Source organism: Fenollaria timonensis (assembly GCF_001457835.1).
GTDB classification, from domain to species: domain Bacteria; phylum Bacillota; class Clostridia; order Tissierellales; family Peptoniphilaceae; genus Fenollaria; species Fenollaria timonensis.
The window spans coordinates 923,084-980,754 of sequence record NZ_LN898230.1; the positions used below are offsets into that span (position 1 = coordinate 923,084).

Sequence of the window (57,671 nt, forward strand, 5' to 3'; positions counted from 1 at the left end):
ATAATCATATTCGGCGAGCTTCACTATCTTATCAGCAAGACCGCAAGTTGAAACAGTGATGTTCCTCTTCGATAGATTCTTTCCTTCTTTGGCACTTATTAGCTCAATAAATCTTATAAGCTCATCAAAGTTATCAAGCGCCTCGCCGCTACCCATTAGTACCACGTTTGATACATTTATATCATTAAGTCTCTCTATTTCATATATCTCGTCAAGCATTTCCGAGGCATATAGATTTCTTATAAAGCCTTTCTTAGTCGATGCACAAAAGGCGCAGCCCATCTTGCAGCCAACCTGTGTTGAGATACAGACAGTGTAGCCATACTTGTACTTCATTAAGACGCTCTCAATGACATTACCATCATAAAGCTCAAAAAGGTATTTCCTTGTTTCATCAAGTTTTGATTTTAATTCCAAAACTTTTTTTACTCCATATATCTCAGAGCTATTAATAAGTTTTTCTTTTAAATCCTGTGAGAATGTACTTATATCTTCGATATTCTTTATCTTTTGCTTATGAATAGCCTCGAAGAGCTGCTTCGCTCTAAACTTCTTCTCACCAAGCTCTAAGAAATATGTCTCAAGCTCTGATATATACATATTGTTAATAATCTTCGTCAAATTAATCCTTCCTTAGATATGAAATGAAAAAGCCGTCGTTAATTTTTTCACTAGGCATGTGCTTTATATATTTTTCCAAAGTAAAATCGTTATTTTCTTCTAAAAATCTCTTTAGCATCATTTCGTTTTCTAGCTTAAGTATGCTGCATGTGCTGTAGATAAGCAAGCCGCCACGCTTAACGTAGTCTTTGGATATACTTAGTATCTTCCACTGCTTATCGTTAAGCTCCTTAAGCTCTTTTATATTGATTTGATATTTTATTTCAGGCTTCCTAGATATTATACCACTTCCTGAGCATGGTACGTCTATCAAAACTTTATCAAAATTGTTAAGAAATTCTTTATTTAATTTCATAGCATCATTGATTTTAAAATCAATATTATCAAGGCCAAGTCTATGGGCCTCGCTCTCTAAGAGTTTTATCTTATGCTCATATATATCGCAGCTAGTAATTGAACCATCAGGCTTCTCCGCCATGTGCATGGACTTGCCGCCAGGCGCAGCGCACAGATCAAGGACCTTATCACCCTTATTAAGCTTTATATAATCTTGAAGGCTCGCGCTTGTCGCATCTTGAAATGAAATATAGCCTTGCTTATATAAGCTTTTTATAACGTCATTTACCTTGTCATATACTATGAGGCTGTCAATCGATATATCGCTTTCTTCGTATTTAATATCAAATTTCTCAAGAACTGCACCGATAGCTTTTTTGCTAGTCTTCTTTGTGTTCGCTCTAAGATTAAGTAGCCTTTCGTCCATGGATCTATCTAAAAAATCAATTACAGTCTCTTTGTCATAATCGCTTTTTAATAAATCCAAAAACTCTTCATTAAGTGAATACTTTACGGCTAGTCTCTTATCTTCATCAGCTATATCGATTTTAATTAAATCATCTTTATTTCTTAAAAAATTTCTTAGGTTTGCATTGACAAAGCCTGAAAGCCTTTTATTAACTTTCTTTGTTAGATTTACTGCCTCATTAACCGCAGCGCTATCAGGCACCTTGTCCATGTATATGATTTGATATAGAGCCATCTCCATAATTATGAGTATCTCTATGTCAATCTTCTCTAGCTTTGTTGAAGATAGCTTTGAGATGATATAATCAAGATATTTCTTTCTCTCTACAACACCATAAACAAGCTTTGTTACGAAAGACTTTGAAATATCTTTATCAAGCTTATTAAGTTCAGTTCTTAAACTAATGTTTGAGTAGGCACCGCTTGCAAATATATCTTTCAAAATCAAAAAGATTGTATATCTGTCGTTATTTTTAATCATTTCTTCTCCTCATAGAAAGTAGTCTTAGTATTTCACTTATAGCTGCAAATGCTGCTGCAACGTATGTTAGAGCTGCTGCCTTTAAAACTTTCTTCGAACCATATATAGTTTCTTCGTTAACGCCTGGCATAGCACTAATTTCGTTCAAAGCCCTTCTAGATGCGTTAAACTCAACTGGTAGAGTCACTAATGTGAATAAAACTATGATGCCATATAATATTATACCTATATCGAATAGCTTCATAAAGTTAAAGAATAAACCTCCTAGTATCAAGTACATTGCTAAACTGCTTGAAATGCTTACAGCTGGCGCCATAAGGCTTCTTAAGTTTAGCATTGGATAGCTTTCCTTATCTTGAATAGCGTGACCTACCTCGTGGGCTGCAACAGCAACCGAGGCGATGGATGTGCCATCTGATATATCTTTTGACAAAGAAAGGCTTTTGTCTCTTGGATCATAAAAATCACTTAAGGTACCTGGCACTTCCTTGATATTTACATTTCTTAAACCGTTCTTATCAAGTATAGCTCTAGCTACTTCTGCTCCGCTACGACCGATTGAGCTCATCCTTCCCATGTATTCTCTATATACTGCTTGTATCTTGAATTGAGCGTATAAGCTTAGTAGCATTGCTGGAATTATATAGATGAAGTATGAACTTACATAATTATGATATCTTCCCGCAAATATTAAAAAGTTTATCATTATCTATCCCCTAACCTTTCACCTATTTCAATTTTGTTTCCTCTTATATAATCAGAAACCTTCATTCTCTTCTTATTTGGCATTTGCACTTCACTTATGATTATAGCATCGTCTTTGCACTTAACTAAAATGCCATCTTCGTTGACATTTAGTATAGTGCCCGCCTTTTTATCACTATTATCTTTGACAATGTCAGCCTTAAATATCTTCATATTATTGCCCTTGTAAATAGTGAATGCAACTGGCCATGGCTGCATCGCCCTAATTATGTGTTCAATCTTAGAAGCGCTTTCGCTAAAATCAATAAAAGCGTCTTCCTTTTTAATCATCTTTACATAAGAACTCTTTGCATCGTCTTGTGGAGTGCCCTCGTCTAATTCGCTAAGACCATCTAAGTACTCCACTATCATCTCTGCGCCTAAATTAGATAGCTTCATAGTAAGTGTATCTGCCGTGTCATCATCTGCAATAGCTATCTCTCTTGACACAAGTATGTTTCCTGTGTCAAGTCCCTTTGCCATCTTCATAAGAGTTATGCCTGTTACTTCATCTTCGTTAATGATGGCTGCTTGAACTGGTGCCGCTCCTCTATACCTTGGTAATAGTGATGCGTGTATATTTATCGAGTGATAGCGCTTCATATAAAGTATCTCTTCTTTAATTATTTGTCCATATGAGGCTACCACGATAACATCTGCCTCTGTATCTTTGATCTTGGCAATAGACTCGTCGCTATTGACATCTTCTGGCTGAAAGACTTCTATGCCGTTATCAAGAGCATAAGTCTTTAGCTCAGAGTAAGTGATTTGCATCTTTCTACCGCGTCTTCTATCCGGCTGAGTAATAAGCATAGTTATATCAAAGCCATGGTCCTTTAAAGCCTTTAAGGGAGCCAAACTAAATAATGGCGTTCCCATGTAAATGACTTTCATTATTTAGCCTCTTCCATCTTATGTTCTTTATCTAATTTTGCCTTAAGCTCATCATTTGTATACATTTCTTTAGCTTTGTCAGTATATAAAATGCCCTTCAAATGATCTGTCTCGTGGCATATTACTCTAGTCAAAAAACCTTCAGTCTCAAGCTCATGTTCATTGCCTTCAAGGTCTTGGTACTTCATCTTAAGCTTTTCAGGTCTTTCAACCACACCAGAGTAGCCTGGAACTGATAGACAGCCTTCGTAATCGTCGCAGCTACCCATCGTTTCGATTATATCTGGATTTACAAAAACCATAGGTCCTTCGCCTATGTCTATGACTATCATTTGCTTAAGTATACCTACTTGTACCGCAGCAAGACCAACGCCTTCCGCGTGATTCATAGTCTCTATCATGTCATCTGCTAGCTCTTTAAGTCTATCGTCAAAAACTTTAACTAGCTTAGATTGTTTTCTAAGAATTTCATCTTCGTCGTGTCTAATATTTCTAAGTGCCATCTTTACCTCCTATAAAAAATTTCTTGGATTTATATAAATGTTATAATTTACTTTTTTGTTCTTTGCAAATTTGCTTCTATATAAAATGAAGCGTATATAATCTTTTATCTCTTTCGAATAAGTATTTGTGTACTTCAATATAATTTGATATCTGTAGCTTGCGTTGATCTTTTCAATCGCGCATTGCATTAGCTTTGAGACATTGCTTCTGATATCGTTCTTATTTAAATAGCTCTCGATATCGCTTCTTAAGTACTCCATCTCAGCTTGGACAATGTTTTTGTCAAGGCTAGTGCCGACGATGTATATCATATTGATGAATGGTGGATAAAGAAACTCTTGTCTTAAAGCAATTTCATTTCTGTAGAAAGCCTCGTAATTGCCCTTCATCGCATAGCCAATGGTCTCATTGTCAACAGCGTAGCTTTGTAGAAGCACTCTTCCTTTTTCATCGCGTCCAGCCCTACCAGCTACTTGAGTGATTAAATTATATGTGTCTTCGTTCGCTGAATAGCTTGGGAAATTTAGATTAGCATCGATTGATACTATTATCGCTGCATCAACATTCTTAAAGTCAAGCCCCTTACTAATCATCTGAGTGCCAATGAGTATATCGACTGCTCCCGAATTCATTTTCTTGTATAAATTGATGTAGTCATCCTCAGTTTTGATCGTGTCGCTGTCCGCTCTAAGTATCTTTGCTTCTGGAAAAGTCTTTCTTAATAGTTCCTCAACCTTCTCTATACCATAGCCGGCGAAGCTTAAGGTCTCAGCGCCGCATCTTGGACAAGTCTTTGGAATGTTTTTCACAAGACCGCAGTAGTGACACTTAAGCTTGTTTATGCCCTTATGATACGTCATGCTCACGTCGCAGTTATCACAAGTAAAGGTATATCCGCAGCTCTTACAGAATATCTCCTTGTTGTAGCCGCGTCTATTTAAAAAGACTATGCTTTGCTTCTTTGCCTTAAGATTCTCATCAATAACTTCGAAAAATCTTGATGATATCTGACTGATGTTTCCTCTTTGAATCTCGTCAATCATATTGACTAGCTCTATATCAGCTTCCTTTTGTCCCTTTGCCTTCTTGTCAAGCTCTAAGAGCTCATATATGCCATTTTTAGCATTATAGTAAGACGATATCGATGGCGTAGCGCTTGCTAAGAGTAGCGTTGCCCCCTCGCTCATGCTTCTATAATAAGCTACTTCATCTGTTTGGTACTTTGGATTCATGTCTGATATGTAGCTTTGATCGTGCTCTTCGTCCATGATTATGAGTCCTAAGTTTCTGCACGGAGCAAATATTGCTGACCTCGCACCTATGACTATGCTTGGCGAAATCGATTTTATATCATTATACTCGTCAAAGCGTTCGGATAGACTCAGCTTTGAATGAAGCACGTGAACCTTTCTTTGAAAGCGGCCAATGAAGCGCCTAATCGTTTGCGGTGTAAGACTTATTTCAGGTACTAGTACTATAGCATCTTTACCCATTTGAAGACATTTTTCAACAAGATGTAAGTAAATTTCTGTCTTGCCCGAGCCAGTCACGCCTCTTAGTAAAAACTTTTCGCCTAAGTCATGTTCGAGCGAGTGCTCCATGCGCTTGTAAACCTTTTCTTGCTCTTTATTTAGCTTAATCTTTTCATAAGAATCTACATCGTAAGCCCTCTTCCTCGACTCTTGAATAAAATCTTCTCTCACTAAACCCTTTTTTAAGAGAGTTTTGATTGGTGAAGACGATATATTAAGGCTAGTGATTATATTTTTCTCCAAAGCGCTGCCATCGTTGTCCCTTAGATAATCAAGTACAGCTCTTTGCTTTTCACTAACGCCCTCGTCGTAAGTCACAAGGCTAATGTATTTTTCGTAGTGCTCCTTTACTTTTTGCTTAATCTTATACTTTTCACTAATGATATTGTCTTTAATAAGCTTAGTAAAATCACCAGCTGTAATGATTTTGAGCAATTCATCCTTTGTATATGCCTTGCCTTTTCCAAGACCAAGCACATCGTCATTAGCATAGTAAAAAAGCTCTAGCTCCTTAATTCCTCCTGGCGGAAAAACCAGTCTAAGCGCGTCGTTATAAGTCGAGATGTATCTGTTTCTAAGCCATAGGGCGAGTTCAATCATCTTCTCGTCGATGATGGCTTTGTCATCAAGCACTTTGATTATGGACTTGATCTTTGCTTCGTCTATGTCTACTTCATCACAAGTGTTTAAAACCACAGCGATGCTAGGCTTATTCGACCTACCAAAGGGAACTAAAACTCTTGTACCAACGCTAATGGCTTCATCTGTCTTATAAGTAAAAACTCTATCTAAAACTCTCGATTTTGTATCAATAACAACTTGAGCAAACATTAATTTTTCTTTCTATCTTTAAGTAATTCAGCTAGATTATCAAGAATGATGTCTGCTAGTTCACTTTTTTTCATTAAATCAAATGATGTAGCATTTTTGTTTTTATATACAAAACTTACTTTGTTCTCATCGCTCTTAAAGCCCGAGCCCTTTAGTGTAATGTCGTTAGCGACTATCATGTCAGCCCCTTTAGAAACTAGTTTTTTCTTAGCATTTTCAATAACGTTTTCCGATTCAGCCGCAAAGCCAATAACGACTTTACCCTCTTTCTTATCCTTAAGTGACTTAATTATGTCCTCAGTCTTCTTTATCTTGATGTCATTGCTTTCGTCTACTTCTTTTTTTATCTTTTCAGGACTGTAATTCGCTGGCGTAAAATCAGCTGGTGCAGCCGCCATAATCAAGGCATCTGCGTCCACAAACTCCTTATTAACTGCCTCGTACATATCCTTTGACGATACAACATTTACTATATTGAATGAATCTTTTATATCAAGGTCATTTGGTCCTATGATTAAAGTGACATCGGCTCCTCTATTGTAAGCCTTTTTTGCAATGTGGTAGCCCATCTTGCCAGTCGAACGATTTGAGATGTATCTAACAGGGTCTATCGCTTCAACTGTGTGACCAGCTGTGACAAGTATCTTGTACTTCTTAAGGTCTTTATTAGCAAGTAAATAATCGATGCGATCAATTATTCTTTCTGGGTCTGGCATCTTGCCCTTACCAATGTCGCCGCAAGCAAGTAGACCGCAATCTGATTCAAGTATGTCTAAGCCCCTATCTTTAAGCGTTTTAATGTTCTCTTGTGTCGCATCATTTTCTAGCATAACAGTGTTCATGGCTGGCACCACAAGTTTTTTTGCCTTGCTAGCTAAAATTGCTAAAGTCACCATATTATCACAGATACCATGAGCAAGTTTAGCTATGGTATTAGCTGATGCAGGCGCTACAACAAAGATGTCTGCCCACTTAGCTATCTCTATGTGCATAGGCTTATCTTCATCAGTAAAGACATCTGTATAAACTTCATTTTTTGAAAGTATCTTAAAGGTTTCGCTGCCCACAAATTGAAGTGCGTCCCTCGTCATAAGTACTCTTACATTGTGTTTCTTTGAAAGCTTAGATACAAGATCTGCCGCTTTATAAGCTGCTATGCCACCAGTGACACATACTACAATGTTTTTCTTCATTTTATATATCGTATTCTATCTTGTCTTCAAGATATTCATCCATAGCGATGGATACAGGATTGTGTGACTCAGTGTCAACCTTTGCTTCTGCTCCATCAACTATTTGCCTAGCTCTTTTTGAAAGTATCATAACTAAGGCATATCTCGATAATGTTTCTAAATCTTCTTTATTTTTAATATAAATCATTTGTTTTCCCCCAATACTCTATCTTTTATATATTTGAATCTCTTCGCTCTATGTTGTTCCGCTTTGATTATGGCCTCGATATCTCTAACGGCATCCTCCAAGTAATCGTTTACTACAAAGAAGTCGTATTCTTCAACGAAGTTTATCTCCTTAAAGCCGTTAGCAATTCTTAGCTCTAAGCCCTTTTCGCTCTCAGTTGCTCTGCCAACCAGCCTTCTCTTTAGCTCCGACATCGATGGCGGTACTAGAAATATAAAGACTACTTCCTTCATCTTCTTTTTGATTTGAAGCGCGCCTTGAACGTCAATGTCAAGCAGTACTATCTCGCCCTCTTCTATCTTTTTAGTGATAAAATCTTTTGGCGTACCATAGTAGTGGCCGTGAACACTAGCGTATTCCAAGAACTCATCGTTTTCGACTTTCTTTAGAAACTCTTCTTCGCTTAAGAAGAAGTAGCTCTTGCCATCTACTTCGCCTGGACGAGCTTCTCTAGTTGTCGCTGAGACTGAAAAGACTATATCGTCGTTGCGCCTAAACAGTTCATCAGCGACAGTGCCTTTGCCGCAGCCCGATGGACCCGAAAGGACTATCAAAAACCCTCTTTTCATCTAATTACCTCCATTCAATCTTTCGCTAATAGTTGAAGTCGCTAGCGTTGAAAGAACTATGGACTCGTTATCCATGATGATAACGCTTCTAGTCTTCTTGCCGCAAGTTGCGTCTACGAGTCTGATTGTATCACGATTCTCCATGATGAGTCTCTTTATAGGAGCTGACTCTGGTCCTACAACAGCTATGACCCTGTTTTTATTGATTAAATTACCAAATCCTACGTTAATGTATTCCATACTTCACCTACTCTATATTTTGTATTTGCTCTCTAATCTTTTCGATAAGGTTCTTTTGTTCGACACCTATCTTAGAGATATCAATGTTTTTAGTCTTACTTAATATAGTATTTGACTCTCTGTTCATCTCTTGAATTAAGAAATCCATCTTCTTGCCAATGGCCTCATCAGAATTAAGCATGGACTTGAATTGAGATATGTGGCTGTACATCCTAACTATCTCTTCATCGATGGCATATTTGTCAACTAATAGTGCAAGTTCAAACTCAAGCCTCTTTTCATCGATTATGCTTTTATCTTCAATAAGCTCATTGTACTTCTTCATGAAGTCTTCTTTGTATTCATCAGTGTAATTGATATATATTTCTTTGATTCTATCAACATTCTCTTCAATTGCAGTGAGATTATTTAGTATGTCGCGTTTAAGATTTTCTCCTTCTCTTATTCTCATATCGTCAAAGTTATCAAGCGCCTTCTCAAGCGTTTCAAGCATTATATCTAAAAACTCATCATTTTCATAATTGTTCTTCACTACGCTTAAAACTTCTTGTTGACTGATTATGTCTTCAAGCTTAATCTCGTCATCAAGGCCAAGCTCTTCCTTGATTAAGCTAAGCGCCTTCATATACTTTCTCAAAAATACTAAATCTACTTCAACATCATTAGGGTCATCCTCTAAGAAGACAACTGTTAGGAAACAATCTATCTTTGCCCTTGATATTCTCTTTTTAATCGCAAGCCTAGTCTTGTCCTCGTACTCGATAAGCGAGCGCGGGCTTCTTAGGTTTAAATCAAAGTATCTGTTGTTCACAGACTTTAGTTCAAATTTTATCTTATACTTTTCACAAACGTATTCACTAGAACCATATGAGGTCATACTCTTTAACATAGTCTCACTCCTTATGTTTATATTATACCATTTATTTACAAAAATATATATAGAATATGACAAATTCTTCATATTTAAATAGACTATCTTTGTATATAATATAAGTAAGGAGTGATTAGATGTCATTTGACGGAATAGTAACAAGAGCCTTGACTGATGAGTTCAATAGTAATTACATTGGATCAAGGGTCGATAAGATATATCAAACTGAAAAAGATGAGATAATGATCAATATGAGGAGCAAAGATGCTTCTTTCAAGGTCTTAGTAAGCGCCTCGAGCAACAACCCGCGCTTCTATGTGAGTAAAGTCAGTAAAAAAAATCCGACTGAAGCGCCACTCTTCTCAATGATACTAAGAAAGAATCTATCTGGCTCGAAGCTTGTTAAAGTCGAGCAATTTGGCTTCGATAGAGCTGCTCAGTTCGTCTTTAAAGGCTACAACGAATTTCATGAAGAAGCTCTTTATTATCTTGTTGTCGAAATCATGGGCAAGTACTCAAACATAATTCTTTGTAATGAAGATCAAAAGATTATTGATGCAATAAAAAGAGTTTCGACTATCATGTCAAGCAAGAGAGAGATAGAACCAGGTCTTATATATGAAAGGCCGCCTGTCTTTGATAGAGTCTCGCCTATTAGCGTTGATGAAGAAGGGCTTAAAGTGATGATGATGGATAATGCAGAGCTTGAGATTAGAGACTTTCTTATGAGATCCTTCCTTGGTCTAAGTACTGAAATTGCAAACAAAATACTTTTTGATGCAGCTATTGACGAGAAGAACTTAGTAAAAAATCTTGATGATAGCGCTGCGAATAGACTTATCTCGTCATTCATATCTACATTCGACGAAGTGAGAGAAAATAACTATAGCTTCAATATTTATAAGCTAAGCGAAAGGAAAAGCGCCTACAACGCCATTCGCCTAAATCAATATGCCTCGCTTGAGAAAGAAAGTTTTGAAAGCATAAGTGAGCTACTTGATAAATATTATTATGAAAAGGACCAAAAGGACAGAATATCGCAGCGTTCACAAAACATGAGACGCACTGTAAGTGCTAATCTTAAAAGAGCGAGAAACAAATTACAAAAGCAAAAAGAAGAGATGCTTGAAAGTGCTAACAGAGAGGCATACAAGGTCTACGCTGACCTTATCTCTTCAAATATACACAAGATAAATAAGGGGCTTAAAGAGATAAAGCTTGAGAACTTCTACGACAATATGAATGAGATCACAGTGCCTCTTGATCAAAAGCTATCTGCTGTGCAAAATGCGCAAAGGTATTACAAGAGATATCAAAAGATGAAGCAAAGAGAGATAGTTTTGGAGAAGCAAATCGAAAATACTGAGGACGAGATAAATTATCTTGAGCTTGTTATGGACGCTATCGATAGGACTGACGATGTAAAGAACCTTGATGAGATATACTTTGAGCTAATTAAGAATAAATACATTAAAAAGGATAAAAAAATAAAAAATAAGCCAAAAAAAATCGCCATACATTCTATTGATTATGACGATACAAGTAAAGTGTATTATGGCAAGAACAATCTGCAAAATGAGTACATCACTTTCAAAGTCGCTGACAAAAACGATGTGTGGATGCACGTCAAGGGCTTTCCTGGCTCGCACGTTGTAATCAAGTCAGATGGCTACCCAAGTGACGAGCTCTTGCTCTTCGCAGCCGAAATTGCCGCAAAAAATTCAAAAGCCAAAGACTCTAATAAGGTTGATGTTGACTTCACTACGAGGAAGAATGTTAAAAAACATCCAAGCGGTAAGACCGGCCTCGTTAACTATGTGAACTTCAAAACCATCACTGTAGATCTTTAGCTTTATATAAATTCGTTTTGATTAGCGCCTCTTTAAAATAAGCTGGCACTTCACTTTCTATTTCTATTAAATTATTTGTAATTGGATGGATGAAACTTACTTTTCTGCAATGTAAGACTTGTCCGTCCATTTTTATTTTGCCTCTATAGCCATAAGTCTTATCGCCAAGCACTGGATGATTTAGATAAGCAAGATGCACTCTAATCTGATGCGTTCTGCCCGTTTTGATTATGACCTTTAGATAAGAGTAATCATCATTTTGTTTAAGTAAATGGATTTCGGAGATTGCCCTTTTGCCTTCATCTGAAGCACACATCTTGATCTTCTTGATCGGGTCACGCATTATGCCCTTATCAACTAGAGTTACTTCAGCATCAAAATTACCCACGGCTATGGTGATGTACTCTTTGTATATCTCTCTCGACTTGAATAGCTCCTTCATCTTTTCATGCGCTTCATTATTCTTCGCAATGATGATGAGGCCACTCGTATCTTTATCGAGCCTGTGGATGATGCCCGGCCTTGTCTCGTCAATATCGCTCAGTGAAGTAAATCTATATAGCAAGAAATTTACAAGACTTATCTCCTCATCATTTGTAGGATGAACTATAAGTCCCCTTGGCTTATCGATAACCGCTATGTCATCATCTTCATATAGGACCTTTATGTCCATATCGATTTTTTCAAAGCGTTTCGATTCTTTTTCTCTTATCTCTATGATGTCACCTGCATTTAACTTGTAAGACGCTTTTGCAGCACTACCATTGACAGATACGTATCCCTCTTCAATAAGCTTTTTATACATTGATCTTGTTTTGCTATCATCAAAGTTTGCTAAAAATACATCTAATCTTTGACCAGCATCTTCGCCATTTATATTAATTACTTTTGCTTGCATTTTTGTCTTTAATCTTTCTATAGATATAGTAGCCGATAAATATAACAATGATAACACACATGTAGCTATCAGCAAGGTTAAAGCAAGGGTACTCGTACGAACCAAACTTAAATGAAATAAAGTCAATAACGTAGCCTCTAAAGGCTCTGTCAATGAAATTACCTAAAATGCCTGCTAAGAAAAATGACAAAAATACTTTTTCATATCCCATAAGCGTATCGTACTCTGTTATGAAGATGTATAAAATTATCGCTATTGCAATGAAAGTTACGATGAAGAAGAAAATGTGTCTGCCTTGCATAATGCCGAAGGCGGCGCCTCTATTCTCAACGTAATCAAAAGAAAAAAAGTTTGGAATTATTTCGTATGCAGCTTCTCCCTCTAAGTGAAGCTTAGCAAAGTACTTTGTGACTTGATCTAAGGCCACTGCTAGTACGACTATTAAAAAATAAATCATGTAACACCTACTTTATAATTTTTATAATAAGTTTGAGTTTATCCTTTTTGCTTAGACCTAAGTAGTCACCGACTATGAATCTTCCGCGTCTGCGCATAGAGACCATGTCGCCTACTTCAAGCGTTTCGCTAATCTTGTATGTGACTTTGTAATTCACTTTAACAAGACCAGCTTCGATGGCGTTTTTTGCATCACTTCTGGATAAATTATATACATTTGCTAAAACTAGATCAAGCCTTGCTGATGCGCATGTTATAAGCTTTTCTTCATAATCTACATCTCTTGATATAGGCGTAGCTAAATCAATTACTTCAAGCTCTACACCATAGTTTTTTATCTTCTCAAGATTAAGCAAAACGTAATCCAAAATCTCATTTCTGATGTAAAAGTATATAGCTTTGTCATTTATAATGATGTCGCCGAGCTTTTCCCTCTTGATTCCAAGCGAAAGAACTGAGCCTAAAACGTCTTTGTGAGCGATCTCATAATCTTTTTTATCTATCTTAACTAGACTTACATAGTCAGATGGATTTAGCTCGTCCATATATTCAGGATAAATTAAAATAGCCTTACTTTCAGAATCTTCATTCCCAATAAGGCTAAAACTTATAGTATCATAAGTATTGATAAGCGAAGTGAGTTCTTTCACTTCAAAAGGGTTGTAGAAGTCTGTGCACTCAGTGGACTTAGTCCTTGACACTATCTCACAAAGATCTATAACCCTTCTTGCAATCTCTTTGTTCTCAGTACTTATATGATCTAAATTCTTTGACTTATTCATTAAAATGGAAACATGCCTCTGTTTTTAAGTTCGTCTTTGATACCGTCTATAGCAATGTTCTTTGGTGCTAAAACAAAGATGTCTCTTGTCACTTTTTGAATGCTTCCGTCAATAGCATAGATACCGCCATTGATAAAATCAAAAATTTGTCTCTTTACACTTGCTTCTAGTTGTTCGAAGTTTACAACAACTGCCTTGCCTAATCTTAAGTCATCGATAATAAGTGGTGCTTCGTCATAGCCAAGTGGTTCTTGTACTGTGATAATCATTGCTCCAGTCTTTCTTTGAATAGGAACAATGTTTTCCTTTTCCTTCTTCTTTGAGAAGAAAGATGATTCTCTTTGTGGTTCTTCTTCCACTACTTCATCCTCTTCTTCGTCATAGTATTCTTCATCGTATTCGTCGTCATCGCCGAAGCCTAAGAAATACTTTACTTTGTCCATAAAACCCATAATAAACCTCCTAATAATTTCTTTCGCCAAATATCTTTGAGCCGATCCTCAATATATTTGATCCTTCTTGTATTGCTATTCTATAATCATGTGTCATACCCATGGATAGATACTTTAAGTCAACATTGTCAAAATTCTTTGCCGACAGCTTTTCCTTTAGCTCGTAAAGGCCTCTGAATGTGTTTCTAACAACAGCCTCATCCTCTGTGAATGGCGCCATCGTCATAAAGCCCAAGATATGTAAGTTCTTGTACTCGTGCATCTGTTCTAGGACTTCCTCAACCTCATCCTTGTAAAAGCCGCTCTTTGACTCTTCCTTCGAGATATTTACTTGCAATAAACCATCTAGCTCCATATTATTATTTGCTAGCCTCTTGTCAAGTGCTTCGATAAGACTCAAGCTATCAAGTGAATGAATCATCTTAATCTTGCCTAGAAGCTTGTTAATCTTGTTCTTTTGAAGGCTACCTATCATATGAAAGTCGAAGTCATCCTTTAAAGCGTCATACTTTTCTTCTATCTCTTGAACTTTGTTCTCGCCAATCTCTTTTAGACCAAATTCTTTTATCTCTTTGATCCTCTCTACGTCAACAGTTTTTGTTACTGCCAAGAGCTTTACTTCATCTTTCTTTCTACCTGCAAGATCAATCTCTTTGTCAATAGACTCTAAAAGATCTATTAAATTTTCTCCTACACTCATTATAGTATGTCGCCCTCCTTTACAGTAGATGGAAATACCACAACTTCGTCATAATATTTTATGCTCTTAAACTTTAGTTTCTTATACTTCATAAGACCGTTATCGTCAGTCCTCATAACGTAGATGTTGTCACGGTCGCTGCCAACTAAGAGCACTCTTTTATATCTTATAGTATTGTCTATGTCTTTTATATATACCCCTTTTTCGCTGCCTCTATCAACTAAGGCGCTTTTTGGTAGTTTAAATGTCTTATACTCATCAAAAATGATTTCCATCTTTGAGAATCTATCTTTATAAAGCTCGGATATCCTTTCTCTGATGTTTAATAGAAATTTATAAGTATCCCCACTCTTTTCTTTCTTAAGTACTCTCGCGTAAGTCTTTGTTCCCGTTAAGTCCCACTCAATAAGGACTACGTCATTAACATTGACATCTTCAAGCTTTTTATCGTCTGAAAAAGCAAGTATATTCATAGAGAAATTATCAAGTATCTTGAAGTTATCATTGCTCTTGCCTTGGTTTAGACTGTAGCTCTTGCTATCTTCAATCAAATCCTTCTCGAATAAGGCATCAAAATTTTCATTCGTATACTTATCTTCAAGTCCATCGATAAAGTAGCTAACTATACCCGACATCGACACTTTTACAGCTGGGGCCTCACTTCTCTTGCTTTCGTTTAACTCGTCCTTCATCTCTAAAAGTTTGTCAATGGAGTAGTTTTTAATACTTTCGTAGTATTTATCCTCTTCATCTTCACTGCTGTTTAATATTTGAGAAAGATCTTCGTATCTCTTTTGATTTATGCTTATCTGTAAAGCCTTAATCTTTCTATTCATAGCCTTTTGATCAATACTCTCTTCACCAGAAGTGTCATAATCAAGATCCTTTAGCCTTTTATTTATTGCATCAATCTTTTTATCAATAAGATCGTTAGCGCTCTTTGTTACGCTTAAGTTTTCAAGGCCTCTTTTTACCTTTTCGCCTTCTTTAGCTTGTGTCGTGAAGTAAGAATGTCTTCCTGCTTGATAAACTTCTTCAGTCTTAATAAGTGCTGAGTTCATCGCAACCGAATTATAAAAAACTTCTTCAACAGGCGTCTGTGTCTTGATATCCTTTTTAAAGAAGGATGTGATTATGGTGTTAAAAGCTATGATTATAAATATAAAAGCAACTAGAGCTCCTAAAAAACTTGAGAAGCCTTTGCCGTTCTTCTTATCTATCTTCATACTTTTCCATCTCGTGCTTAAGTGGTCTACCCATAAGCTCAGCTACAACGCTGTCTAGAGGATAGTCTTCGTATAAAAGTTTATACATCATATCAACTATAGGCATCTCAACAGAGTATTTTTCTTTAAGCATATAAGTCGATTTAGTAGTCTTTATGCCTTCTACAACCATGCCAACCTTGTCAATGGCACCATCTGTCGAAAGGCCTTCGCCTATATATACACCACAAGTTTTGTTTCTTGAGTGCTTACTAGTGCAAGTAACGACCAAGTCGCCAATGCCAGCAAGTCCGTAGAAAGTAGAAGCTTTTGCGCCAAAAGCAAGTCCAAGCTTAGTTATTTCGTGTATACCTCTTGTGATAAGTGCCGCCTTAGTGTTGTCACCATAGCCTCTTCCCTCACATATACCACTTCCTAAAGCAATAATATTTTTTGTTGCTCCAGCAAGTTCAACGCCTAAAAGGTCATCATTAACGTATACTCTTAAATTATCGCTTGAAAATACATCTTGAATTAATTCTGCATCAGATACAGATTTTGAAGCGCTGACTATGGTTGTCGGTATACTAACAGCGACTTCCTCTGCATGTGATGGACCAGACAATGATACAAATCTTCCCTTTGGATTGAATTCATAGAAGACTTCGCTCATAGTCTTAAGTGTAGCTATCTCAATACCTTTACTAACATTAACAAAGATCTTATCCTCATTAATATAAGCTTCTATAGTCTTTAAGACATTTCTAAGCTCCTGACTTGGTACCGCAAGCACAACGATATCAGCGTCTTTAACCGCTTCTTCTATATCGTTAAGCAAAACTATATTCTCAGGAATTTTAACTTCCTTCAAATATTTTTTATTCATACGAGTTTCTTTTATTAAATTGTAAGAATCCTTATTTCTAATATATAGACTTAATTCTTCTTGACTCTTTGCTAGATGTATAGCTAGTGCTGAACCAAAGCTACCTCCACCTATAATTGAAATTTTCAAAACTCTGCCTCACTTTTTAAATATATAAAATTTATTTTCTTCTCCTTTTGCTAGTCTATGAATGTTCTTAGCATGCCTTATTATGCCAAGAACGGCAATAGCAAAACTAAGAATTACAGCTAAATTTATCTCTTTAAACTTAAGCCATGTGCATACAAAGAAACCTATGAACATAAGTAAAGACGCTAATGAAACGTATTTTGTGATCAAAACTATAATAAACATTAAAACTACAATCGCTGCTCCAAGCTTATAGTCTATGGCAATTATTCCGCCTACAGTTGTTGAAACGCCTTTGCCTGCGTTAAAATTTAAGTAGAAGGGAAAATCATGGCCAAGAACTGCGCCTAGTAAAGCGATGTACTGAGCATAAGCTACTTCAAAGTATCTAGCAATATACACAGCTAAAACGCCTTTAAATACGTCTAAGGGCAGCGTGATTATACCAAGTTTTGCTCCCAATACTCTAAACGCGTTAGTAGCGCCAGCATTGTTGCTTCCGTAGTCCCTAATGTCCTTCATCCTAAATATTTTACCTAAGATGTAAGAGTTTGAGACCGAGCCAATCAAGTAAGAAAGAAGAAATAATATTACGACCTTCATTACTCGCTCCTGTTCTTATAGTTTATGATTATGGATGTTCCCTCAAAAGGATAAACATTTCTTATTTGGTTTTCCAAAAATCTTGTATATGAAAAATGTGTTAGCTCCTTATCATTAACAAAGATGGTAAACTCTGGTGGCCTAGTGCCTGACTGTGTTGCGTAAAGTATCTTAAGCCTCTTACCCTTGTCAGATGGCGGCTGATTGATTAGTGTCGCGTTTGCGATTATGTCATTTAATAAACCAGTTGAAAGCCTATGGCTATATGATTCATTTATTTCCATAATCTTGTCAATAAGCTCATCTACCCTCTTACCAGTTAGTGCCGAAATGAATAGTATTGGCGCATATGATAAGAACGGCAGATTATTTCTAAGGCTATCAGTAAATGTCTTCATAGTCTTCGAATCTTTTTCTACTATATCCCATTTGTTTACGCAGATGATTATGGCCTTGCCTTGATTGTGAGCGTAGCCAACTACTTTTGAGTCCTGCTCAGTAAAGCCTTCAATCGCGTCTATCAAAAATACACAGACATCAGCTCTATCAACACTTGAAAGCGTTCTAACTTGTGAGTACGCTTCGACAGATGAGTCAACTCTAGATTTCTTTCTCAACCCAGCTGTGTCGATGAACATAAACTCTTGTCCTTTTATATTAATATATGAGTCAATCGCATCTCTTGTAGTTCCAGCGATATCAGTTACTATAACTCTTTCTTCGCCTAAGATTCTATTTGTTAAAGATGATTTACCAACATTTGGCTTTCCGATAAAAGCGACCTTTAATAAATTTTCCTTCTCTTCAAAGTCTCTGTCTTCAGGGAAGTTCTTTACAATCTCATCAAGAAGATCTCCTATACCGAGGCCTTGTTCAGCAGATATTGATATCGGTTCGCCTAAAGCAAGTTCATAAACACTATAAAACTCATCTTTTATCTTACCCTCAGTCTTGTTTGCGACTAAAATAACCTTTTTATTTGATTTTCTTAATATATTTGCAATTTCATGGTCAAGTGCAGTGGCAGGATTCTTGCCATCAACTACAAAGAGTATTACATCAGAAGCTTCGATAGCGATGTTCGCTTGCTTACGAATGTTTGACATGATCTTGTCATCATCGAAAGGATCAAGTCCACCAGTGTCGATGATGTCAAAAACGTGTTGTTGCCAGCTTGCTTCAGCGTATATCCTGTCTCTTGTTACACCAGGTGTGTCTTCAGTGATAGATATTCTTCTACCAACAATCTTATTAAATAAAGTTGATTTACCAACGTTTGGTTTGCCTACTATACTAACTACAGCTCTATTCATATTAGACACCTCCTTATCTTAATTATTATAACATAACGGGACGCAGTTTTCAACACTTTAATATCTATTAAAAGATATATTTTCTCATTAATATAAGGAGACTTATACAATTTATATTAATATCGATTTAGCCATATCGTTTTAAGCGTGAAACGATTTTTCTCTTTTATAATTGACGCCGCTATCAATATGGTGCTTAAGCCATTATCGCGCATAAAAAAGAAGCGAAAGATATCTTTCGCTTCTAATATAATCTTTATTCGTTTTTTTAGAATATGCCTTCGTACATTGGGAATCTCTTGCAGATGTCTGATACTCTTTGTCTGATTTGTTTTCTGTTGATTGATGTATCAAATGTATCTCTGAAGATTTCAGCAACTTCTCTCATTTCGTCTTCTTTGAATCCTCTAGTTGTTAAAGCTGGAGTACCAATTCTGATACCGCTTGTAACGAATGGAGATTCAGTTTCGTTAGGAATTGTGTTTTTGTTAACTGCAATACCGATTTCACCAAGCATTGCTTCAGCTTCTTTACCAGTGAAGCCTTTCTTCTTAACATCGATTAAGATTAGGTGGTTATCTGTACCGCCTGAAATTAATCTAAATCCGTATTTATCAAGTTCCTTAGCAAGTACTTGAGCGTTGTCACAGATTTGCTTGCAATAATCTTTAAATTCTGGTTTAAGTGCTTCACCAAATGCAACTGCTTTTGCTGCTATAACATGCATTAGTGGTCCACCTTGTGTTCCTGGGAAGATTGCCTTGTCAAGTTTCTTTGCATTTTCTTCTCTACAAAGTATAGCTCCACCTCTTGGTCCTCTTAGTGTCTTATGAGTTGTTGTTGTAACAAAGTCTGCATAAGGTACTGGAGATGGATGGAAGCCTGTAGCTACTAGACCAGCAATGTGTGCCATGTCTACCATTAGCATAGCGCCTACTTCGTCAGCGATTTCTCTGAATTTCTTGAAATCGATGATTCTTGGATAAGCACTAGCACCAGCTACTATTAGCTTTGGTTTTTCTTTTAGAGCAATTTCTCTAACTGTATCATAGTTAATAACTTCTGTTTCTGGGTCAACGCCATAAGCTGCGAAGTCGAAATATGTTCCTGAGATATTAACTGGTGAACCGTGTGTTAAGTGACCACCTTCGTTAAGGTTCATACCTAATACTTTGTCGCCAGGTTTTAGTATAGAGAAGTAAACACCGATATTGGCATTAGCTCCTGAGTGTGGTTGAACGTTTGCGTGTTCAGCGCCAAATAACTTACATAGTCTATCTCTAGCAATGTTTTCAGCGATGTCAACTACTTCGCATCCGCCGTAGTATCTCTTTCCTGGATATCCTTCAGCGTATTTGTTAGTTAATTCACTTCCCATTGCTTCCATAACAGCTCTTGAAACGTAGTTTTCAGATGCTATCATTTCAAAGTGATCTTGTTGTCTGTCATGTTCCTTTTCGATGACATCATAAATCTCTTTGTCTGTCTTTTTTAGATTGTCAAAATCCATGTTAATTTCCTCCCTTTAATTAAATTAATTTAACTTACTTATGATTAATAAATCATTGTCCTCGTTAGAATATCTTTTATCATACGACTTAACTATGACTAGAGAAATTAATAGTAGGACTACACCTATTATTATACTATAAAAATCAGGAACTTTAAAGCTTAATTTATTAAAAATATAGTTTGAAGCAAAAATTCCTATCAAAAATGCTAGTAGCGGTACTAAATAAACCATCATTACCCCTCTTAACATCTTTCTTGAATCGACTTTTATAGATACTAAATCGCCTACATTGTAATTTGCTCTTGGCTTTGCTTTAATTATGTGCTCTTTTGCTTCGCATCCAGCAGCACACGATTCGCACGAGCCGCAAGCTGAGTCTCTCTTCATAGAGATTAGCATTTCGCCAGCCTCTATCTTAATAATTCTACCTATACTTTCATTTACTTCCATCTAATAGGTCATTAACAAGCTTAGACGCAATTAATAAGCCGCCTGTAGCTGTTACAAAGGATATCGACCCTGTCACCACCTTATCATCATCCTTTAATTTTTTCTCTATGGGTAGTTCTTTTGAATAAACTACATTTATCTTCTTTTGTACTCTTTTATCTATCTTTTGCCTTAATTTTCTTGCTAATGGGCAGACGCTCGTCTTATCAAGTGTTGATATCTCAATCTTAGTTGGATCAAGCTTGTTACCGCAACCCATTGCGCTGATAATCTTTATGTCTTTTTCTATACATGTCTCAATAAGCTCAATTTTATTTTTCAGCATGTCAATGGCGTCAACTACATAATCGTAGTCTCTATCGAATATCTCATCATTTATCTCTTTCGAATAAATCTTGTCTATGCACCTTATATCGAGTTCATCATTGATCTTAAGGAGTCTTTCCCTCATGACATCGACTTTTTTCTTGCCAATGGTATCTTCAAGGGCTAATATCTGCCTATTGATATTCGATTCACTTACTGTATCGTAATCAACTATAGTTATATGCTCTATACCAAAGCGAACTAAGGATTCTAAAGTAAAAGAGCCGACGCCGCCTATTCCTACTATTAAGACATTTACATCTTTAAAACTATTGTAAACTTCGTCTCCTAATACAACTCTCGTCCTAATCGTTCTTTTGGGCTTCATTTATATCAACCTTTATTGATACTTCATGTAATTGCTTGTCATCAACTTCACTTGGTGCACCTGTTAATAGGTCTGTTGCTGATTGCGTCTTAGGGAAAGCGATAACGTCTTTGATATTGTCATGCTTTGTAAGTAATTGAACGAATCTATCCACACCATAAGCAATACCTCCATGAGGTGGAGCGCCGTACTTGAAGGCCTCGATGAAGAAACCAAATTGTTCTTCAGCTCTTTCTTTAGTAAAACCAAGTGCCTTGAACATCTTTTCTTGTAGATCGGAGTTATTAATTCTTATACTACCTCCGCCAATTTCTTCGCCATTAATAACGATGTCATATGCTTTTGCCTTAACAGTATCTTTTCTTTCTTCGATATATGGTATGTCCTCAATCTTAGGATGTGTGAATGGATGGTGCATAGCCATGTATCTACCTTCTTCTTCGCTGTATTCAAATAATGGGAAGTCTGTGATCCAAAGTAGTTCAAACTTATCTGGATCATTTAAATTTAATTCTTTTGCTATTTCATTTCTTAAGTTACCAAGTGTCTTCTTAACAATGGATTTTTTATCTGCAACAAATAAAATTAGGTCGTTGTTCTTTATATCCAGCTCTTTTATAAGAGCTTCTTTTTCTTCATCAGTAAAGAATTTTGCTATAGGACCAGTAAATTCATTATCTACATACTTAACCCAAGCAAGTCCCTTTGCTCCGAATGTCTTTGCAAAGTCTTCTAGCTTAGTAATATCTTTTCTAGTGAATTTATCTTGGTAGCCATCAACATTGATTGCGTTAACCATATTGCCAGCGTCAACAGTATCTTTAAACACCTTAAAGCCGCTGTTTTTGAATATGCTGCTCACATCATGAATCAAGAAGCCAAATCTTAAGTCCGGTTTATCAACGCCATACTTATCCATCGCTTCATCAAATGGCATTCTTCTTAGAGGAAGCTTGATATCTATATCCAAAATTTCTTTAAATATATGTGCTATAAGCTTTTCATTGATTGACATAACATCGTCTTCATCAACGAAGCTCATTTCGATATCGACTTGAGTAAATTCTGGTTGTCTGTTGGCTCTAAGGTCTTCGTCTCTGAAGCACTTAGTGATTTGGTAGTATCTATCCATGCCTGAAACCATTAGTAATTGCTTAAATAATTGCGGAGATTGTGGCAAGGCAAAGAACTTTCCAGGGTTAACTCTACTTGGAACGATATAGTCTCTAGCTCCTTCTGGAGTTGATTTGCCAAGTATAGGTGTTTCTATTTCTATAAATCTGTTGTCATTTAAAAAGTCTCTGAAAGCTTTATAAATTTTTGCTCTTGTCATAAGAGTTTTTTGCATGAATGGCTTTCTTAGGTCTAAGAATCTGTATTTTAGTCTCATTTGCTCACCTACATTGTCATCGTCTTTTACGTAAATAGGTGGAGTTTGAGCTGTATCAAGTATCTTAAGCTCTTCAGCTAAAATTTCAATATCACCAGTTGGGATATGAGGATTCTTTTGAGATCTCTCTCTAACCTTACCTCTAACGGCTATAACGTATTCGCCCTTAAGTCCCTGGGCCTTTTCGAAGACATCCTTAGTGATGGTCTCATCAAAAACGACTTGAGATATGCCACTAATGTCTCTTATGTCAACAAAGATAAGTTGTCCTAAGTTTCTTTGAGTTTGCACCCAACCCATTAGTACAACTTCCCTTTCTATGTCTTTCATCCTTAGTTCCCCGCAGTATTCACTCCTGCGTAAGTTTCCCATTGTTTCCATAAATATCCTCCCAATAATACTATATATCTTTATTATAAACGTTTTTTATATACAAATCAATGTCTTTGTAATTAAATTTGCGCTCTAAATTGTCCTTGTCAATGTATTTTGATACGGCTCCAGCACCAAAAGCGTATATGCTCGTCAAATCGTTCATCGAAATCACATTGTAAATGGCCGCTTTGCCCCTTAGTGAAAAAGCTACGTTTTCGAGATTTGAGTTTGTCATCTTCTGCCTGTACATGTAGTAAGGCTCGTAGCCTGCCACATAAAGCATGGTGTAAAGCTCTTTAGATAAATCGATGTTTTCGAGCTTAAAGTCATTTTGAGCTAGAACAGCCCTTCTTTTTAGAGCTAAATTGTGTATTGTAATCGACTCAGGTCTCATAGCTATAAGTTTTTTAAGCGAGTTAATGTAATCATCTCTCTTCTCGCCCTCAAGACCAATGATAAGATCCATATTGATATCAAAATCATATCCTCTAGCAAGTTCATAAACCTTATAAAGCTCATCAAGGCCAGCATTTCTGTGAACTCTTTTGAGCGTCTCTTCATTCATAGTCTGAGGATTGATACAAATCCTATTTACCTTGTATTTTTCAAGTATATCAAGTAGCTCCTTATCCATAGTATCCGCTCTACCACATTCAAAGGTCAGCTCTTTAAATTTATAATTCTCATTAATGTATTTTAAAAGCTTTTGGATATTAGCCTTGTCAATTGCAGATGGCGTCCCGCCACCTATGTATATGCTGTCCGGCTTCGATATATCTCTTCTTTTGCTCTCAAATTTCATCTCATCAATAACTGTGTCAATGTACTTAGTAAAATCAAAATCTTTTTTACTTATATCGTTTGTGTAAAATGAACAGTAGGAGCAAATCCCCTTACAGAATGGTATGTGTATATACAAGCTATATTTTGGCTCAAAGTTAAGATGCTGATTTCTAAAAGTTCTCTCCATTAGCTCAAACTTTTCGTCTGAGATAAAAAATTTTTCTTTAAAGGCCTCTTTATCATCTGCCTTGGCATATAGCTTTAAGGGCTTAATTCCAGTTAATATACCCCAAGGAAGACTTAGGCCTTCCTTTAAGAACTCCTCGTATAATGTACTTGTAGTAATAAATACTACATTTTGTTTCAAATCCCACTTTCTTATGGGATAATAGCTGTATAGATAGAGGTCGTAGAATCACTCCTTGAAGCTAGTCTTCCTAAATAAGGGTTACGCCTCTACTTTACGTCCTTATCAGTATGAGCTGGATAGCACATTTCGTTGCTGTATATCTAACGAGGTTTGATTGTCGTAAAGTTCTTGAGGATTCTTTCTCTATCTAAATTTATATTAAAGCTAGGTGATTTTATGCTCTACATTGGTATTGATATTGCAAAAAATAAACACGAAGCCTCAATAATCGATTCTAATGGAAAACTTGTTTCTGATTCTTTTTCCTTCTCTAATTCTATTAAAGGTCTAGAGAAATTTCAGAAACTTATTTCCTCTTTTTCAATTGATTCTAACAATTGCATTATTGGTATGGAAGCTACAGGCCATTATTGGCTGTCTCTTTATTCTTTCTTGATTGATTTAGGTTTTTCTTGTATTGTTATTAATCCTATTCAGTCTGATGCTTTTAGAAAGATGTATATTAGACAGACTAAAAATGACTCTGTGGATTCCTTTGTTATTGCTCAAATTCTTAGATTTGGTGAGTTTTCTGTTTCTCATTTTTCTGATGAGGATACTTTTGCTTTAAGAAATCTTTCTAGGTTCAGGTTTGCTCTTGTTGATGAAACTTCTGATTGGAAAAGAAAGCTTGTTGCTATTTTAGATCAGGTTTTTCCTGAATATTCTTCACTCTTTTCTAATATCTATAGTGTCACTTCTAAAGAGCTTTTGAGTAAGTATCCTTTACCTAAGGATATGATTTCTATTCCTGCTAATGATCTTGCTATACTTTTGTCTAAGTGTAGTAAGGGTCGATTTGGTATTGATAAGGCTAAAGAAATCCAAGACAAAGCTACTAATTCTTTTGGTATTAAGTTTGCTTTGAAGTCTTTTTCTTTTCAAATTAAACAAATTATTGCTCAAATTTCTTTTCTTGAAGATCAGATTTTTGAGATTGAAGATGAGATTTCTTCTATGATTAATTCTTTATGCCCTGTTATCACTTCTATCACTGGTATTGGTGATGTCTTAGGTGCCACTATTTTCTCAGAAATCGGTAATATTTCTCGTTTTGAGAGAGCTAATCAATTAGTTGCTTATGCCGGTCTAGACGTTGCTGTTAAACAGTCTGGCAATTTTAATGCAACTGACACTAAAATTTCTAAACGTGGTTCTCCCTATCTTAGACGTGCTATTTGGCTTGCTGCTAGTGTTGCTGCTTTTAAGGATCCGGCTTTGTCTATCTATTATCAAAAACTTAGACAAAGGGGTAAGGCTCATGGTACAGCTATTGGTGCTGTTGCAAGAAAGCTTACTAACATCATTTTTGCTGTTTTAAGAGATAACAAAGCTTACGTACCTAATATTTAGTTGTTATTCAATTGTAATTTATTTTTAAGCCTAATTTTTTAGGCTTGTTTGACATGCCTTAAATCTCAAGATGAATTAATTTTTATTTTCTCTTGACATTTGATAGCTGGTCTTATATATAAGAGATTTCATCTCATTATTTCTAAGCTCATCAAAACCCGTAAGCGTCCTCTCTTTGCCATCTATAGAGAATTTCACACCATCATCCAAAATCTCATAAGAAATACCGGACTTTATATTTTGAAACTCCCAAAAGAGCTCCTTTATCCTCTTTATACTAGCTTCTCTTAGCATTTACGTAAGGATTATTTGCTCTTTCTTCATCAGATGATGTGTTCATGCTGTGACCTGGATATATTGTGTAATTACCTTCTAAAGCCAAAACTCTATTAACAGAGTCAATTAGTTCATCTTCATTGCCACCATAAAGGTCGCTTCTACCAACAGAGTGGAAGAATATAGTGTCGCCAACAAATAAGCCGTCCTCAATTTGATATGTCAGGCCGCCCTTTGTGTGGCCTGGTGTCTTAATTACATTAACTTCGATATCGCCAAATTTCAAACTGCCTTCTTCATCAATAGTGTGATCTATATTGATTGGCTCGTCGATATAATTTCTCATCTTCTCATTTAGCATAAAATCAGTTTTTTGCGTCATCTCTAAATCATCTTTAGATATATAAGATGGTGCTCCTGTCAACTCTCTTAAAGCATTTACGCCCAAAATGTGATCAAAGTGACCATGTGTGAGTAGTATTGCCTTTAGATTTAAATTATGCTCTTTGATGTAAGCATATAAATCATCTGCACTGCCACCAACGTCTATAATTATGGCGTCGCCAGCATCATTACTTATGATATATGAATTTGATCCATAAACCCCAACATTTTTCTTAAAAATATTCATCTAAAACTCCTTCTTTGAATCTAATAATATAGTAACCGGTCCAGATAGATGTGCGTGTATATGCATATCCGCTCCGAAAACGCCCGATTGATATTTTATTCCACTTGCCTTTAACTTTTCTTTAAATATTTCGTAATAGCTCTCAGCCTTTTCAGCCTTGGCGCTCTTCATAAAGTTTGGTCTATTGCCCTTTCTCGCGTCACCATATAAAGTGAACTGTGAAACAAGAAGTATCTCGCCGCCTATGTCTTGAACAGATAGATTCATCTTGTCATCTTCGTCAGAAAATATCCTTAGATTACTCACCTTTTTGAAGATATAATCAAGATCTGCCTCTGTATCGTCGTCCTCAACAGCGATGTAGACCAAAAGGCCGCCATTAATCTTGCTAATTACTTTTTCATCAACTTCTAAACGAGTTTCTTCTACTCTTTGTACAACTGCTCTCATATCTATGACCTGTACACATCTAAAATGCCGTTTATAGTCTTAAGCTTTTGTATCATCTTGTCAAGCTCATCCTTTCCCACTACTTCAAAAGTCAAATATATAAATATATCGCTAATGGTATTGCTCTTTGCACTAAGTGATTGTATACCAACATTTGCTTCTTTCGCCATAGCAGTTATCTCTGAAAGTATTCCTGTCCTGTCAACCGCTCTGATTGTAACATTTGCAAGGAACTTTTCACTCGATGCCGCATCCCATTCTGCCTCGAGGCATCTGTCTGAGTCTAAGAAATTGGCAATGTTTGTGCAGTCCTTTCTGTGTATAGAAACACCATAGCCTCTAGTAACAAAACCAATGATTTCATCGCCAGGCACTGGGTTACAACACTTGGCAAACTTTATCTTCATGCCTTCAAGGCCATCGATTTTAACACCTGTAGCATCTTTCTTCGATGAAGAGCTCTTTAGGTAGTCGTCCTCGTTCTTTGTTAGACCAATATTTTCTATAGCATTTTTAATATTTAAAATCTTATTAATAACAAGCTTCTCTTTAAAATTACCATAACCAATGGATGCGAACAAATCACTGATAGAGTTAATTGAAAGTTCTTTTGCTAATTTATTATAAATCTTTTCATTATCGAGAATATTTGTATCAAGACCAAGCTTTTTCGCTTCTCTCTCAAATAGCTCCTTGCCCTTCTCAATGCTGATGTCTTTTTCTTTAGACTTGAACCATTGTTTAATCTTTTGTTTAGCTCTTGGGCTCTTTACAAATTTTAGCCAGTCTCTACTTGGGCCAGAAGCTGATTTTTGCGTGATAATCTCAACTATATTACCATTCTTAAGCTTATAGTTTAGTGGAACTATCCTTGAGTCAACTTTAGCTCCAACACAAGTGTTACCAACGCCTGTGTGTACTCTATAAGCAAAGTCGACCGGAGTCGAACCTTCTGGAAGGTCGACAACATCACCATTAGGCGTGAAAACAAAGACCTCATCATCGAAAAAGTCTATCTTTAACGTATCAATAAACTCTTTTGGATCCTTTAAGTCTTTTTGCCATTCAAGCAATTGCCTTAGCCAGTCAAGCTTGTTGTCAACGTCCTTGCCTTGAGCCTTGCCACCCTTATATTTCCAATGCGCAGCGATACCGTATTCGGCCACTTCATGCATTTCGTAAGTCCTAATCTGTATCTCAAATATCTCTCCAGTGTCAGAAATAACAGTTGTGTGCAGCGATTGATACATGTTTGGCTTAGGCATAGCGATGTAGTCTTTGAATCTGCCTGGAAGTGGCTTCCACATGGAGTGCACTATACCTAAAACAGCGTAGCAGTCCTTAACCGTGTCGACAAGTATCCTCACGGCAATTAAATCATATATACTCTCAAAGCTCTTGTTCTTGCCATTCATCTTCTTGTATATGCTGTAGAAATTCTTCGGTCTACCGCTTATATCGTAGTGAAGCTCTTGCTTATCAAGCTCAGTTGATATAGCCTTTATAATCTCATTGATCTCTTTCTCGCGCTCGCTCCTCTTCTTGTTGATCTTTTCAACCAAGTCGTAGTAGCCTTCTGGATCAAGATACCTTAAAGATAAATCTTCAAGCTCCCACTTAATCTTGAAAATTCCGAGCCTACCAGCAAGTGGCGCATATATCTCTATAGTTTCCTTAGCCTTTTGCTTTTGCTTTTCTTCGTTCATATACTCAAGCGTACGAAGATTATGTAGTCTATCTGCAAGTTTTACAATGATGACTCTGATGTCGTTATTCATAGCAAGAATCATCTTTCTAAGGTTTTCTGCTTGAAAATCTTCAGAGCTCTTGTAATTTAATTTATTTAACTTTGTTACCCCATCGACAATATTTGCGATGTCCTCTGAGAACATGTTCTTTACATCATCATAAGTCGCAGGCGTATCCTCAACCACATCATGAAGAAGCGCAGCTATGATGGTCTCGACGTCCATATCTAGGTCAGCGAGTATGATAGCAACATTGACAGGGTGAATTATATAAGGCTCGCCAGACTTTCTCTTTTGATCCTTATGCATCATTTTAGCATATTCAAAAGCCTTCATTACAAAGGCAACTTCCTCTTCAGTCATGTATTTTTCAATAATTTTGATTAAATCTTCTATCATAAGCTCACCTCCTAAATCTAAAGTGCTTAATATTTATTTCTAGATTTTTATTATTCATGTACTCATTAATTCTAAGATTGTAGCAAATGTCCATAATTATCTCCTTGCCACTTGCTAAATCCCTGTATATATCAGAGTTAAACTGATCTTCGTAGTCTTTTTTAAATTCATCTTCCTTATAGAATAGTATAGCCATCATTATATTATCAAGCTTAGTTCTGAATTTTAGCTTTATCACGCTGCGATTCTGTCCAAAAACGCTTATATCCTTTAAAATAAGGTCTTTATCTGCAAATAGTACAGCAGGGTTCTTCTCTCCAAATGGTTTTAACTTTTCAATTGTGTCATAAGTCGAAAATTTTTGAAAATCAATTGGATAAAAGGCATCGATATATATCTTTTCTATCTTATCCTCATCTGTCAGAGTCGAATTTTCATTTAAAAGTGTGACAAAATCGTCATAATTATCAAGCTTAAGCTCTAAGCCCGCCGCTAGTTTATGTCCGCCAAAGCTATTTAAAAGCTCCTTAGCCTTGTTTAGCTCGTCAAATATATTGTATTCCTCAATAGATCTTGCCGAACCATATAAAACGCCATCTTCTTCATATAAGGCTATGGCTGGTTTGTAATACCTTTCCTTAAGCCTTCCAGCGACAATACCCGCGACGCTTCTTTCTATATCTTTGGATTTAACTATAATTATGTCCTTGTCCTCAAAAGCCTCATCTGCTTCCATCTCTTTTATTGCCACATCGTAGCCAAGCTCTGTCAAATCTTTTCTCTCTTGATTAAGAGCATATAATTCCTTGCAAATTGCAATTATACTATCATCATCACAAGACTCAAAGGCCGCAATTGCGTGGTTTGCATTACTTAGCCTGCCTATTGCATTGACTGATGGACCCAAAATGAAGCCAATATGAAATACATTTATCTCCTTATCAACTTTTAACTCGTTCTTCAAATGATAGAATACGTTGGCTGGTCTTGAATTCATTAGCTCCAGGCCTCTCTTTACAAGGTCACGGTTTTCATCAAGCAGCGGCATGATGTCAGTTACAGTCGCAAAAGCTGCATACTGAATAATTTCATCAATTAAATCAGGATTAAAGTCGTAGTCTTTGCTAATATATGTAATTAATTTAAAAGCAACAAAGGCTCCGCATATCTCCTTAAATGTATAGGATGACTTTTCAACTTTTGGGTCAATTATTGCATCTGCTTCAACAGAAATCTCTTTGCCATCTTCAATTTTAGGTAAATGGTGGTCGGTAACAATGACTTTTATGCCATTATCCTTAGCGTATTTCACTGCTTCAAAGGCTGATACACCATTGTCACAAGTGATTATGACTGCTACATCATCTTTAATGCAGCCATCAACTATACGCTTATTGATGCCATAGCCATCCGCCTTTCTATCAGGCACTTCAAAACTAGCCTCTGCCCCGAAGGACTTAAGGCTTCTAAGTAAAAGCGTAGTAGACATGATGCCGTCCGAATCATAGTCACCAACGACTCTGATCTTCTTGTGATTATCTATAGCGTCCTTAATAATTTCGCGCGCCACGTCCATATCTGGAAGGCCATCAGTTCTGTAAATCTTAGTGTAGTCATCGTTTAAGTAATCAATGACTTCATCAGCATCGACAACGCCTCTATTGCAAAGAACTTTTGCTAGTAGATCATCCTTTACTATGCTCTTAACCGCCGAATAATTCTCAGCATTTCTGTTTTTCAAAAACCATTTTTGCATACAATAACCCCATTATCTATATTTAATCATTATATCATAAATTGCTTAATATTAAAAGCATTTTTTATAAAGTAAATCAATATAAAAAAGTAATATACAAAATCTTAAAGTTTTGAATATTAGTCCGTGATAAATAAGTACTCAATTCTGTGATAAAAAGAAAAGGCCTAGATATAATCTAGACCATTCTAAAAAGATTGCAGTGTTAAATTTTTATATTGACTTTTTTATAATTCAATAAACTCATCTATGCCTAAATCTTTTAAAATAATTTTTGCCTCTTATTCATCAAAATTCTTTACTCCTAGACTAAGCTCTTTGAACACTTCATCTGTAATATAGTAGTTTGCGTCTTGCATAACAAGCGAAAAGTTTTTAAGTATATCTTTTAGAAAGTTTCTCTCCTAATAAATAAATTCTTCTGCCATTTTTGTTTTTTCTATTAAATTCTTGTAAACTTTTGATTTTTGTAAAAGCTCTTCATGTTTGCCTTCGCTTTCTACTCTTCCGTTTTCAAGAACTACAATCTTGTCTGCATTTTCTATAGATTTCATTCTATGTGAAATGATGACAACAGTTTTATCTTTAATTAAATTATTTAAAGACTCTTGGATTTTTTTCTCGTTGTCAACATCAAGACTTGCTGCTATCTCATCTAAGATCAATATCGGCGCATCTTTTAAGAAGGCTCTGGCTATTGATAACCTTTGTCTTTCCCCTCCTGATAGCTCCGCGCCATTTTCACCAATAACTGTATCGAAACCTTTATCCATTTTTTCTATAAAATCTGTGCAGTTTGCAAGTTTTGCTGCTCTTTTTACTTCTTCGTCGCTTGCATCTTGCTTACCAAGTCTAATATTTTCCATAACACTTTGATTAAAGAGAACTACATCTTGGAAAACTATTGAAACCTTATCAAAAAGAGATTCTGTTGATATTTCTTTTATATCTTTGCCATCGATTAAGATTTGTCCCTCATCATAATCATAAAGTCTTGATATAAGTTTCAATATAGTTGTTTTACCGCATCCACTTGCTCCTACTAAAGCAGTTACCTCTCCCTGCTTAGCTTTAAAGCTTACGCCATTTAAAACTTTTGCGTCTTTATTATAAGCAAATTCAACATCTTTTAAATCAATATCAAATTTTTTCAAATTATAGTCTTCGCCCTCTTGTAATTCTTGATTTTGAATTTCTTTTAGTCTTTCAATCTTTGGTGTTAAATAAAATATCTCCATCATTCCCTCTTTAGATGCATCAAGAGCGTCTTTTATCTTCATAGACGCTAGCAAATATCCCACAAGGTAAAGAGCACTTATCTCTTTATTAATAATTAGATTTACGCCAACAAATATTACGACAGCAAGGGATATAAAGCTAAAAATTGAAGATATAGACATAGTTAAAATAAGTCCCATCTCTGTCTTTAAGTGCACTTTTTCACTTTTATCCATTTTTTCATATAGCTTATCTTTCATTTCCTCTGATAAGCCATAGGCTTTGATCTCCATTTGCATCTCGATATTTTCTTGAAAGCTTTCTGAGTTTTCTCTTAAGACCTTATAATATTCTTTCTCTCCCTTAACTGAATGTTTTTTAGATAGTGGTATAAATATAAAACTTAAAAGAGATGGAATAATTACAGCTAAACCCATCTTCACATTGCTCACTAGCATCATGATGGATATTAGTGGGAAGAAAAGTACCATGCCGCCGACTTTTGGTATTGAGTGGCTCATCGCGTGTTCTATACCTTCAATGTCAGCCATGATTGTTTGCGCTAAATCTGAAATATCATGCTTAGAAAAGTAAGATAAAGGCAGTTTTGATAAATTTTCTGCTGTTCTTACCCTTAAATCCGCACTTTCTTGATATGTTGTGCTATATAGTTTATCGTATTCGATAGAAAGCAAAATATACATTGCTATCAAGGTCAAAACTGAGAATACCATATAAAATCCCTTGCTTCTACCAATATTTTCCAAGACTTCCTGAGCAAAAATCATTAGTAATATCGCTGGAAGCATGTTTATACAATAAACGAAAAATGAAGCCAGTGTTGCTTTACTTAAATTTCTTGCTCCTTTATCTGTAAGAGCAAATCTTTTTTTATAAAACTCCTTCATTTGAAACCCTCCATTCATTCGCACTGTTAAACATTTCTTGCAATCTCTTATACCTTGTATCTCTTGACATTAATTCTTTGTCAGAGCCTCTCTCTATAATTTTTCCACTATCCATTACAATAACTTCATCAAGGTCTTTAATTGTAGATAGTCTATGCGCAATCATGATAACTGTTTTATCCTTCATCAGATTTTTAAAAGCTTTTTGCAATTCAAACTCGTTATCTGGGTCAATAGACGCCGAGGCCTCATCCATAATGATAATTTTGGAATCCTTTAAAATTGCTCTAGCAATTGCAATTCTTTGTTTTTCTCCACCAGATAAATAAACTCCTTTTGAACCTATGATAGTATTTTCTCTTTCTGGGAATTTGTCTAGTATCAAATCGCATCCTGCTAATTTTAAGGCTCTCATAACGTCGTCTTTGCCCGCATCTTTATTAGCTAAAGCTACATTGTCATAAATACTTTGCTTGAATAATTTTGAATCTTGAAAAACAAAGGAAATTGCCTTAATTAAGGCTTCGTCAGAGTATTCACTTATTGCTATGCCGCCTATCTTTATGCTTCCATGATTAACATTGTAAAAACCCGATATAAGTTTTGCTACTGTTGATTTGCCTGATCCCGATGAACCGACTAGCGCATAGGACTTTCCTTCTTCTAATTTAAAGGATAAATTTTCAATGACGGCTTTATCGTTATAAGCAAAGCTTACATTATCAAATTCTATATTATAGTTTTTAAAATTATTGACATCACCGTGCACTAATTTGTCTTTTTGCATATCATTGTAAAGTGCCTCTAAAGTATCTACTGCATAATTGCCTTGAGAAATGTACATAGAGTACCACATCATCCTCATAAATGAAACAAAGAGAACTCCCGATAAGAATAAAATCATGATAAGCTCAAGTAAAATCACCTTGGCGCTGCCTAAGCTATTTATAAAATAAACTATAGGAATAATTAAAATTGCAATCAAGCCAAAAAACAACCATTGATACAAAACATAAGGTATTTTACAAGATAGTGAATAATTATAAGCATACTTTGAGTAATCTTTTATCGCCTTATAAAAGCTTTTAAAGGACTCTACATTTGCTTTAAATATTTTTACAACTTGCATTCCTCTTACGTATTCAACAGTTTCAGCACTTAGTTTAGATAAGGCTTCTTGGTATATCTTCATAAATTCTTGCTCACCCATCATTGCCCCTAAAATTAAGCCGCCAATTATGGTAAGAGCAAGCAAGGTTATGCCAACTCTTATACTTACTATAAAGCCTAGTACAAGGACAAGTATGGGTGTAACTATTGCTTGAGAACTATCTGGAATCATGTGAGCTACAACCTGATGAGTTTGCGCGGCATTATCATCAATGATCTTTCTTATTTGACCAGATGGATTTAGGTCAAAGAACCTGAAACTTGCTTTCTCTAAGCCGTCTATCCCCCTCTTCCTTAAATTTGTTTCGAGTCTAAATCCTAGTATGTGTGAAAATGTTGCTGAAACAATATATAATATAGCTCCACTTGTTAATGCAACGACCGATTTTAATGCTATGCTCTCTGCGCCAGATAAATTTGAATTAATTATTAAATTATCCAGAAATTTGTAGATTAAATAAAATCCATATACCGTAAGCACAGCAGATATAGCAGAAAAAACTATAGCCAAAGCCCCAAGATATTTTTTATCCTGTACATAAGCAAATAGTTTTTTGTAAATCTTCATAATATTATCTCCCTTCTTTGATATTCCTTTTAGATAAAATTTTCTTTGCTAGCAATCTTTATCCTTGCTTTTTTATTATACATCAGGTATAATTAGTAATGCAATAGCCGCGGCTAACTAAGTCTATTAGGAATATTGTCTGAAAGGGATAGGTGTATTATGAGATATTATGATTTTGTAAAAGATTATATGAAGGTGGATGAATGTAAAAACAATAAGAAGTACTCAAGTGCAGGCCACACTTTTTGTTGGAATAAAGATAACTTAACTTATGCAGAAGGGCTGTATTGGTTTTATGAAGGAGAAGGCTTCATTATCGATATACATGATTTTTATATTAAAGAAGAAGTAATTCAAAATAGTACTTATAGCATGGCAGACTATGTATCAATTTACACAAGCTACATAGTCAGCGCAAATGGAGAAAAGTTTAATCCGTATCAAACGATTACTGCAAACTCATTATGTACTTTTGATTTTGATAATATAAGAGATGATTTTGTTTTTTTATTGCATGAGAATTGTTGTTATCTTGCTGTTTCCATTGGTTTTAAAAAAGCGCTAATAGAAAAACATCTAGCGTCTATTAACATTAATCCAGAATCATTTTATTCAGTTTTACTTCAGCCGAATCAAATAATTCTTACAAAATCCTTAGAAAAAGTTGCAATGGAAATATTAAATTGTAAAATGGCCGCACCCGCCGCTGATTTTTTCTTTAAAGCAAAGGCAAATGAGTGGATAAGTATAGTAATAGATACCTACTTAAATAGAAAAAAATATAAAATTGAAATTGATGATGATAAAGCGCTTGAAGATGTCGCTAGATTTTTAGAAGATCATTTCGCAACGAATGTAAATCAAGGTACTCTTGAAAAAATATCTAAAATGAGTGGAACTAAACTAAAAAATCTATTCAAAGAGAAATATGGTCAAAGTATTACAGAGTATACTCAGAGAAAAAGAATGAATGTGGCTGAAACACTTCTACTAAACACAGGGCTACCTATAAAAGAGATAGCAGAATCTGTTGGATACACATCTGCAAGCAAATTTTCAATTTATTACAAAAGATATAAGGGAAAACTTCCTAGTGAGGTACGAAATACAACTTATAATCATGATAGTTTAAGATGTGATCACTGTGACAAATAAAGTGTTTTATAAAAGAGAAAAGGCCTAGATTAAATCTAGACCTCTTAAATGAAATACTTGCAAAGACATTGCGTCATTGACATGAAAAAGAGCTCCAAAATAGGAGCTCAATATAAACTATTTAATTACTCTTCTTGCTGCAACAAACTTATCTAAGTAGTATCCTGAATTTATATCGGATATTACAACGCTCATCATCTTACCGCTTGATGCGTGAACCATCTTACCGTCGCCAATATATAGGCCTGCGTGTGATATACCACTACCGTAAGTGTTGAATAAAAGTATATCGCCTGGTAATAGATTTGCTTTTTCTACAGGCACGCCGGACGAAACAAGTGCTGATGATGATCTTGAAACAGTCATGTTTAAAACGTTCTTATAGCAATAGTAAACTAAGCCCGAACAGTCAAAACTGTCTGGACCAGCTGCTGCGTATACGTATGGCTTGCCTATTTGCGCTTTGGCAAATTCTACAAGGCCCATAACATCTTTGCGTCCAGCGTAAGCTGATCTGTCTACGCTTTCTGCTTCTTCTTTTATTTCTACTAAGGAAATGTCATTCTTATGTGCTAGGAATGTGTTATTGCCATCACTTAATGTGTATGTCTTACCATCATAGCTAAGTATATTAACCTTATCATTCATCTTTAGTACAAGAGTTTTATCTCCAGACTTAAGTGTCTTATTGACCTTTGAGTATGCTTCTGTAGTAGCCCTTTCTTTAATATTTTCCAAGTCTTTAATTTCTAATAAACCAACTCTCATCTTCGAGTCTGAAAATATAGATCCATCTGCACCAGTATGTAGAAGCTCGACAATTTCTCCAGGCATTAAGTAATCAAAAGGAGCTACGCCTTGTGAAGCTGATATGCCTGTGAATGAAACTACTCTATACTTATTAGTATCTTTTTGTGTCACAATAAGTGCATCCTTTGCAAGCTTAACAGCCTTGCCGCTTTTACTAACTGTATATGAGTCTTTATCTTCATTTATTATGTTAACAATTTCTTTATCGTCAAATTTTACATTGTCTTTGCTAACGAAAGGTTTAACCATAACGCCGTAGTCTTTAAATCCGATCAGTGATATTAGGAATAAAGAAACTAGTAAGACGCATGATCTGTAATTTGAATTCTTCATTTGCATTACCTCCCTTAGGTACTAGTTATTTTATACTAAATCAGAAAAAAAATCAAGGGTTTTATAAAAATTCCCTTGATTCTTAAATAAATTTTTCTATTTTTTCTTAATTTTCATACTTTAGTAGTATGTTATTTTTCTTCTTTCTTAATTATTTCTTTATTATCAATTTCTTTTCTGATTCTAGACATAAAGTCTTCTAATGACACTTTTCCTTGGTCGCCTAGATCTCTGTGTCTAATAGTTACTGTCTTTGTACTTGCTTCTTCTTCTCCTATTATTAGCATGTACTCAACTTTTTCCACTTGTGCTTCTCTTATCTTCTTGCCAATCTTTTCATTTCTATCGTCAAGAACGGCTCTATATCCATTTGCTTTTAGCTCGTCGTAAACTGATTTTGCGTAGTCATTGAACTTTTCTGATATTGATAATATCTTTACTTGAACTGGCGCAAGCCATAATGGGAACTTGCCGATAAATTTTTCGATAAGTGCTCCTAAGAATCTTTCTAATGAGCCAAATAAAGCTCTGTGAAGCATAACTGGTCTCTTCTTTTCACCATTTTCATCAATATATGTTAAGTCGAAGTTAATTGGCATTTGGAAGTCTAATTGAATAGTTCCGCATTGCCATGTTCTTCCTATAGCGTCCTCTAAGTGGAAGTCAATCTTTGGTCCATAGAAAGCGCCGTCACCTTCGTTGATAGTGTATTCAATGCCTCTCTTTTCAAGTGCTGACTTAAGTGCCGCTTCAGCTATATTCCAAGTTTCTATCTCGCCCATGAAGTCATCTGGTCTTGTTGATAGCTCAACTGTGTATTTAAAATCGAAAGTGCTGTATAAGTAGTCTGCTAGGTCTATCATCTTAAATACTTCGTCTTCAACTTGTGATGGCAAGCAATATACGTGAGCATCGTCTTGAGTAAATGTTCTTACTCTGAATAATCCGTGTAGTGTACCTGAAAGCTCGTGTCTGTGTACTTGACCAAACTCTGATAACCTAATTGGAAGCTCTTTGTATGAGTGTTGGCTGTTTGCGTAAACTATAGTTGAGCCTGGGCAGTTCATTGGTTTGATTGCATAATCTTTATCATCTATCTTAGTAAAGTACATATTTTCTTTATAGTGATCCCAGTGACCGCTTCTGTGCCATAGGTCTTCGTTTAAGATGATAGGTGTTAGTATTTCACCGTAACCATTCTTAGCTAAAACGTCTCTCCACCAAGAAAGAAGCTCGTTTCTAACAACCATTCCGTTTGGATGGAAGAATGGGAAGCCCGGTCCTTCATCGTGCATGCTGAACAAATCCATCTCTTTACCAATCTTTCTGTGGTCTCTAAGCTTTGCTTCTTCAAGTCTTGCTAGGTGCTCGTCAAGCATCTTCTTCTTAGGGAAGGATACAGCGTAAATTCTTTGAAGCATTTCGTTGTGTTCATCGCCTCTCCAATAAGCGCCTGCTATTGAAAGCAATTTGAAGGCTTTAATCTTTGAGATGTCATATAGGTGAGGTCCCTTACATAAGTCAACGAAGTCACCTAGTTTGTAGAATGATATGTGAGCATCTTCTGGAAGATCTTCGATTAATTCAACTTTATATTTTTCGCCCATTTTCTTGAAGTGCTCAATCGCTTCATTTCTTGGCATTTCATATCTCTCAAGAACGCCGCCTTCTTTAACTATGGCAGTCATTTCCTTTTCTATCTTTTCAAAATCTTCAGGAACAAATCTATGTTCTGTATCGAAATCGTAGTAGAAACCATCATCAATAGATGGACCAATGGCGAACTTAACGTCCTTGTATAATCTTTGTATTGCGTAAGCCATAAGGTGAGCTGATGTATGCCAGAATATAGCCTTGCCTTCTTTGTCTTCAAACTTAACAAATTTTACCTTGCTATCTTCTTCTAGCGTTTCTTGTAGGCCCATAGTTGTACCATTGACAACTGCTCCTAATACATCTCTTAATAATACTTCTGATATGTCCTTGCACACATCATAAAGCTTTACTCCCTTATCATACTCTCTTTTAGAGTCATCAGGTAGTGCTACAATAATCTTTGACATTTTTACCTCCTATAATATCTTCTGGTGAAATAAAAAAAAGCCCACCATCCCTCAAGGGACGATGAGACCGTGGTTCCACCCTAATTACTTCTTTCTAGAGCTATAACGTGCTCCACTCCGTGATTCCTTTCGGATCCGATTCAAGGTTAGTCTTCATATAAGTGCTTATAGGAAAATCACAGCCAGCATTCCCTCTCTTGATAAGCTTAAGTATACTACTCTTCCTCTCATTATCTTTAAATATTAATTTATTATATACTATCACAAAGACTTTGCTTTGTCAAGAATTTTTTGGCGCATCTAAAAGGAGTCGAACCTTTGGCCTGCCGATCCGGAGTCGGCCGCTCTATCCACTGAGCTATAGATGCTGGTAGTTTTTAATCACCTTTATGCTAATAGCCTTGTTTATAGTAATGGCGTTTGCGATGATTAATTCAATGGATTAGTAAAAGAATTTATGTATAAAAAAAAGAAGTGCGAACACTTCTTTTGGTGCGGGAAAGAGGACTTGAACCCCCACGTCGTTGACACTAGATCCTAAGTCTAGCGCGTCTGCCAATTCCGCCACTCCCGCATGTTGGTGATCCATCCGCGACTCGAACGCGGGACACCCTGATTAAAAGTCAGGTGCTCTGGCCGGCTGAGCTAATGGACCAAATTTTTAAAAAAATTATGGGGTGGATAATGAGATTCGAACTCATGACCTCCAGAGCCACAATCTGGCGCCCTAACCAACTAGGCTATACCCACCATATCTCTGGAATTAAGATCACTTACTATCTTCGGCCAAAGTAGTTAGCTCTCTTAACAACTACTTTGCCATTATAACAAATAAAAGAAAGCTTGTCAAGACTTTTTTAAAATTTTCTTAACTTTTCTTTAATTTCTTTTATTTAGGTCTTAGTAAGTGCCTAATCTCATCAAGCACTCGTTAATTATACATCTATTACGTCTCTTTGTCAATAGTTTTTTTAAAAATTCTTTACTTTTTTTTAATTTCAAAACGTCCTAGGTTTTTTTGATTATATAAGAATAGTATTAGCGCTGATAAAAGTATCAGTCCTATACCTAAAAACTCTATAGGAATAATCTTATCTCCGAAGATTATAAAACCTAGTATAGCTGAGAATATAACTGAAGTGTAGTTATATATACTTACCTCGCCTGCTGGTGCATATAGATAGGCAATTGTTAATAAATATTGACCCAAGCCACCAAAGATGCCTATCATTGATAGCCATAGCCAGTCAATAGGAAGTGGCCTTTTATATGTCATCACAAGTGGTATAAACAAGCTGACACAAGTAACAGCTCCAAAAGCTAGCATGATTCTGTAAGCATTTTCGCTCTTACCAAGCTTACCGATTATGGTATAAGCACCTGCAGCAAATACGGCTGAGAATATACCTGATAGAGCTGGAAGCAAATTGTAATTGCCTGATGGATTAGTTACAAAGTAGGCTCCTACAAAGGCAATTAATAGCGATAGTACATGAACTTTAGTTAATTTTTCGTTTAAGAATATAGCCGCAAATATCATTACAAAGAAAGGTGAGCTCTTTTGTAAGATGGCTGCATTGGCTGTTGGCATGTTCTTTGTTGCGTAAAAGTACAAAACAACGCCGAATAGACCTAAAAAACCTCTAAAAAATAAAGCTAGTCTGTGTTCTTTGACAGGCATTAGCTTTTCTTTATTTTTCTTAAGCATTATTATACTAAAGACTGCTAATATAAAATTTCTAAATACAACTTGTAAAAATATACTTACATTGTCTGAAGTAAGCTTGACAGCAATCTGCATTAGCGAAAATGCTAGTGCAGATGCCACCATACATAAAATACCTTTTGTCTTATCGTTCATTATTTAAACACAACCTCGATTACTTCTTTACCTAGGTCTAGGCTGCCGTCTTCTTTAAGCTTCATGCTGAAGTCCTTAGTATTGTCACCATTCTTAATAGTGAAGACAAATTTTTCAAGATCCGCATCTGATATAGCTAGCTTAAGTCCAAACTTCTTACCTAACGTAAATGATTCGCCATCTCCCTCAGAGTCCTTTTCCTTGATTATTAAATCAGTCTTGTCTTCCTTAGGTATGATTAAATATTCTTTTGCGTCGTCATTTTCACTTAGAAGTAGTTCTTTTACATTGTATGCAGCGAATAAATCTTCTTTATCGTTGTTATTAGTGATGTTTGCTATAGCAAGTAGCTCGCCATCTTTAAAGTCATCAAAGTACTTGATATTAACTTTATCCTTCATGTCGCCACTTTCTTCTGGTGTTTCTTCTTCAGCCTTCTTATCGTCAGCTGTATCTTTTTCTTCAGTTTTTTCTGTGCTAGCAGTTTCAGTTTTCTTTTCAGCATCTTTGTTAGCAGGTGCTGAGCAAGCCACACTTAATAGTGAAAGTGCTAGTAGTAGTGCAATTAGTATCTTTTTCATAATAACCTCCATAAATTGATATCTAATAAATATTATACACTTGATGAATGCAATTGTCAACACGTGATATAAGCTATAGCTGCTATAAAAAACTGCCGAGCTATTGCTCAGCAGTAAATATATAGTTAAATTAATCTAAGTACTGTTACTAGTACTTCTTGTCTAGTCATGTTCTTCTTCGGATTAAATCTTTGCTTATTATCGCCAAGAAGCAGTCCCTTCTTAACAACGCTATCGATTGAAGCAAGAGCCCATTCGCTCGCATCATTGTAAGTAAGTTTGTTCTCGAACTTATCTTCAAACTTAATCACGCTCGCAAGTTTATCCAAAATCACGGCTACCTCTTCCCTTGTAATCTTTCTGTCTGGTCCAAATGTTTTCGACTCGTTGTATGTCAGTAGCTTTAATTTATATGCCTTCTTCACGGCAATGGATGACGTGTCGCTCACTACTTCATTATCATAGTCTTTGATGGTATTCTTATACTCAACGGCCTTGATTAGCGCCTCAACAAATTCTAGTCTGCTAGTAGCTGCCTTCATGTCCTCTCTCATGGACTCAGTGACTAGTCCAAGACTATCTGCCTTGTGTATGTAGTCAACCGCCCACGCATCATAGTTCTTCGCGTTAAGCGTGTGCTTGAATACAATCACATTTGAAAAATCTCCCTTAACCGCGTTTACTATAGGTCTAAGCCTAATCTCAAAGCTTTGTGAAAACTTTATATCATCTTTAAATTTGTGCTCGTACTTGCAAGTTTTTTCATTGTAAGTCAAAGTAATAAGGTTATCAAAATCTTCGCTAAGCCATTTGTCCGTGTCTTTCTTGTAATCAAGCTCTAAGCTTAGATAAGGCTCAGTGCTATCGACTTCAATCTCAATTTTATTATCTTCAAATTTTGCTGCTTTTATGTTTATGGTTTTGCTAGCTTCCTCTGCCATTAACATAGGTGAAACTAAAGAAATTAGCATGGCTGCCAGAATTATAATTATCGTCTTTCTCATTAAAATATTGCTATAGGGTTACTTGCTATATACATTCTCAAGAAGTAAATCAATAGTAAGTGAACTGGATAGAATGCATAGAAGAAGTATTTAAGACCCTTCCCCCTTTCTCCGTTGTATAAGTACATTAGTGCGAAGGCTGTCATTTGATAGTAAAAGCCATAGAAGTAGCGTGTTGACATGCCGACCATTAAGTTTTGGAACTTATTAAATCTAACAAAGTACATAAGTATAATAAGCATAACGCCAAACATGTCATAGTCAGACCTTAAGTACTTCGCTACGATTATACAAGCGATAGTGCCAATTATTCTTATTAGCGGCTGATTAGCAAACTTTTCTATGATGATAAGTGCTGCCAAGCCTAAAAACAAGGTGAAGAACACGTTTTGATAGTTTGGATCGAAAATGACGTTTGAACTTACTAAATCAAATGGCACTTCTGATATAAATGCAAAGATGAGTAGTCTTAAGGCGTACTTCATTCTGTTTCTTGTATGCATAAAGCCTTGTACTATAAAGAAACAGAAGAGTGGAAAGGCAATTCTACCGATGACTATCCTGCCAAAAAACTCTAATTTTTCCATCATCGCGCTTGTTACGTAAGAGCCGCCGATGGCGATGTTTGATGCGCTAATTATGTTTTGATACAAGCCTACTTCAAATATGCCGTAAACTAAGTGGTCAACTAGCATTGATAGTATGGCTATAAACTTAAGCTGTGTTTGATTAAGTCCCCAAGGTTTTTTCTTTTCTAATAGATTTGATTGTGCTTCCATTTTAAACTCCAAAATTTATTTTATTGATGATAGGAAAGCCATCTATAACTTCAATTTCACATATCCTAGCGTTTTCTATCTTAAAATTGTAATAAGCTTCTATTTTGTCAACCGCTATCGAAAGCATAGTTCTAATAAAGCCTTCGTGTGAGATGACAACTACGTCCTCACCAAGTTCGACCTTTTCCTCGTAAAACTCTTTCGTGCGCTCTCTTAAGTCAGTAAATGATTCGCCGCCAGGGAATTTAAATGTGAATGGCTCTTCAAAGCGCTTCTTTGTCTCTTCTGGATATATTCTTTCTAGCTCCTCGAAAGAATGTCCTTGAAACTCGCCTAAATCTATCTCCCTAACTCTCTCATCTACTTCATATGACTTAACACCAAGTAGCTCAGCTGTCTCTTGCGCTCTAAATAAATTTGATACGATGACTTTTTTGTCATTAATGTCAGCGTACTCATCTCTTAAAGTCTTTACTTGAGCCTTGCCATTCGCCGATAACTTCGTATCGACCCTTGACGTTATCATATTTAAATTGTCTTCAGACTCCCCATGTCTTATTAAATAAAATCTCATATTGCCCCCTATTTTATGAATAAACTTATTGTTTCTGCTAATTCTACTGACGCGCCTATAGTATCTCCTGTCGCGCCATCTATCTTCTTAAGTGAAATTAAATACAAAAGCACAAATACTATTGCTTCGATAAGTAAATAAACTAAGACTTTGTAGTCAAATATTATGCTTGCGCATATCACGACTAAGTTCATAAAGTTGATAAGAAAAGTATTTCTGCTCTCCTTAAATGTCTTGAACAAAGTGCTGCTGTCCGCGCTCCTAAAGTAGATAAACGCATTCATCGCAATGGTCTTTGAGTAAATATATATAAATATGTAGTCCCATTTAAATCCTTGAATTGCAATATCTTTAAATGCAAAAAATTTTGCCGCAAGTATAATGACTATACTAATTACGCCAAAAGTGCCCACTGTAGAATCCTTCATTATGGCCTTCACCCTGTCCTTGCTTCTGTTTGATAAAAATGCATCAGCCGTGTCAGATAGGCCGTCCATGTGTAAAGCGCCTGTTATCAATAGATAAAAAATGATGTTTAAGAGAGCCACTAGGTCCATAGATATTTTATCACGTAAGAATATTGTCGGCACAAAGGTAAATAGACCTATGATTAGGCCAATAAAAGGAAAAAAGCAAAGCATCGCTCCTATATTTTTCTTATTAAAATCGACGCCTATATTGATTGGCACCCTCGTCATGAATTGCAGAGCTAGTATTAGTCCCTTCACTTTATCTTCACTCCAATCGATGCGATGACGTAATAAACTTCGTCCGCATTTTTCGCGATGTATTGATTGACTTTGCCATGCATATCTCTAAATAGTCTCGATAGTTTTGCTTCTGGCACAAGACCTGCACCTAGCTCTGATGAAACAATAATTAAATCAGCACCCATCTCTTTTATATTTTTAAATAGAGCCATAAATTCATCTATAACAAGTTTTTCTACTAAAGATGCATCTTCATCAGTAATATCTCTATCTCCTATGTGATCAAAAAGTATATTCGTAAGCATATTGGTCACATCGTCAAGAAAATAGTACTTAGTCTTCATATCAAGGCATACAAAATCCTTATAAGCTTCTATAGTAGTCCACTTAGCATTGCGTCTTGCCTTGTGAAGAGCAATTCTATTTGCAAATTCTTTATCAATAGCTTTAGCAGTAGCTATGTAAGTTACATCGTCTATACCCTTGTAGATATCTTCAGCAAACTCACTTTTGCCGCTTCGCGCTCCGCCTAGTACAAGCTTAATCATTGTCCTTGTTCATTTCTTTTTCAAGATTTGCGATATATTCGTCTGCCTTTTTTTGATTGTACTCTCTAAACTTGTTTACGATGTAGTCGTAACCCTTTGGTCTATGAGGTATCAAGCAGTTTGAGCAGTCCTTAATGCCTGCTGTCATCTTGTAATTGCCGCCGCACTCTTCCATTAGATATAAAGGGCAGTAACAGAACAAGCAGTTGAAATCCTCAGTATTATCAACTTTATGACACGGCATGTACGCGCATTTCTTGTTATTAAAAAATCTATAAGAATCTTCCATAATTAGCCTCCATATAATTAATTACTTCATCAATGCTATGTAAAGCATTTTCTTCTTCCCTTGTAATTATAACACAAATTATATTTCTTTGTAAACAAGCATCAAGTTTAGCGTCAGTTCCGCCTACTTTACCGCTCTCTTTACTCACTAAATATTTTATATCGTATCTCTTAATCAAAGCAATGTTCTCTTCAAGGGTGAATGGACCCATCTGAGCAACGATGTTTTTCATCTCTATATGATTGTCGTCGCATACCTTTATACTCTCAGCGCTCGGCAATACCCTGTAGATAAATCTGTTCTTACCCCTCACCTTTTCAAAATCTTTTATCCTGTTTGAGCCTGTTGTGAATAAAAAATTTTCTTCCTTGTCTTTTAGCGTGTCAATATACTTAAACGCTGCCTCATACGATGACACTCTAACTATATTATCTTTTTCTTCATAATCTAAAACGCTTCTCGCATAGCGAAGATAATTTATATTCATCTCTTTGGCTGCCTCTGAAGCGTTCTTTGTCACTTCAACTGCAAATGGATGTGAAGCATCTATAATCATGTCGATATCATTTTTCGCTATAAAATCTTTAAAGCCGTCCTTATTCATCCTGCCCATGATTAAATCCTTTGACGCATAAAGCTTCTTGCCGCTCTCAGTCGCGACTGAAAGAAATAAATCGTACTTGTCCTTGAGCCTTTCGTATATCTCTTCGCCTTCGCTTGTGCCTCCTATGATCAGTATCATAGCTTGTATCCTCTAGGCGTAATGAACTTGCCATTCTTAATGTAGCTTTGGCTATTGCCAATGATGACAGTCGTGTTCATATCGCAAAAATCATAATCAACATCATCAAGAGTACTTATCCTATAGTCCATGCCTTCTCTTAAAGCATTTTTAACCATGGCAATAGGTGCCTGCGCATCTCTATATTCTCTAATTATATCAAGCGCTTCCTTTAAGTGGTCCACTCTCTTTTTGCTCTTTGGATTGTATAGAGCGATGACCATGTCTGCATCAGCACAGTTCCTTACCCTCTTAAGAATAAGATCCCAATCAGTAAGTAAGTCCGATAAGCTAATTAGAGCAGTGTCATGCATTAAAGGCGCGCCAACAACGCTTGCTGACGAGAATGCAGCGCTCACTCCAGGAACTACCTCGATGTTTATACTTGGATCTATTTCATAAACAAGGCCCGCCATGCCATATAGACCTGAGTCACCAGTTGAGATGATGGCAACAGTCTTGCCCTTATTGTACTCGTCGATAGCGAGCTGACATCTTTCTTTTTCGCCTGTCATACCAGTTTTGATAATTTCCTTACCATTTATAAAGTCTTCTACATAAGCAAGATACTTTGTATAAGCGACAATTGTATCCGCTTCTTTAATTGCGTCTACCGCCTTGAAAGTCATATTCTCTTTTGATCCGGGTCCTATGCCCACAACATATAATTTATTCATTTTATATCTCCTCTGTAATTGAAAATGTTATTGAATCGATAATCTTCTTTGATAAAATAATTTTTCCGCCAAGCAGTTTCGCCGCGGCCTCGCTAACTGAGTAAGCGCCTGTAATTTTCTTGACAAAGTCAGACTTTTCTGTGACATCTACCTCGTTAAGTTCATCTGCAGTATAAAAAATTAGCTCTCTATCGTATTTTTTGCAAAGCTCAAGAAGAGCCTCTTCGTCCTTCTTTATATCGATTGAGCCAAAACGCTTAATTGCCTTTGGATTTATGTCCATCTCTTTAAGAATTTCTTGAAAAGCTTTTTCCAAAACATCAAAATCCGTGCCTCGTCTTAGGCCTATGCCCATATTGTATTTTTTCTTTATGATGTAAAGAGTGTTTTTATTGTCATTTATCATATAGCCTTCATCTTGGATTATGGCATAGTCTGCTTCACTTTTATCATTTGTGAAATTGTCATATCTAAAAGCAAAATCATCTGCATCTAGATAAATTTTTTTATTATTTACTATGGCCCCCATAATCATGGTAAGCGCCTCTCTTGAATTATATGCAAAACCATTATCTCTTAAATAAATATCAAGTGCTTCTAGGCCTCTATTGTCAGAAGCCGTAGTAATGACTGGCTCAGCACCAATAGTCTTAGCAATATCAATAGCAAGTTCATTTGCCCCGCCTATGTGACCAGATAAAAGCGATATAACGTGCTTTGCCTTGTCGTCAATCACAAGAACTGCTGGGTCTGTGTACTTATCTTTGATTAAAGGAGCAATCTTACGAACTGCTATGCCCGTTGCGCTTATGAATATGATTGTATCAAGCGAAGACCATCTATCCTCCAAGACCTTGTCGACGTTTTTATCCTTATAAAAAATTTCTACATCAAAGCCAGCTGCTATAGTCTTAGCTATAGCAAGGCCAGCTTCAGTGTAGGTGATGATGATCTTATTCATTTGCTTTTCTATACTCAGTCGAGAAGCTTGGGTCATAAAGCTTGCTTCTTTCATAACGTGCGTTAATAAATTTGCCAACAAGTATTAGAGCGTGCTTAGTAATATTGTTTTCTTTAGCATCTTTTACAAGATTTGCTATGTTGGTATAAATAATTTTTTCATCAGCCCAAGTCGCCTTATAAGCGATAACTACTGGCGTATTTGGATCTTCGTAGCTCTCAAGTAGCGCCTCTTGAACCTTTTCTGTAAGTGATGCCGATAGATAAATTGCCATAGATGTCTTGTGCTTAGCAAGCTCGGCTAGCTTTTCAGTCTCAGGCACCTTAGTCCTTCCCTCCATACGAGTGATGATGAGCGTTTGACTAACTTCAGGTAGAGTGAATTCTTTAGCTATCCTTGCACAAGCAGCTGTGGCGCTTGTAACGCCTGGAATTACTTCGTATTTGTAGCCAAGTAAGTCAAGCGTATCTATTTGCTCCTTTATCGCGCCATATATGCTTGGGTCTCCAGTATGTAGTCTAACTGTGTTTAAACCAGCTTCCTCTGCCTTAATAAATTCATCTACTACCTCTTCTAAAGTCATCTTAGCTGAGTCAAATACTTTTGCTCCCTCTTTTATCCCAGATAGTATATCCTTAGATACTAAGGAGCCAGCATATATAATTACGTCTGCTGCATTTAATAATTTTAGTCCTTTAACTGTAATTAGGTCACTGTCCCCAGGACCTGCGCCCACAAAACTAATCATTCTTTTCACCTCTCACAATAATCACCGGATTTTCAGCTATCATCATCTCAAGCTTCTCCGCTTTAGACACATTTATCATGTATGTATCAATGTTTTTATAATTTTTCTTTTTTAGTAAATCTTTAAACTCATAAGCATTGTCAAAAATAATGAAGCTCGCAATGACAGTAAAATTATTTTTTTCATCAAGCTTATCCATAATGCTCTCTAAATTTTTTCCAGAGCCTCCAATGTAAACCTTATTAAATTGGGTTCCATCCATGCCCTCAGGCGCCTTACCCTTAATGAGCTTAATATTATTTAGGCCAAATTTTTCAAAATTTTTCTTCGCTATGCTTATGGCTTCGTCATCTCTTTCAATAGTAGTGACCTCTTTACAAATGACTGCCATTTGGCAAGTGACGCTGCCTGTGCCCGTACCTATCTCTAAGACTTTGTCATCTTCACTCACGTCTAATAAGCTCACTATTGCGTTTCTCTTTATGAACTTCGTCATAGGCACTTCGCCCCTGATGAAGTCCTCATCCTTAAACCACTTCATTTATAATAATCACCACCGATAAACTATTTTCTATATCAATCTCATCGTCCGCATCATAAGTCTTAATCACTTCGCCACTTTGCGATAAATTAGTGCCGACGATGTATTTTCTCTTAATATTTTTTTCGTCTAAATACTTCTTTATAGCCTTTGGATTATTATCCTTATCACATAGTACAATAACCTTATCATTATTCATGACTATGGTCTTGAAGCCATCATCAAGCTCTCTGCCGTGTAATGAATAAGTTTTTGCCTCGTTCCAATTCACTTGCGCCTTGCTCATTAAGTACTGAAAAGCTGTTATAGACGCGATCACTTCGTCAATGACAATGCCCTCACGCTTCAAGTAATCAACTGCACCATAAAAAGATGGATCACCTGATAATAATAAAACTCCTTCTTTTATATTTTTTAAATCCTTTACAGAAATTTCATTTATATGAGTAAATTCATCTTCGAGCTCTTCCTTAACCCTTTTAAACGCATAGACCTTAGAAGCATTTTTTATCGCTTTATATGCTTTTACGCTCATATATTCACTTTTACCTGGTCCTACTCCAACTACTATTAACAATCTAATACTCCTTTTTCAAACGAATATACTTTTACATCCACATCAAGTGCCTCATCTTTTAAATAAGTTTTGACACGTTTCGCGCAGCCCTCTTCCATAGCGCACAAAATGTCCTTGTAGTCTGCATCATAAAGATAATTGTAACACTTTTCTGCAGTGATAAAGGCATCCACTTCCTTAATCACTTCATGAGGCTTGTTCATCATCGCTAAATAATACACAAAGGCCTCCATACGCGTGTCGGCGTTCTTTGAGTGCGTGTTAAATACACCTATTGATAGCTTTGCGAATTTACCTATATGGCCAATAAGAGTAATCTTTCTAAAACCAATTTCATACGCCATCTTAAGCGAATCGCCGATGTAGTTGCTCGTTAAAACGACATTTTCTTTTATGCCGATGCTATTAGCCTCTTTAAGACCGTGGCTGCCTGGTGTAAGAACGATTTCTCTCGCTCTCTTGTCAAGATAAAGCGTTTTTATCTCAAGCTCTATTGTTTTTAAAAGCGCATCTTCACTCATAGGCTTAACTAGCCCAGTCGAACCGATTATCGAGATGCCACCTTCAATGCCAATGTTTGGATTAAAAGTTTTTTTGCCAATCTCAACACCCATGGGCGTAAATATAGTAACATCAGCACCTTTGTCAGTTAAAAGCTCGACCTCTTTAGTAATCATCTCTCTTGGCACCTTGTTTATGGCGTACTCGCCCTTCTTGCCGAAGATTGAATCGTTTGTGTAAACACCAACGCCTTCGCCGCCCTTTATAATGACCTTGCCATCGCTTCTTAAAGAAACTTTAGAAAAGATCTCTATGCCATTGGTTTGATCTGGGTCATCACCAGCATCCTTTATAACTGAGCTTATGGCGTAGCCATCACCCTTTTCATTAGAGTTGATAGCAACATTGATCGTCTCATTGCATGGCAGGTCTATATCGTATTCACTAACTGGAGCGTCCAATAGATTTATAAGCGCCGCATGTGTTGCAACAGCCGCGCAAGTACCAGTTGTGTAACCATATCTAAGGCTTTTGCCATCAACTATATCGTATTTATTCATTTTCTGTATAAAATGTATAAAAGCGCGTTAATTATTGATGCCGCTACGTTTGATCCACCTTTGTTGCCCACTGTCGAGATTTGTGCTATGCCTACTTCTCTAAGTGCTTCCTTTGATTCAGCCGCACCTACAAAGCCTACTGGCACACCAATAACTGCCTTTGGATGAATTTTTTCTTCCTTAATCAGCTCTATGATTCTATATAGAGCTGTTGGCGCGTTTCCTACTGAGTAGATGGCGATGTCTTCGCCTATAGTCTTCTCTATTGCTTGATAGCTTCTTGTTGTGCCTTTTTCCTTGGCAAGCTCCCTTACATCGTCGTCCTTGATGTGGTTGATGATCTCGCAGTTAAGCTTCTTTAAGCTAGTTTCATTGACGCCAGCCATAGTCATCCTTGTATCAGTATAAATCTTGGCACCATTCTTAAGCGCATCAAGCGCTTCATCAAGAAAATTATTTCTTATATCGATTATGTTTTTGTAATCAAAATCTCCTGTCGAGTGAATCATTCTCTTCACTATAAGTTTTTCGGTCTCAGTAAATTTAGTTCCTACAAGCTCCTTATCGATTATGTCCATACTTGTGTTTTCAATATTCATAGGGTTATTGTCGTAATTATACATAATTTTCACCTCTTAAACTATCTATCTTTTTATAAAAATACTCTTCATCTTGAACAAAGGAAATGTTTTGCTCAATCGCAACGATGTTATCGCCCGCAAAAGAGCTAGTCCAAGTGTCCTCTCTATATGGTTTTTCTACCTTAAATAAATTAAATTCGTTATCACTTAAGCTGCTCTTATGAAATTCTTGCGAATAGAAAATTTTGTCTTGATCAAATAAAAAATTCTTTCTAAGCGCTTTTAGATATGCGTAACCAAAATTATGAAGCCTTTTTTCGCTCACGGCCTTACCTTTTATTAGACCAAGCATCTTGTGCTCATTAAAGCTTTCAGCCAAAAAGTAAGTAGCTTCGCCTTCGGCAAATATTTTTCCTACGTCTTCATAATATTTCTTTATGCTATCTAAGGACTTTGATTTTTGGATATCTTCTAAATAATCTTTCAAATTACCTCCGCCGATGTAAAGTAAATCAGCTTCAGGCACTTCTTCGCCATCCAGTATCGAAAAGCACTTCACAGTAAAATACTTTTCCAGAAAATCTATATTCTCCTTGTAATAGAAGTTAAATGCCTTGTCATAGGCTATCGCTACTCTAGTTTTTGACTTTGGAAAATCTTTTTTTGCTTCTGTCTTTGCCACTTCGAAATATTTTAGTAATTTTTCAAAGTCTATTTGCTTTTCCAATTTTGCAGCTATAGTGTCGAGCTTCTCGTCAAAAGCCTTGATATCGCTTGGCAGTTCTAGTCCAAGGTCCTTGTCTTCTATAGCAAAGTCCTCGTCCATTTCGATATTGCCAAAAACTTCTAAGCCAAGTTCTTTTTCTACTAGATCCTTATATATAGCATATAGTTTTGCGTGCGTCTTATTAAATATAACGCCAATTATATTATCAGCGTAGTCCATAAAGCCTTTTAGCTTTGCAATCAGCGAAAACATCTCGCCCTTTGGAGTAAGTACTAAAACTGTTTTTAGTCCCAAAGCCTTTGCATTGGCATAAGTTGATGCCTCCATCGTATTATATATGCCGTCAAGGTAACCCATAACTCCTTCTAAAACACAGTAGTCTGCATCGCTTGCTCCTACTTCAGTCGCGCCACTCTTTTGCATGAAGATGTCGACATTACCATAGTCCCCTTTAGATGCGAATGAACCGAGCCTTGAGTCGATAAAATCGGGTCCGCTCTTAAGGTACTTCACTTTATTATTTTTATTGGCAAGCAGTCTTGCCAAAGCTAAACTTATAGTTGTCTTGCCGCTATTTGAGTTCATAGCAGCTATACATATGCCTTTCACTTCTCTATCTCCCTTAGTTTTTCAAGTAAGTAATCATTCTCTTCACGAGTCCTTATTGCAAGGCGCACATAATTATTTTCAATGTTCTTGTAGCCTTGCATCCTCCTTAGAAGTATACCCTTTTCGAGCATAATCTTATACATTTCTTCGTCACTATATTTTTTTAATTTAAGTAAATAGAAATTTGCATCACTATTTATCATCTCAAAATTTTTAAAATCTTTATATAAATTTTTTAATCTAGCTCGTTCATCATGATAATATTTTTTTGTTTCACTTAAATATTCTTCACTATTTGCCAATAGTTTTGCCGCTTCATTTTGTATAAAGCCAGTTGACCAAGCAAGACACAATTCATCGTAGTAGTCCTTGAAGTCCTTTGGCGCATAGGCAAAGCCAAAGCGCACTCCTGGCAAGGCAAAGGTCTTAGTCATAGCTCTTACAATAATCACGTCTTCATCCTTAAATAATTTTATGCTGTCATAATCATGCAGAGAAAACTCAATAAAGGCCTCGTCAAGTAAAAGCGTCGCGCCATGCTCTTTACAAATTTCTTGTGCCTTAATTAGCTCTTCCTTCTTAAGCAATCTGCCATTAGGATTATTTGGGTTTGTGAGGATTAGTAGGTCGCCCTTCTTTAAGACGTTTAATTCGTCAAAATCAATTTTAAAATCCTTATAATTTATTCTAATCAATTCTTTTTTGTAAACACTAGCTCTAAGCTCGTACTCGTAGAACGATGGGTCAAAAATAACCACTCGACCTGCCCTGTGTATCGCCTTGTCAATTATCTCTATAGACCCATTGCCCAGGATAATATTAGACGCATCACAAGCCAAGTAAGTGGCTACATTATCTATCGCTTCTCTCGCCTTAATGTCGGGATAAACATTGACATGGTCAAAGTCATCTCTGATAAAGGAGAAAAGTCTTTCGTTCATATTAAATACGTTAATGTTAGAGCTGAAATCTATGAGTTTTTTGTCGTAATCATAAAAATTGGCTCCGTGCATAATTTACTTCCTTTTCTTTAGGTAGAATAGCGATATATAGTCGTTATCCTTGCGTATTTCTTCCTCATCTGTTAGATACATTTCGTTCGGCATCGATATTCGCTTAAAATATTCTGCCTCATAAGTATCTTTTAGCTTTAAAACGGCTTCCTTATTCATAGGCGCCTTAAGTATAACAGCTCTGTCAGGCTTTGCTGCTTCAACAAGCTCTGTATTGTCGCATATCACAAGGCTCTCGCCCTTTTCAATAAGCGGCTCTAGGTTCATGGCAGTCAGCGCCACAAAAGATGGCATGCCATTGACCAAATTTATATTTATCTTCTTATCAAGTATCTTCGTTAAGTTCATAGGTGTGGAGAAAACCGCTGCATCGCCTATAGTTATGAAGCTCACGTCTCTATACTCATTTAGTACTTCTTCAAGTTTTAGCTTAAGTTCATTATAAAGCTCGTCGCTAACATTTTTCATGTTAAATGGCATCTTGATTATTGGCTTATCATCTACATAAGTCATAACTGTGTCAAGAGCAAGATTTCTTCCTCTATTGTCAAGAAGAAAGACAGCGTTTGTGTTTTTTAAAGTAAGTATAGCCTTGACAGTTAATAAATCTTCATCTCCAGGGCCAACGCCAACTATGTTTAGTAGCGGCTCTTCCATCTCCTTAACTTTTTCTATGCAGTCGTTTAAGAAATAATCTTCTTCGCCAAGACCTTTGTCAATAAGTTTTACTTCGTAGCCACGCTTTTCTAGTCTTGTCTTGATTGAATCTTCTTCATCAGAAGCTATGTCTTCAAGCATGTGAACGCCGGAAACTAGCATGAATGGCCTTAGATATATAGTCTTAGTGTCCTTAGATAAATTTTCTATGACGCTATCAAGATCAAGGTCGCCTTCAATGCTCATCATGTGATACTTATCATTATGTGCTCTGAAAGCATCATCAATATCTTCATATATCCTATCTGCAATGTGATCAGTGCCATGGCCAACGTAGATAAATTCTTCATCGTCCTTTAATTCAAAGCTAGTCATATCGTCCAAGTGCTTCATAATATCCTTCGTGTTGCTGATAAATGGAGATGTAAGCCTATTCGAAACCTTTTTAAGCTTCTTATACTCTCTTCCTGGAATGATGTTTGTTGAAACGACTCTTATGTCCTTGTATCCTGCTTCTTTCAGCTTATTAATAGCCTCGCACTCATCATTAAAAGACATGCCCTTCTTTTCAAGTATCCTCTTAACTATCCTTGAAGTAAAGCATATCTCTACATCACAGTCCTTAAATTCATTTTTAAAGCCACTGACAAATTTGTCGATGACTCTTTCGTGCTCTCTAAGCCTTGTTGTGCCAAAGAAACTTAATAATATTGCCTTTTTCATATGACCCTCCATAATATGTACTCGAGAGAAAAGGAAAAATAGGAGAAGCGCGCCCTTTTCTCTCGCCGGTTTTTGGAATAAAAAAATCCTTGAATAGGGGTTTCAAGGATATAAAACATACATATTGAGTAAGTTTTTCCTTCCCACCGAAGAAGTAACTTTATACGAACGTTCTTAAGATATCCTGACTTATAGCTCAACCTTGTCTAAACCTTCCCAGTTTCCCAGTGGCATACTTAGACTCGTCACTAATTACAGTAGCGGGGGCTGTCTTGGACTTACACCAAGTTCCCTTATTAAACATTCAAAAATTACACATATATGATATCATATATGTGTAATTTTTTCAAGTCAAATAATTAATTTTATAAATATTTTCTAAATACCAATATTACATAGAGAATAGAAATAATCTTTCTTCTCTACAAGTTCTTCATAGCTACCTTTTTCTTGAACCATACCATTTCTCATAACTATGATCTCATCAAACTTTTTAAGTTCTTCTTTCTTAAGACTGTGTGTGATTACTATTCTTGTTAATTCATCTAATGATAATATTTGATCTAAGACTGCTTTTGATGTTTCAGCATCAAGTGCTGATGTAGCCTCATCCATTAGAAGAACTTCTGTATTTTTAAGTAGTGAACGTGCAATTGATATTCTTTGCCTTTCACCGCCTGATAGATTTACACCATTCTCACCACAATTAAAATCTATACCCTTATTTGCTATAAGTTTTCTTAAACCAGCAAGTTCTATTGCCTTATTAATTTTATCTTCATCAAAGTTTTTATAAAGTGTTATATTATCTTTAATAGTACTGTTAAAAATAAATACATCTTGTTGAACTATAGAAAGCAAATTATATAGTGATGTACTATCTACATCTTTAAGTTCCTTCTCATCAAGTTTGATATCTCCAGTATAATTTAAATATCCTCTCATAATTAGTCTAAGTATAGTTGACTTACCACTACCGCTTTCTCCAACTACTGCATAACTCTTTCCCTTTTCAAAATTTAAATTGATATCTTTAAGTGCTAACTCACCATCATCATTGTACGAGAAAGATACGTCCTCGAATTTAATGCCGTTATTTATATTTTTAAGTTCTAGGGTGCCTACTTCTTCTTCATTTGATTTAGCATAGCCTTCCATCTTATCTATTAAACCGCTTGCTGCTTTTCTTTTAGCAAATAAAGCTGGAAGAGTTTGAATTGGTTCCATAATATTATTCATTAATTGCACAAACGCAAGAACAACACCAACTGTTATATCTCCTTTTATAGCTAAAAAAGCTCCGACCACAAATACAGCAATTTGCAAAGCACCAGATAAAACCGAAGAAATTGCATTCATAGTTCCTTCAGTATTTTTTCTATTTTCTTTTTCACTTTCTAATTCTTCATTTTCATTATCAAATAACTTTATAGCTGTGTTCTCAACTTGAAAGCTCTTAATTATGAAAAAACCACTCAATAGGTCTTTTACTTTTCCCATAAAGTTTTCATTCTTTTTACTAATTTCTTTTTCTAAAATTTGTAATTTTTTACCGAAGATAATTGATAAACCTATAGGAATCGAACAGGATAATATTACTACTAATGTCATCATCCAGTTGTAATAAATCATTAAAGCTAAAGCTCCGAAAAAAGATGTAAGTTGTGCTATAGAAGCTATGAGACCAAGTAAATAATTATTTTCTATGTAAGTAGCATCATTGGTAAGTATTGATAGATATGAAGAAGTTGTTTCACTAGCAAATGAGCTTATACCCTTCTTTGTTATCATTTCGAAAGCATCATTTTTATATTGCAACATAGCTTTTTTCAAAAAAGCAGCCTTGATTCTTTTTAATAACATTTCTACTAAAAATAATGCCGCAAATATAATTAAAGAAAACAAAATTAATCTCTTTAATTCATCTATAGTACCAGTATTTGCTACGTCTAAAAGTCTTTGCAATAAATATGCAAAAGCTATGCTAATACCAATTCCTAAAATTCCAAATACTATTGTCAAAGCAAATAATATTTTGTTTCCTCTAAAAAACTTTTTCTTAAGTTTTTCATGCTATTACCTCCAACCCACATATAATATAATATAATATAATATAATATAATATAATATAATATAATAACAACAGATCAAAACGGACAAGCCGTTAGATCTGTTGCAAACACAATCAGGTATACAAGACAAAATTATATTTTCCACACTAAATCAATAAAATGTACTATGCTACATCGACATACACATTTCCTACTTTAACACCTGCTGCTACTTCTTCTAAGTCAACGTCATCATAAAATTCAAAATTATCATAATCTACTTCTTTTTCCATAAATTTTTCTTGTAGGTTTTCTTTCATATTAACACCCCCCTACTCTAATATATTTATACCTAATTGTATTTCTAATTAATCAACCGGTT

Annotated in this window: 59 protein-coding genes, 4 tRNA genes and 1 riboswitch (2 of these 64 running past the window's edge); of the genes, 3 read left to right on the forward strand and 60 right to left on the reverse strand. The window is 35.9% G+C overall.

The window, feature by feature from the left end; all coding sequences use genetic code 11:
* The 11 genes in view from rlmN to BN3004_RS07530 are tightly spaced (at most 9 nt apart) and all read right to left on the reverse strand, a layout consistent with a single transcriptional unit that may run on beyond the window.
* Positions 1 to 621: the 5' portion of a dual-specificity RNA methyltransferase RlmN gene (rlmN, locus tag BN3004_RS07480; RefSeq protein WP_278315526.1), read on the reverse strand. It extends 411 nt beyond the left edge of the window; the window shows 621 of its 1,032 coding nt (coding positions 1-621); the start codon lies at positions 619 to 621; its stop codon lies beyond the left edge, outside the window.
* Position 622: 1 nt separating this feature from the next.
* Entirely contained in the window at positions 623 to 1,906 is a 1,284-nt protein-coding gene (rsmB, locus tag BN3004_RS07485; protein WP_058260558.1) for a 16S rRNA (cytosine(967)-C(5))-methyltransferase RsmB, read from the reverse strand.
* Positions 1,899 to 2,612 carry a zinc metallopeptidase gene (locus tag BN3004_RS07490; RefSeq protein ID WP_196792498.1) on the reverse strand — a complete coding sequence of 238 codons (714 nt, stop codon included), beginning with the start codon at positions 2,610 to 2,612 and terminating at the stop codon, positions 1,899 to 1,901. Before BN3004_RS07490 ends, rsmB begins: the two co-directional genes overlap by 8 nt.
* Positions 2,612 to 3,544 carry a methionyl-tRNA formyltransferase gene (gene fmt / locus BN3004_RS07495; RefSeq protein ID WP_058260559.1) on the reverse strand — a complete coding sequence of 311 codons (933 nt, stop codon included), beginning with the start codon at positions 3,542 to 3,544 and terminating at the stop codon, positions 2,612 to 2,614. Before fmt ends, BN3004_RS07490 begins: the two co-directional genes overlap by 1 nt.
* The gene (gene def / locus BN3004_RS07500; protein WP_058260560.1) at positions 3,544 to 4,047 is read right to left on the reverse strand and encodes a peptide deformylase; all 504 of its coding nucleotides are present in this window, start codon (positions 4,045 to 4,047) and stop codon (positions 3,544 to 3,546) included. Before def ends, fmt begins: the two co-directional genes overlap by 1 nt.
* A 9-nt stretch (positions 4,048 to 4,056) precedes the next feature.
* Complete coding sequence (priA, locus tag BN3004_RS07505) at positions 4,057 to 6,411, reverse strand: replication restart helicase PriA (protein ID WP_058260561.1); 2,355 nt, start codon at positions 6,409 to 6,411, stop codon at positions 4,057 to 4,059.
* Entirely contained in the window at positions 6,411 to 7,604 is a 1,194-nt protein-coding gene (coaBC, locus tag BN3004_RS07510; RefSeq protein ID WP_058260562.1) for a bifunctional phosphopantothenoylcysteine decarboxylase/phosphopantothenate--cysteine ligase CoaBC, read from the reverse strand. The genes priA and coaBC overlap by 1 nt, the downstream gene beginning before the upstream one ends.
* 1 nt (position 7,605) lies before the next feature.
* The gene (gene rpoZ, locus BN3004_RS07515; RefSeq protein ID WP_058260563.1) at positions 7,606 to 7,791 is read right to left on the reverse strand and encodes a DNA-directed RNA polymerase subunit omega; all 186 of its coding nucleotides are present in this window, start codon (positions 7,789 to 7,791) and stop codon (positions 7,606 to 7,608) included.
* Positions 7,788 to 8,399: a guanylate kinase gene (gene gmk / locus BN3004_RS07520; protein ID WP_058260564.1), complete on the reverse strand. Its 612-nt coding sequence runs from the start codon at positions 8,397 to 8,399 to the stop codon at positions 7,788 to 7,790. Before gmk ends, rpoZ begins: the two co-directional genes overlap by 4 nt.
* Positions 8,400 to 8,639 (reverse strand): extracellular matrix/biofilm biosynthesis regulator RemA family protein, encoded by a 240-nt coding sequence (locus BN3004_RS07525; RefSeq protein ID WP_058260565.1) that lies wholly within the window; start codon positions 8,637 to 8,639, stop codon positions 8,400 to 8,402.
* 7 nt (positions 8,640 to 8,646) lie between these two features.
* Complete coding sequence (locus tag BN3004_RS07530) at positions 8,647 to 9,528, reverse strand: YicC/YloC family endoribonuclease (protein ID WP_058260566.1); 882 nt, start codon at positions 9,526 to 9,528, stop codon at positions 8,647 to 8,649.
* Between the two features lie 119 nt (positions 9,529 to 9,647).
* Here BN3004_RS07530 and BN3004_RS07535 point away from each other — a divergent pair, with 119 nt between their 5' ends.
* Positions 9,648 to 11,360 (forward strand): Rqc2 family fibronectin-binding protein, encoded by a 1,713-nt coding sequence (locus BN3004_RS07535; protein WP_058260567.1) that lies wholly within the window; start codon positions 9,648 to 9,650, stop codon positions 11,358 to 11,360.
* On the opposite strand, the gene BN3004_RS07540 is transcribed toward BN3004_RS07535, so the two are convergent.
* The 14 genes from BN3004_RS07540 to hemZ form a co-directional block, all read right to left on the reverse strand.
* A complete protein-coding gene (locus BN3004_RS07540) occupies positions 11,344 to 12,258 on the reverse strand; it encodes an RluA family pseudouridine synthase (protein ID WP_058260568.1) in 915 nt (304 codons plus the stop codon). The two genes, BN3004_RS07535 and BN3004_RS07540, sit on opposite strands and share 17 nt — an antisense overlap.
* Complete coding sequence (gene lspA, locus BN3004_RS07545) at positions 12,239 to 12,715, reverse strand: signal peptidase II (RefSeq protein ID WP_082244139.1); 477 nt, start codon at positions 12,713 to 12,715, stop codon at positions 12,239 to 12,241. Before lspA ends, BN3004_RS07540 begins: the two co-directional genes overlap by 20 nt.
* Positions 12,716 to 12,722: 7 nt before the next feature.
* The gene (locus BN3004_RS07550; RefSeq protein ID WP_058260569.1) at positions 12,723 to 13,496 is read right to left on the reverse strand and encodes a YlmH family RNA-binding protein; all 774 of its coding nucleotides are present in this window, start codon (positions 13,494 to 13,496) and stop codon (positions 12,723 to 12,725) included.
* Positions 13,496 to 13,948 carry a cell division protein SepF gene (locus BN3004_RS07555; RefSeq protein WP_058260570.1) on the reverse strand — a complete coding sequence of 151 codons (453 nt, stop codon included), beginning with the start codon at positions 13,946 to 13,948 and terminating at the stop codon, positions 13,496 to 13,498. Before BN3004_RS07555 ends, BN3004_RS07550 begins: the two co-directional genes overlap by 1 nt.
* A 10-nt stretch (positions 13,949 to 13,958) precedes the next feature.
* The gene (locus BN3004_RS07560; protein WP_082244140.1) at positions 13,959 to 14,648 is read right to left on the reverse strand and encodes a YggS family pyridoxal phosphate-dependent enzyme; all 690 of its coding nucleotides are present in this window, start codon (positions 14,646 to 14,648) and stop codon (positions 13,959 to 13,961) included.
* Positions 14,648 to 15,874: a biotin/lipoyl attachment domain-containing protein gene (locus BN3004_RS07565; RefSeq protein ID WP_058260572.1), complete on the reverse strand. Its 1,227-nt coding sequence runs from the start codon at positions 15,872 to 15,874 to the stop codon at positions 14,648 to 14,650. The genes BN3004_RS07560 and BN3004_RS07565 overlap by 1 nt, the downstream gene beginning before the upstream one ends.
* Complete coding sequence (locus tag BN3004_RS07570; RefSeq protein ID WP_058260573.1) at positions 15,861 to 16,868, reverse strand: NAD(P)H-dependent glycerol-3-phosphate dehydrogenase; 1,008 nt, start codon at positions 16,866 to 16,868, stop codon at positions 15,861 to 15,863. Before BN3004_RS07570 ends, BN3004_RS07565 begins: the two co-directional genes overlap by 14 nt.
* A 9-nt stretch (positions 16,869 to 16,877) precedes the next feature.
* Positions 16,878 to 17,471, reverse strand: coding sequence for a glycerol-3-phosphate 1-O-acyltransferase PlsY (plsY, locus tag BN3004_RS07575; RefSeq protein WP_058260574.1), 594 nt, complete (start codon positions 17,469 to 17,471; stop codon positions 16,878 to 16,880).
* Entirely contained in the window at positions 17,471 to 18,784 is a 1,314-nt protein-coding gene (der, locus tag BN3004_RS07580) for a ribosome biogenesis GTPase Der (RefSeq protein WP_058260575.1), read from the reverse strand. Before der ends, plsY begins: the two co-directional genes overlap by 1 nt.
* 268 nt (positions 18,785 to 19,052) lie before the next feature.
* The gene (glyA, locus tag BN3004_RS07585; protein ID WP_058260576.1) at positions 19,053 to 20,294 is read right to left on the reverse strand and encodes a serine hydroxymethyltransferase; all 1,242 of its coding nucleotides are present in this window, start codon (positions 20,292 to 20,294) and stop codon (positions 19,053 to 19,055) included.
* Between the two features lie 24 nt (positions 20,295 to 20,318).
* On the reverse strand, positions 20,319 to 20,747 hold the full coding sequence (locus BN3004_RS07590; RefSeq protein WP_058260577.1) for a SoxR reducing system RseC family protein: 429 nt from the start codon (positions 20,745 to 20,747) through the stop codon (positions 20,319 to 20,321).
* Entirely contained in the window at positions 20,734 to 21,441 is a 708-nt protein-coding gene (locus tag BN3004_RS07595; RefSeq protein ID WP_058260578.1) for a tRNA threonylcarbamoyladenosine dehydratase, read from the reverse strand. The genes BN3004_RS07590 and BN3004_RS07595 overlap by 14 nt, the downstream gene beginning before the upstream one ends.
* Positions 21,419 to 23,212, reverse strand: a complete 1,794-nt coding sequence (gene aspS, locus BN3004_RS07600; protein ID WP_058260579.1) for an aspartate--tRNA ligase — start codon at positions 23,210 to 23,212, stop codon at positions 21,419 to 21,421. The genes BN3004_RS07595 and aspS overlap by 23 nt, the downstream gene beginning before the upstream one ends.
* A gap of 19 nt (positions 23,213 to 23,231) precedes the next feature.
* On the reverse strand, positions 23,232 to 24,356 hold the full coding sequence (gene hemZ, locus BN3004_RS07605; protein WP_058260580.1) for a coproporphyrinogen dehydrogenase HemZ: 1,125 nt from the start codon (positions 24,354 to 24,356) through the stop codon (positions 23,232 to 23,234).
* Between the two features lie 219 nt (positions 24,357 to 24,575).
* Here hemZ and BN3004_RS07610 point away from each other — a divergent pair, with 219 nt between their 5' ends.
* A complete protein-coding gene (locus tag BN3004_RS07610; protein WP_058260581.1) occupies positions 24,576 to 25,751 on the forward strand; it encodes an IS110 family RNA-guided transposase in 1,176 nt (391 codons plus the stop codon).
* 75 nt (positions 25,752 to 25,826) lie between these two features.
* Here the strand turns inward: BN3004_RS07610 and BN3004_RS08465 are convergent, their stop codons facing one another.
* The 7 genes from BN3004_RS08465 to BN3004_RS07645 form a co-directional block, all read right to left on the reverse strand.
* Positions 25,827 to 26,045 (reverse strand): hypothetical protein, encoded by a 219-nt coding sequence (locus BN3004_RS08465; RefSeq protein ID WP_058260582.1) that lies wholly within the window; start codon positions 26,043 to 26,045, stop codon positions 25,827 to 25,829.
* Complete coding sequence (locus BN3004_RS07620) at positions 26,029 to 26,658, reverse strand: MBL fold metallo-hydrolase (RefSeq protein ID WP_058260583.1); 630 nt, start codon at positions 26,656 to 26,658, stop codon at positions 26,029 to 26,031. Before BN3004_RS07620 ends, BN3004_RS08465 begins: the two co-directional genes overlap by 17 nt.
* The gene (gene dtd / locus BN3004_RS07625) at positions 26,659 to 27,108 is read right to left on the reverse strand and encodes a D-aminoacyl-tRNA deacylase (protein WP_058260584.1); all 450 of its coding nucleotides are present in this window, start codon (positions 27,106 to 27,108) and stop codon (positions 26,659 to 26,661) included.
* A gap of 2 nt (positions 27,109 to 27,110) precedes the next feature.
* The gene (locus BN3004_RS07630; RefSeq protein ID WP_058260585.1) at positions 27,111 to 29,255 is read right to left on the reverse strand and encodes a RelA/SpoT family protein; all 2,145 of its coding nucleotides are present in this window, start codon (positions 29,253 to 29,255) and stop codon (positions 27,111 to 27,113) included.
* Positions 29,256 to 29,259: 4 nt separating this feature from the next.
* A complete protein-coding gene (recJ, locus tag BN3004_RS07635) occupies positions 29,260 to 31,011 on the reverse strand; it encodes a single-stranded-DNA-specific exonuclease RecJ (RefSeq protein WP_058260586.1) in 1,752 nt (583 codons plus the stop codon).
* A gap of 404 nt (positions 31,012 to 31,415) precedes the next feature.
* Positions 31,416 to 33,137, reverse strand: coding sequence for an ABC transporter ATP-binding protein (locus BN3004_RS07640; RefSeq protein WP_058260587.1), 1,722 nt, complete (start codon positions 33,135 to 33,137; stop codon positions 31,416 to 31,418).
* A complete protein-coding gene (locus tag BN3004_RS07645) occupies positions 33,121 to 34,875 on the reverse strand; it encodes an ABC transporter ATP-binding protein (RefSeq protein ID WP_058260588.1) in 1,755 nt (584 codons plus the stop codon). The genes BN3004_RS07640 and BN3004_RS07645 overlap by 17 nt, the downstream gene beginning before the upstream one ends.
* 159 nt (positions 34,876 to 35,034) lie before the next feature.
* On the opposite strand from BN3004_RS07645, the gene BN3004_RS07650 reads away from it, so the two are divergent.
* Entirely contained in the window at positions 35,035 to 36,030 is a 996-nt protein-coding gene (locus BN3004_RS07650) for a helix-turn-helix domain-containing protein (protein WP_058260589.1), read from the forward strand.
* 117 nt (positions 36,031 to 36,147) lie between these two features.
* Here BN3004_RS07650 and BN3004_RS07655 read toward each other — a convergent pair whose 3' ends face one another.
* The 28 genes from BN3004_RS07655 to BN3004_RS07785 all read right to left on the reverse strand — a co-directional run.
* The gene (locus tag BN3004_RS07655) at positions 36,148 to 37,173 is read right to left on the reverse strand and encodes a C40 family peptidase (RefSeq protein WP_058260590.1); all 1,026 of its coding nucleotides are present in this window, start codon (positions 37,171 to 37,173) and stop codon (positions 36,148 to 36,150) included.
* A 131-nt stretch (positions 37,174 to 37,304) separates the two neighbouring features.
* Positions 37,305 to 39,236, reverse strand: a complete 1,932-nt coding sequence (gene thrS / locus BN3004_RS07660) for a threonine--tRNA ligase (RefSeq protein WP_058260591.1) — start codon at positions 39,234 to 39,236, stop codon at positions 37,305 to 37,307.
* A 292-nt stretch (positions 39,237 to 39,528) separates the two neighbouring features.
* Positions 39,529 to 39,604 (reverse strand) — tRNA-Arg (locus BN3004_RS07665).
* A 122-nt stretch (positions 39,605 to 39,726) separates the two neighbouring features.
* Positions 39,727 to 39,810 (reverse strand) — tRNA-Leu (locus tag BN3004_RS07670).
* 4 nt (positions 39,811 to 39,814) lie between these two features.
* A tRNA-Lys gene (locus BN3004_RS07675) sits at positions 39,815 to 39,891 on the reverse strand.
* An 18-nt stretch (positions 39,892 to 39,909) separates the two neighbouring features.
* A tRNA-His gene (locus tag BN3004_RS07680) sits at positions 39,910 to 39,986 on the reverse strand.
* 232 nt (positions 39,987 to 40,218) lie between these two features.
* Positions 40,219 to 41,097, reverse strand: coding sequence for a DMT family transporter (locus BN3004_RS07685; RefSeq protein ID WP_058260592.1), 879 nt, complete (start codon positions 41,095 to 41,097; stop codon positions 40,219 to 40,221).
* Entirely contained in the window at positions 41,097 to 41,678 is a 582-nt protein-coding gene (locus BN3004_RS07690; protein WP_058260593.1) for a hypothetical protein, read from the reverse strand. Before BN3004_RS07690 ends, BN3004_RS07685 begins: the two co-directional genes overlap by 1 nt.
* 125 nt (positions 41,679 to 41,803) lie before the next feature.
* Positions 41,804 to 42,682 (reverse strand): S-layer homology domain-containing protein, encoded by an 879-nt coding sequence (locus tag BN3004_RS07695; RefSeq protein ID WP_058260594.1) that lies wholly within the window; start codon positions 42,680 to 42,682, stop codon positions 41,804 to 41,806.
* Positions 42,682 to 43,461, reverse strand: coding sequence for a TraX family protein (locus BN3004_RS07700; protein WP_058260595.1), 780 nt, complete (start codon positions 43,459 to 43,461; stop codon positions 42,682 to 42,684). The genes BN3004_RS07695 and BN3004_RS07700 overlap by 1 nt, the downstream gene beginning before the upstream one ends.
* Position 43,462: 1 nt before the next feature.
* On the reverse strand, positions 43,463 to 44,035 hold the full coding sequence (locus BN3004_RS07705) for a histidine phosphatase family protein (protein WP_058260596.1): 573 nt from the start codon (positions 44,033 to 44,035) through the stop codon (positions 43,463 to 43,465).
* 8 nt (positions 44,036 to 44,043) lie between these two features.
* Entirely contained in the window at positions 44,044 to 44,763 is a 720-nt protein-coding gene (gene cobS / locus BN3004_RS07710; protein ID WP_058260597.1) for an adenosylcobinamide-GDP ribazoletransferase, read from the reverse strand.
* Complete coding sequence (gene cobU / locus BN3004_RS07715) at positions 44,760 to 45,293, reverse strand: bifunctional adenosylcobinamide kinase/adenosylcobinamide-phosphate guanylyltransferase (RefSeq protein WP_058260598.1); 534 nt, start codon at positions 45,291 to 45,293, stop codon at positions 44,760 to 44,762. Before cobU ends, cobS begins: the two co-directional genes overlap by 4 nt.
* Complete coding sequence (locus BN3004_RS07720; protein WP_058260599.1) at positions 45,286 to 45,582, reverse strand: cysteine-rich small domain-containing protein; 297 nt, start codon at positions 45,580 to 45,582, stop codon at positions 45,286 to 45,288. Before BN3004_RS07720 ends, cobU begins: the two co-directional genes overlap by 8 nt.
* Positions 45,566 to 46,324 (reverse strand): precorrin-6A reductase, encoded by a 759-nt coding sequence (cobK, locus tag BN3004_RS07725; protein ID WP_058260600.1) that lies wholly within the window; start codon positions 46,322 to 46,324, stop codon positions 45,566 to 45,568. Before cobK ends, BN3004_RS07720 begins: the two co-directional genes overlap by 17 nt.
* Positions 46,321 to 47,040 carry a precorrin-3B C(17)-methyltransferase gene (gene cobJ, locus BN3004_RS07730; RefSeq protein WP_058260601.1) on the reverse strand — a complete coding sequence of 240 codons (720 nt, stop codon included), beginning with the start codon at positions 47,038 to 47,040 and terminating at the stop codon, positions 46,321 to 46,323. Before cobJ ends, cobK begins: the two co-directional genes overlap by 4 nt.
* Position 47,041: 1 nt before the next feature.
* Complete coding sequence (locus BN3004_RS07735; RefSeq protein ID WP_058260602.1) at positions 47,042 to 48,001, reverse strand: cobalt-precorrin 5A hydrolase; 960 nt, start codon at positions 47,999 to 48,001, stop codon at positions 47,042 to 47,044.
* Positions 47,994 to 48,749: a precorrin-4 C(11)-methyltransferase gene (cobM, locus tag BN3004_RS07740; RefSeq protein WP_058260603.1), complete on the reverse strand. Its 756-nt coding sequence runs from the start codon at positions 48,747 to 48,749 to the stop codon at positions 47,994 to 47,996. The genes BN3004_RS07735 and cobM overlap by 8 nt, the downstream gene beginning before the upstream one ends.
* Positions 48,742 to 49,290, reverse strand: coding sequence for a bifunctional cobalt-precorrin-7 (C(5))-methyltransferase/cobalt-precorrin-6B (C(15))-methyltransferase (locus tag BN3004_RS07745; protein WP_058260604.1), 549 nt, complete (start codon positions 49,288 to 49,290; stop codon positions 48,742 to 48,744). Before BN3004_RS07745 ends, cobM begins: the two co-directional genes overlap by 8 nt.
* Positions 49,277 to 49,867: a precorrin-6y C5,15-methyltransferase (decarboxylating) subunit CbiE gene (cbiE, locus tag BN3004_RS07750; protein ID WP_058260605.1), complete on the reverse strand. Its 591-nt coding sequence runs from the start codon at positions 49,865 to 49,867 to the stop codon at positions 49,277 to 49,279. The genes BN3004_RS07745 and cbiE overlap by 14 nt, the downstream gene beginning before the upstream one ends.
* Positions 49,861 to 50,928: a cobalt-precorrin-5B (C(1))-methyltransferase CbiD gene (cbiD, locus tag BN3004_RS07755; RefSeq protein ID WP_058260606.1), complete on the reverse strand. Its 1,068-nt coding sequence runs from the start codon at positions 50,926 to 50,928 to the stop codon at positions 49,861 to 49,863. The genes cbiE and cbiD overlap by 7 nt, the downstream gene beginning before the upstream one ends.
* Positions 50,925 to 51,551, reverse strand: a complete 627-nt coding sequence (locus BN3004_RS07760; RefSeq protein ID WP_058260607.1) for a precorrin-8X methylmutase — start codon at positions 51,549 to 51,551, stop codon at positions 50,925 to 50,927. The genes cbiD and BN3004_RS07760 overlap by 4 nt, the downstream gene beginning before the upstream one ends.
* Positions 51,544 to 52,845 (reverse strand): cobyrinic acid a,c-diamide synthase CobB, encoded by a 1,302-nt coding sequence (locus BN3004_RS07765; RefSeq protein WP_058260608.1) that lies wholly within the window; start codon positions 52,843 to 52,845, stop codon positions 51,544 to 51,546. The genes BN3004_RS07760 and BN3004_RS07765 overlap by 8 nt, the downstream gene beginning before the upstream one ends.
* A complete protein-coding gene (locus BN3004_RS07770; protein WP_058260609.1) occupies positions 52,842 to 53,858 on the reverse strand; it encodes a pyridoxal phosphate-dependent aminotransferase in 1,017 nt (338 codons plus the stop codon). The genes BN3004_RS07765 and BN3004_RS07770 overlap by 4 nt, the downstream gene beginning before the upstream one ends.
* 3 nt (positions 53,859 to 53,861) lie before the next feature.
* On the reverse strand, positions 53,862 to 55,238 hold the full coding sequence (locus BN3004_RS07775; protein ID WP_058260610.1) for a sirohydrochlorin cobaltochelatase: 1,377 nt from the start codon (positions 55,236 to 55,238) through the stop codon (positions 53,862 to 53,864).
* Between the two features lie 156 nt (positions 55,239 to 55,394).
* A riboswitch (cobalamin riboswitch) is annotated at positions 55,395 to 55,568 on the reverse strand.
* A gap of 48 nt (positions 55,569 to 55,616) precedes the next feature.
* Positions 55,617 to 57,260: an ABC transporter ATP-binding protein gene (locus tag BN3004_RS07780; RefSeq protein ID WP_058260611.1), complete on the reverse strand. Its 1,644-nt coding sequence runs from the start codon at positions 57,258 to 57,260 to the stop codon at positions 55,617 to 55,619.
* 214 nt (positions 57,261 to 57,474) lie between these two features.
* Positions 57,475 to 57,609: a hypothetical protein gene (locus BN3004_RS08620; RefSeq protein WP_278315527.1), complete on the reverse strand. Its 135-nt coding sequence runs from the start codon at positions 57,607 to 57,609 to the stop codon at positions 57,475 to 57,477.
* A gap of 44 nt (positions 57,610 to 57,653) precedes the next feature.
* A protein-coding gene (locus BN3004_RS07785; RefSeq protein WP_058260612.1) for a radical SAM protein crosses the window boundary here: on the reverse strand, positions 57,654 to 57,671 show its final stretch. It continues 897 nt past the right edge of the window; 18 of the gene's 915 nt are visible here — the last part of the coding sequence; its start codon lies off the right edge, out of view — the gene reads right to left on this strand; it ends in the stop codon at positions 57,654 to 57,656.

Bases quoted from the DNA above. Each gene is read 5' to 3' on its own strand.
- rsmB (WP_058260558.1), bottom strand. From the start codon at position 1,906: ATGATTAAAAATAACGACAGATATACAATCTTTTTGATTTTGAAAGAT.
- BN3004_RS07490 (WP_196792498.1), bottom strand. From the start codon at position 2,612: ATGATAAACTTTTTAATATTTGCGGGAAGATATCATAATTATGTAAGT.
- fmt (WP_058260559.1), bottom strand. From the start codon at position 3,544: ATGAAAGTCATTTACATGGGAACGCCATTATTTAGTTTGGCTCCCTTA.
- def (WP_058260560.1), bottom strand. From the start codon at position 4,047: ATGGCACTTAGAAATATTAGACACGACGAAGATGAAATTCTTAGAAAA.
- priA (WP_058260561.1), bottom strand. From the start codon at position 6,411: ATGTTTGCTCAAGTTGTTATTGATACAAAATCGAGAGTTTTAGATAGA.
- coaBC (WP_058260562.1), bottom strand. From the start codon at position 7,604: ATGAAGAAAAACATTGTAGTATGTGTCACTGGTGGCATAGCAGCTTAT.
- rpoZ (WP_058260563.1), bottom strand. From the start codon at position 7,791: ATGATTTATATTAAAAATAAAGAAGATTTAGAAACATTATCGAGATAT.
- gmk (WP_058260564.1), bottom strand. From the start codon at position 8,399: ATGAAAAGAGGGTTTTTGATAGTCCTTTCGGGTCCATCGGGCTGCGGC.
- BN3004_RS07525 (WP_058260565.1), bottom strand. From the start codon at position 8,639: ATGGAATACATTAACGTAGGATTTGGTAATTTAATCAATAAAAACAGG.
- BN3004_RS07530 (WP_058260566.1), bottom strand. From the start codon at position 9,528: ATGTTAAAGAGTATGACCTCATATGGTTCTAGTGAATACGTTTGTGAA.
- BN3004_RS07535 (WP_058260567.1), top strand. From the start codon at position 9,648: ATGTCATTTGACGGAATAGTAACAAGAGCCTTGACTGATGAGTTCAAT.
- BN3004_RS07540 (WP_058260568.1), bottom strand. From the start codon at position 12,258: ATGCAAGCAAAAGTAATTAATATAAATGGCGAAGATGCTGGTCAAAGA.
- lspA (WP_082244139.1), bottom strand. From the start codon at position 12,715: ATGATTTATTTTTTAATAGTCGTACTAGCAGTGGCCTTAGATCAAGTC.
- BN3004_RS07550 (WP_058260569.1), bottom strand. From the start codon at position 13,496: ATGAATAAGTCAAAGAATTTAGATCATATAAGTACTGAGAACAAAGAG.
- BN3004_RS07555 (WP_058260570.1), bottom strand. From the start codon at position 13,948: ATGGGTTTTATGGACAAAGTAAAGTATTTCTTAGGCTTCGGCGATGAC.
- BN3004_RS07560 (WP_082244140.1), bottom strand. From the start codon at position 14,648: ATGAGTGTAGGAGAAAATTTAATAGATCTTTTAGAGTCTATTGACAAA.
- BN3004_RS07565 (WP_058260572.1), bottom strand. From the start codon at position 15,874: ATGAAGATAGATAAGAAGAACGGCAAAGGCTTCTCAAGTTTTTTAGGA.
- plsY (WP_058260574.1), bottom strand. From the start codon at position 17,471: ATGAAGGTCGTAATATTATTTCTTCTTTCTTACTTGATTGGCTCGGTC.
- der (WP_058260575.1), bottom strand. From the start codon at position 18,784: ATGAATAGAGCTGTAGTTAGTATAGTAGGCAAACCAAACGTTGGTAAA.
- glyA (WP_058260576.1), bottom strand. From the start codon at position 20,294: ATGGATTTTGACAATCTAAAAAAGACAGACAAAGAGATTTATGATGTC.
- BN3004_RS07590 (WP_058260577.1), bottom strand. From the start codon at position 20,747: ATGGAAGTAAATGAAAGTATAGGTAGAATTATTAAGATAGAGGCTGGC.
- BN3004_RS07595 (WP_058260578.1), bottom strand. From the start codon at position 21,441: ATGAAGCCCAAAAGAACGATTAGGACGAGAGTTGTATTAGGAGACGAA.
- aspS (WP_058260579.1), bottom strand. From the start codon at position 23,212: ATGGAAACAATGGGAAACTTACGCAGGAGTGAATACTGCGGGGAACTA.
- BN3004_RS07610 (WP_058260581.1), top strand. From the start codon at position 24,576: ATGCTCTACATTGGTATTGATATTGCAAAAAATAAACACGAAGCCTCA.
- BN3004_RS08465 (WP_058260582.1), bottom strand. From the start codon at position 26,045: ATGCTAAGAGAAGCTAGTATAAAGAGGATAAAGGAGCTCTTTTGGGAG.
- BN3004_RS07620 (WP_058260583.1), bottom strand. From the start codon at position 26,658: ATGAATATTTTTAAGAAAAATGTTGGGGTTTATGGATCAAATTCATAT.
- dtd (WP_058260584.1), bottom strand. From the start codon at position 27,108: ATGAGAGCAGTTGTACAAAGAGTAGAAGAAACTCGTTTAGAAGTTGAT.
- BN3004_RS07630 (WP_058260585.1), bottom strand. From the start codon at position 29,255: ATGATAGAAGATTTAATCAAAATTATTGAAAAATACATGACTGAAGAG.
- recJ (WP_058260586.1), bottom strand. From the start codon at position 31,011: ATGCAAAAATGGTTTTTGAAAAACAGAAATGCTGAGAATTATTCGGCG.
- BN3004_RS07640 (WP_058260587.1), bottom strand. From the start codon at position 33,137: ATGAAGGAGTTTTATAAAAAAAGATTTGCTCTTACAGATAAAGGAGCA.
- BN3004_RS07645 (WP_058260588.1), bottom strand. From the start codon at position 34,875: ATGAAGATTTACAAAAAACTATTTGCTTATGTACAGGATAAAAAATAT.
- BN3004_RS07650 (WP_058260589.1), top strand. From the start codon at position 35,035: ATGAGATATTATGATTTTGTAAAAGATTATATGAAGGTGGATGAATGT.
- BN3004_RS07655 (WP_058260590.1), bottom strand. From the start codon at position 37,173: ATGAAGAATTCAAATTACAGATCATGCGTCTTACTAGTTTCTTTATTC.
- thrS (WP_058260591.1), bottom strand. From the start codon at position 39,236: ATGTCAAAGATTATTGTAGCACTACCTGATGACTCTAAAAGAGAGTAT.
- BN3004_RS07685 (WP_058260592.1), bottom strand. From the start codon at position 41,097: ATGAACGATAAGACAAAAGGTATTTTATGTATGGTGGCATCTGCACTA.
- BN3004_RS07690 (WP_058260593.1), bottom strand. From the start codon at position 41,678: ATGAAAAAGATACTAATTGCACTACTACTAGCACTTTCACTATTAAGT.
- BN3004_RS07695 (WP_058260594.1), bottom strand. From the start codon at position 42,682: ATGAGAAAGACGATAATTATAATTCTGGCAGCCATGCTAATTTCTTTA.
- BN3004_RS07700 (WP_058260595.1), bottom strand. From the start codon at position 43,461: ATGGAAGCACAATCAAATCTATTAGAAAAGAAAAAACCTTGGGGACTT.
- BN3004_RS07705 (WP_058260596.1), bottom strand. From the start codon at position 44,035: ATGAGATTTTATTTAATAAGACATGGGGAGTCTGAAGACAATTTAAAT.
- cobU (WP_058260598.1), bottom strand. From the start codon at position 45,293: ATGATTAAGCTTGTACTAGGCGGAGCGCGAAGCGGCAAAAGTGAGTTT.
- BN3004_RS07720 (WP_058260599.1), bottom strand. From the start codon at position 45,582: ATGGAAGATTCTTATAGATTTTTTAATAACAAGAAATGCGCGTACATG.
- cobK (WP_058260600.1), bottom strand. From the start codon at position 46,324: ATGATACTGATCATAGGAGGCACAAGCGAAGGCGAAGAGATATACGAA.
- cobJ (WP_058260601.1), bottom strand. From the start codon at position 47,040: ATGAATAAATTATATGTTGTGGGCATAGGACCCGGATCAAAAGAGAAT.
- BN3004_RS07735 (WP_058260602.1), bottom strand. From the start codon at position 48,001: ATGAATAAGATCATCATCACCTACACTGAAGCTGGCCTTGCTATAGCT.
- cobM (WP_058260603.1), bottom strand. From the start codon at position 48,749: ATGATTAGTTTTGTGGGCGCAGGTCCTGGGGACAGTGACCTAATTACA.
- BN3004_RS07745 (WP_058260604.1), bottom strand. From the start codon at position 49,290: ATGAAGTGGTTTAAGGATGAGGACTTCATCAGGGGCGAAGTGCCTATG.
- cbiD (WP_058260606.1), bottom strand. From the start codon at position 50,928: ATGAATAAATACGATATAGTTGATGGCAAAAGCCTTAGATATGGTTAC.
- BN3004_RS07760 (WP_058260607.1), bottom strand. From the start codon at position 51,551: ATGTATAATTACGACAATAACCCTATGAATATTGAAAACACAAGTATG.
- BN3004_RS07770 (WP_058260609.1), bottom strand. From the start codon at position 53,858: ATGCACGGAGCCAATTTTTATGATTACGACAAAAAACTCATAGATTTC.
- BN3004_RS07775 (WP_058260610.1), bottom strand. From the start codon at position 55,238: ATGAAAAAGGCAATATTATTAAGTTTCTTTGGCACAACAAGGCTTAGA.
- BN3004_RS08620 (WP_278315527.1), bottom strand. From the start codon at position 57,609: ATGAAAGAAAACCTACAAGAAAAATTTATGGAAAAAGAAGTAGATTAT.